General features: G+C 54.5%; 60 protein-coding genes (1 of these 60 cut by a window edge). 15 read left to right on the plus strand and 45 right to left on the minus strand.

Going from position 1 to position 55981, the window contains the following annotated elements; all coding sequences use genetic code 11:
* Window positions 1-437 precede the first annotated feature (437 nt).
* Both AAA927_RS08090 and AAA927_RS08095 read right to left on the minus strand, forming a co-directional pair.
* Window positions 438-818 carry a CvfD/Ygs/GSP13 family RNA-binding post-transcriptional regulator gene (locus tag AAA927_RS08090; protein WP_125579688.1) on the minus strand — a complete coding sequence of 127 codons (381 nt, stop codon included), beginning with the start codon at window positions 816-818 and terminating at the stop codon, window positions 438-440.
* 72 nt (window positions 819-890) lie between these two features.
* Window positions 891-1466, minus strand: coding sequence for a peptidylprolyl isomerase (locus AAA927_RS08095; protein WP_338217338.1), 576 nt, complete (start codon window positions 1464-1466; stop codon window positions 891-893).
* Between the two features lie 151 nt (window positions 1467-1617).
* Between AAA927_RS08095 and AAA927_RS08100 the strand changes: the two genes are divergently transcribed.
* The 3 genes from AAA927_RS08100 (at window position 1618) to AAA927_RS08110 (ending at window position 3894) form a co-directional block, all read left to right on the plus strand.
* Window positions 1618-2601: an NAD(P)/FAD-dependent oxidoreductase gene (locus AAA927_RS08100; RefSeq protein ID WP_338217340.1), complete on the plus strand. Its 984-nt coding sequence runs from the start codon at window positions 1618-1620 to the stop codon at window positions 2599-2601.
* Between the two features lie 36 nt (window positions 2602-2637).
* A complete protein-coding gene (locus AAA927_RS08105; RefSeq protein ID WP_125579951.1) occupies window positions 2638-3141 on the plus strand; it encodes a phosphatidylglycerophosphatase A family protein in 504 nt (167 codons plus the stop codon).
* Window positions 3142-3249: 108 nt separating this feature from the next.
* The gene (locus AAA927_RS08110; RefSeq protein ID WP_338217342.1) at window positions 3250-3894 is read left to right on the plus strand and encodes a VTT domain-containing protein; all 645 of its coding nucleotides are present in this window, start codon (window positions 3250-3252) and stop codon (window positions 3892-3894) included.
* Between the two features lie 51 nt (window positions 3895-3945).
* Here AAA927_RS08110 and AAA927_RS08115 read toward each other — a convergent pair whose 3' ends face one another.
* The 9 genes from AAA927_RS08115 to AAA927_RS08155 all read right to left on the minus strand — a co-directional run bounded on the left by AAA927_RS08115 (window position 3946) and on the right by AAA927_RS08155 (window position 9879).
* Window positions 3946-4572, minus strand: coding sequence for a TIGR01906 family membrane protein (locus AAA927_RS08115; protein ID WP_338217344.1), 627 nt, complete (start codon window positions 4570-4572; stop codon window positions 3946-3948).
* A gap of 1 nt (window position 4573) precedes the next feature.
* A complete protein-coding gene (locus tag AAA927_RS08120) occupies window positions 4574-5350 on the minus strand; it encodes a TIGR01457 family HAD-type hydrolase (RefSeq protein ID WP_125579698.1) in 777 nt (258 codons plus the stop codon).
* Between the two features lie 17 nt (window positions 5351-5367).
* Window positions 5368-5841 carry a YutD family protein gene (locus AAA927_RS08125; protein WP_338217474.1) on the minus strand — a complete coding sequence of 158 codons (474 nt, stop codon included), beginning with the start codon at window positions 5839-5841 and terminating at the stop codon, window positions 5368-5370.
* Window positions 5842-5950: 109 nt separating this feature from the next.
* Window positions 5951-6763, minus strand: coding sequence for a hypothetical protein (locus AAA927_RS08130; protein ID WP_338217347.1), 813 nt, complete (start codon window positions 6761-6763; stop codon window positions 5951-5953).
* A gap of 100 nt (window positions 6764-6863) precedes the next feature.
* Complete coding sequence (locus AAA927_RS08135; protein WP_338217349.1) at window positions 6864-7109, minus strand: hypothetical protein; 246 nt, start codon at window positions 7107-7109, stop codon at window positions 6864-6866.
* A gap of 62 nt (window positions 7110-7171) precedes the next feature.
* Window positions 7172-7789, minus strand: coding sequence for a metallophosphoesterase (locus AAA927_RS08140; RefSeq protein ID WP_338217351.1), 618 nt, complete (start codon window positions 7787-7789; stop codon window positions 7172-7174).
* Window positions 7786-8517, minus strand: coding sequence for a YibE/F family protein (locus AAA927_RS08145; RefSeq protein WP_338217353.1), 732 nt, complete (start codon window positions 8515-8517; stop codon window positions 7786-7788). The genes AAA927_RS08140 and AAA927_RS08145 overlap by 4 nt, the downstream gene beginning before the upstream one ends.
* Complete coding sequence (locus tag AAA927_RS08150; protein WP_338217355.1) at window positions 8514-9599, minus strand: YibE/F family protein; 1086 nt, start codon at window positions 9597-9599, stop codon at window positions 8514-8516. Before AAA927_RS08150 ends, AAA927_RS08145 begins: the two co-directional genes overlap by 4 nt.
* On the minus strand, window positions 9565-9879 hold the full coding sequence (locus AAA927_RS08155) for a hypothetical protein (protein ID WP_125579710.1): 315 nt from the start codon (window positions 9877-9879) through the stop codon (window positions 9565-9567). Before AAA927_RS08155 ends, AAA927_RS08150 begins: the two co-directional genes overlap by 35 nt.
* A gap of 129 nt (window positions 9880-10008) precedes the next feature.
* On the opposite strand from AAA927_RS08155, the gene AAA927_RS08160 reads away from it, so the two are divergent.
* The 3 genes from AAA927_RS08160 to AAA927_RS08170 all read left to right on the plus strand — a co-directional run bounded on the left by AAA927_RS08160 (window position 10009) and on the right by AAA927_RS08170 (window position 13596).
* A complete protein-coding gene (locus AAA927_RS08160; RefSeq protein WP_338217357.1) occupies window positions 10009-11307 on the plus strand; it encodes a glycerophosphodiester phosphodiesterase in 1299 nt (432 codons plus the stop codon).
* A 90-nt stretch (window positions 11308-11397) separates the two neighbouring features.
* Window positions 11398-12798: a dipeptidase PepV gene (pepV, locus tag AAA927_RS08165; protein ID WP_435891517.1), complete on the plus strand. Its 1401-nt coding sequence runs from the start codon at window positions 11398-11400 to the stop codon at window positions 12796-12798.
* Window positions 12799-12846: 48 nt separating this feature from the next.
* Complete coding sequence (locus AAA927_RS08170) at window positions 12847-13596, plus strand: biotin--[acetyl-CoA-carboxylase] ligase (RefSeq protein WP_338217360.1); 750 nt, start codon at window positions 12847-12849, stop codon at window positions 13594-13596.
* A gap of 48 nt (window positions 13597-13644) precedes the next feature.
* Here the strand turns inward: AAA927_RS08170 and AAA927_RS08175 are convergent, their stop codons facing one another.
* A complete protein-coding gene (locus tag AAA927_RS08175) occupies window positions 13645-14325 on the minus strand; it encodes a YjjG family noncanonical pyrimidine nucleotidase (protein WP_338217361.1) in 681 nt (226 codons plus the stop codon).
* Window positions 14326-14465: 140 nt separating this feature from the next.
* Between AAA927_RS08175 and AAA927_RS08180 the strand changes: the two genes are divergently transcribed.
* Window positions 14466-16979 carry a transglycosylase domain-containing protein gene (locus AAA927_RS08180; protein ID WP_338217362.1) on the plus strand — a complete coding sequence of 838 codons (2514 nt, stop codon included), beginning with the start codon at window positions 14466-14468 and terminating at the stop codon, window positions 16977-16979.
* A 94-nt stretch (window positions 16980-17073) separates the two neighbouring features.
* On the opposite strand, the gene ccpA is transcribed toward AAA927_RS08180, so the two are convergent.
* A complete protein-coding gene (ccpA, locus tag AAA927_RS08185; protein ID WP_338217363.1) occupies window positions 17074-18075 on the minus strand; it encodes a catabolite control protein A in 1002 nt (333 codons plus the stop codon).
* Between the two features lie 212 nt (window positions 18076-18287).
* Between ccpA and AAA927_RS08190 the strand changes: the two genes are divergently transcribed.
* Window positions 18288-19391, plus strand: coding sequence for a M24 family metallopeptidase (locus AAA927_RS08190; RefSeq protein ID WP_338217364.1), 1104 nt, complete (start codon window positions 18288-18290; stop codon window positions 19389-19391).
* A gap of 397 nt (window positions 19392-19788) precedes the next feature.
* The gene (locus tag AAA927_RS08195) at window positions 19789-19932 is read left to right on the plus strand and encodes a hypothetical protein (protein ID WP_164507836.1); all 144 of its coding nucleotides are present in this window, start codon (window positions 19789-19791) and stop codon (window positions 19930-19932) included.
* 94 nt (window positions 19933-20026) lie between these two features.
* Here the strand turns inward: AAA927_RS08195 and AAA927_RS08200 are convergent, their stop codons facing one another.
* The 3 genes from AAA927_RS08200 to AAA927_RS08210 all read right to left on the minus strand — a co-directional run bounded on the left by AAA927_RS08200 (window position 20027) and on the right by AAA927_RS08210 (window position 21853).
* Window positions 20027-20572: a YtxH domain-containing protein gene (locus tag AAA927_RS08200; protein WP_338217365.1), complete on the minus strand. Its 546-nt coding sequence runs from the start codon at window positions 20570-20572 to the stop codon at window positions 20027-20029.
* 12 nt (window positions 20573-20584) lie between these two features.
* Window positions 20585-21016 (minus strand): DUF948 domain-containing protein, encoded by a 432-nt coding sequence (locus AAA927_RS08205; RefSeq protein ID WP_204119141.1) that lies wholly within the window; start codon window positions 21014-21016, stop codon window positions 20585-20587.
* 93 nt (window positions 21017-21109) lie between these two features.
* Entirely contained in the window at window positions 21110-21853 is a 744-nt protein-coding gene (locus AAA927_RS08210) for a GNAT family N-acetyltransferase (protein ID WP_338217366.1), read from the minus strand.
* A 108-nt stretch (window positions 21854-21961) separates the two neighbouring features.
* Here AAA927_RS08210 and AAA927_RS08215 point away from each other — a divergent pair, with 108 nt between their 5' ends.
* Genes AAA927_RS08215 through AAA927_RS08225 form a run of 3 tightly spaced genes read left to right on the plus strand, consistent with a single transcriptional unit; the run spans window position 21962 to window position 24298 of the window.
* Window positions 21962-22843, plus strand: coding sequence for a mechanosensitive ion channel family protein (locus AAA927_RS08215; protein ID WP_338217476.1), 882 nt, complete (start codon window positions 21962-21964; stop codon window positions 22841-22843).
* Window positions 22844-22867: 24 nt separating this feature from the next.
* Window positions 22868-23773, plus strand: coding sequence for a DUF368 domain-containing protein (locus AAA927_RS08220; protein WP_338217368.1), 906 nt, complete (start codon window positions 22868-22870; stop codon window positions 23771-23773).
* 30 nt (window positions 23774-23803) lie between these two features.
* Window positions 23804-24298: a GNAT family N-acetyltransferase gene (locus AAA927_RS08225; protein ID WP_338217369.1), complete on the plus strand. Its 495-nt coding sequence runs from the start codon at window positions 23804-23806 to the stop codon at window positions 24296-24298.
* Window positions 24299-24356: 58 nt separating this feature from the next.
* Here AAA927_RS08225 and cbpB read toward each other — a convergent pair whose 3' ends face one another.
* The gene (gene cbpB / locus AAA927_RS08230; protein ID WP_338217371.1) at window positions 24357-24839 is read right to left on the minus strand and encodes a cyclic-di-AMP-binding protein CbpB; all 483 of its coding nucleotides are present in this window, start codon (window positions 24837-24839) and stop codon (window positions 24357-24359) included.
* A gap of 352 nt (window positions 24840-25191) precedes the next feature.
* On the opposite strand from cbpB, the gene AAA927_RS08235 reads away from it, so the two are divergent.
* Complete coding sequence (locus AAA927_RS08235; protein WP_125579739.1) at window positions 25192-25923, plus strand: MIP/aquaporin family protein; 732 nt, start codon at window positions 25192-25194, stop codon at window positions 25921-25923.
* Between the two features lie 88 nt (window positions 25924-26011).
* On the opposite strand, the gene AAA927_RS08240 is transcribed toward AAA927_RS08235, so the two are convergent.
* The 3 genes from AAA927_RS08240 to racE are packed head-to-tail and all read right to left on the minus strand — an operon-like array spanning window position 26012 to window position 28365.
* The gene (locus AAA927_RS08240; RefSeq protein WP_338217373.1) at window positions 26012-26374 is read right to left on the minus strand and encodes a PASTA domain-containing protein; all 363 of its coding nucleotides are present in this window, start codon (window positions 26372-26374) and stop codon (window positions 26012-26014) included.
* A 28-nt stretch (window positions 26375-26402) separates the two neighbouring features.
* Complete coding sequence (locus AAA927_RS08245; protein WP_338217374.1) at window positions 26403-26921, minus strand: YfcE family phosphodiesterase; 519 nt, start codon at window positions 26919-26921, stop codon at window positions 26403-26405.
* Entirely contained in the window at window positions 26899-28365 is a 1467-nt protein-coding gene (racE, locus tag AAA927_RS08250) for a glutamate racemase (RefSeq protein ID WP_338217375.1), read from the minus strand. Before racE ends, AAA927_RS08245 begins: the two co-directional genes overlap by 23 nt.
* A gap of 163 nt (window positions 28366-28528) precedes the next feature.
* On the opposite strand from racE, the gene AAA927_RS08255 reads away from it, so the two are divergent.
* Complete coding sequence (locus AAA927_RS08255; protein ID WP_338217376.1) at window positions 28529-28996, plus strand: DUF2507 domain-containing protein; 468 nt, start codon at window positions 28529-28531, stop codon at window positions 28994-28996.
* A gap of 78 nt (window positions 28997-29074) precedes the next feature.
* Here AAA927_RS08255 and trxA read toward each other — a convergent pair whose 3' ends face one another.
* The 22 genes from trxA to ruvA all read right to left on the minus strand — a co-directional run bounded on the left by trxA (window position 29075) and on the right by ruvA (window position 53300).
* On the minus strand, window positions 29075-29389 hold the full coding sequence (gene trxA / locus AAA927_RS08260; protein ID WP_125579749.1) for a thioredoxin: 315 nt from the start codon (window positions 29387-29389) through the stop codon (window positions 29075-29077).
* A 136-nt stretch (window positions 29390-29525) separates the two neighbouring features.
* Window positions 29526-31883 carry an endonuclease MutS2 gene (locus AAA927_RS08265; protein ID WP_338217377.1) on the minus strand — a complete coding sequence of 786 codons (2358 nt, stop codon included), beginning with the start codon at window positions 31881-31883 and terminating at the stop codon, window positions 29526-29528.
* A 52-nt stretch (window positions 31884-31935) separates the two neighbouring features.
* The gene (locus AAA927_RS08270) at window positions 31936-32469 is read right to left on the minus strand and encodes a CvpA family protein (RefSeq protein WP_125579753.1); all 534 of its coding nucleotides are present in this window, start codon (window positions 32467-32469) and stop codon (window positions 31936-31938) included.
* Complete coding sequence (gene zapA / locus AAA927_RS08275) at window positions 32462-32707, minus strand: cell division protein ZapA (RefSeq protein WP_125579755.1); 246 nt, start codon at window positions 32705-32707, stop codon at window positions 32462-32464. The genes AAA927_RS08270 and zapA overlap by 8 nt, the downstream gene beginning before the upstream one ends.
* A gap of 442 nt (window positions 32708-33149) precedes the next feature.
* Window positions 33150-33467: a DUF1292 domain-containing protein gene (locus AAA927_RS08280; protein ID WP_125579757.1), complete on the minus strand. Its 318-nt coding sequence runs from the start codon at window positions 33465-33467 to the stop codon at window positions 33150-33152.
* A 16-nt stretch (window positions 33468-33483) separates the two neighbouring features.
* Complete coding sequence (gene ruvX / locus AAA927_RS08285; RefSeq protein WP_338217379.1) at window positions 33484-33909, minus strand: Holliday junction resolvase RuvX; 426 nt, start codon at window positions 33907-33909, stop codon at window positions 33484-33486.
* Window positions 33909-34169: an IreB family regulatory phosphoprotein gene (locus AAA927_RS08290; RefSeq protein WP_125579761.1), complete on the minus strand. Its 261-nt coding sequence runs from the start codon at window positions 34167-34169 to the stop codon at window positions 33909-33911. Before AAA927_RS08290 ends, ruvX begins: the two co-directional genes overlap by 1 nt.
* A 229-nt stretch (window positions 34170-34398) precedes the next feature.
* Window positions 34399-37038 (minus strand): alanine--tRNA ligase, encoded by a 2640-nt coding sequence (alaS, locus tag AAA927_RS08295; protein WP_338217380.1) that lies wholly within the window; start codon window positions 37036-37038, stop codon window positions 34399-34401.
* 424 nt (window positions 37039-37462) lie between these two features.
* On the minus strand, window positions 37463-37618 hold the full coding sequence (locus tag AAA927_RS08300; protein ID WP_338217382.1) for a hypothetical protein: 156 nt from the start codon (window positions 37616-37618) through the stop codon (window positions 37463-37465).
* Window positions 37619-37633: 15 nt separating this feature from the next.
* Window positions 37634-38554, minus strand: a complete 921-nt coding sequence (locus AAA927_RS08305; RefSeq protein ID WP_338217383.1) for a hypothetical protein — start codon at window positions 38552-38554, stop codon at window positions 37634-37636.
* A gap of 18 nt (window positions 38555-38572) precedes the next feature.
* Complete coding sequence (locus tag AAA927_RS08310) at window positions 38573-39913, minus strand: DEAD/DEAH box helicase (protein ID WP_338217385.1); 1341 nt, start codon at window positions 39911-39913, stop codon at window positions 38573-38575.
* A 4-nt stretch (window positions 39914-39917) separates the two neighbouring features.
* Complete coding sequence (locus AAA927_RS08315) at window positions 39918-40865, minus strand: DHH family phosphoesterase (protein WP_338217478.1); 948 nt, start codon at window positions 40863-40865, stop codon at window positions 39918-39920.
* Window positions 40862-42187: a DRTGG domain-containing protein gene (locus AAA927_RS08320; protein WP_338217386.1), complete on the minus strand. Its 1326-nt coding sequence runs from the start codon at window positions 42185-42187 to the stop codon at window positions 40862-40864. Before AAA927_RS08320 ends, AAA927_RS08315 begins: the two co-directional genes overlap by 4 nt.
* 91 nt (window positions 42188-42278) lie before the next feature.
* Window positions 42279-43376: a DNA polymerase IV gene (gene dinB, locus AAA927_RS08325; protein WP_338217387.1), complete on the minus strand. Its 1098-nt coding sequence runs from the start codon at window positions 43374-43376 to the stop codon at window positions 42279-42281.
* A gap of 47 nt (window positions 43377-43423) precedes the next feature.
* A complete protein-coding gene (zwf, locus tag AAA927_RS08330; protein WP_338217388.1) occupies window positions 43424-44902 on the minus strand; it encodes a glucose-6-phosphate dehydrogenase in 1479 nt (492 codons plus the stop codon).
* A gap of 33 nt (window positions 44903-44935) precedes the next feature.
* Window positions 44936-45580 (minus strand): metal-dependent transcriptional regulator, encoded by a 645-nt coding sequence (locus tag AAA927_RS08335; protein ID WP_125579775.1) that lies wholly within the window; start codon window positions 45578-45580, stop codon window positions 44936-44938.
* Window positions 45581-45691: 111 nt separating this feature from the next.
* Complete coding sequence (gene adhE / locus AAA927_RS08340) at window positions 45692-48298, minus strand: bifunctional acetaldehyde-CoA/alcohol dehydrogenase (RefSeq protein ID WP_338217390.1); 2607 nt, start codon at window positions 48296-48298, stop codon at window positions 45692-45694.
* A gap of 378 nt (window positions 48299-48676) precedes the next feature.
* Window positions 48677-49087 (minus strand): preprotein translocase subunit YajC, encoded by a 411-nt coding sequence (gene yajC, locus AAA927_RS08345; RefSeq protein WP_435891518.1) that lies wholly within the window; start codon window positions 49085-49087, stop codon window positions 48677-48679.
* A gap of 66 nt (window positions 49088-49153) precedes the next feature.
* Window positions 49154-50296 (minus strand): tRNA guanosine(34) transglycosylase Tgt, encoded by a 1143-nt coding sequence (gene tgt / locus AAA927_RS08350; protein WP_338217393.1) that lies wholly within the window; start codon window positions 50294-50296, stop codon window positions 49154-49156.
* Between the two features lie 364 nt (window positions 50297-50660).
* Window positions 50661-51695: a tRNA preQ1(34) S-adenosylmethionine ribosyltransferase-isomerase QueA gene (gene queA, locus AAA927_RS08355; RefSeq protein WP_338217395.1), complete on the minus strand. Its 1035-nt coding sequence runs from the start codon at window positions 51693-51695 to the stop codon at window positions 50661-50663.
* A gap of 17 nt (window positions 51696-51712) precedes the next feature.
* Entirely contained in the window at window positions 51713-52711 is a 999-nt protein-coding gene (gene ruvB, locus AAA927_RS08360) for a Holliday junction branch migration DNA helicase RuvB (protein WP_338217397.1), read from the minus strand.
* Window positions 52712-52721: 10 nt separating this feature from the next.
* Complete coding sequence (gene ruvA / locus AAA927_RS08365; protein ID WP_338217399.1) at window positions 52722-53300, minus strand: Holliday junction branch migration protein RuvA; 579 nt, start codon at window positions 53298-53300, stop codon at window positions 52722-52724.
* A 196-nt stretch (window positions 53301-53496) separates the two neighbouring features.
* Between ruvA and AAA927_RS08370 the strand changes: the two genes are divergently transcribed.
* The gene (locus tag AAA927_RS08370; RefSeq protein ID WP_125579790.1) at window positions 53497-54093 is read left to right on the plus strand and encodes a TVP38/TMEM64 family protein; all 597 of its coding nucleotides are present in this window, start codon (window positions 53497-53499) and stop codon (window positions 54091-54093) included.
* A 56-nt stretch (window positions 54094-54149) separates the two neighbouring features.
* Here AAA927_RS08370 and AAA927_RS08375 read toward each other — a convergent pair whose 3' ends face one another.
* The 3 genes from AAA927_RS08375 to AAA927_RS08385 all read right to left on the minus strand — a co-directional run.
* The gene (locus tag AAA927_RS08375) at window positions 54150-54452 is read right to left on the minus strand and encodes an LPXTG cell wall anchor domain-containing protein (protein WP_338217401.1); all 303 of its coding nucleotides are present in this window, start codon (window positions 54450-54452) and stop codon (window positions 54150-54152) included.
* A gap of 4 nt (window positions 54453-54456) precedes the next feature.
* The gene (locus tag AAA927_RS08380) at window positions 54457-55425 is read right to left on the minus strand and encodes a WxLIP family cell surface protein (protein WP_338217403.1); all 969 of its coding nucleotides are present in this window, start codon (window positions 55423-55425) and stop codon (window positions 54457-54459) included.
* Window positions 55426-55514: 89 nt separating this feature from the next.
* Window positions 55515-55981, minus strand: partial view of a WxL domain-containing protein gene (locus tag AAA927_RS08385; protein ID WP_338217405.1) — the 3' portion only. 235 nt of this gene lie beyond the right edge of the window; 467 of the gene's 702 nt are visible here — the last part of the coding sequence; its start codon lies beyond the right edge, outside the window — the gene reads right to left on this strand; its stop codon occupies window positions 55515-55517.

Raw genomic sequence — 55981 nt, forward strand, 5'->3', positions numbered from 1 at the left:
ATATAATGAGTTATTTGAATAGCTCGATTTGTTGTTTGCGAATTGACTTCGCTCATGTTTAATTCTCTTCGATTTGCATCGAAAAGCCCTATCACATTTACGAAACTTTGTTCAGTTTTCAAAGGACCACTGTGTCCAAAAGACAACTTTAACAGTATATCTTATGGCTTTTTGCTTGTCAAATTAAAATGTCATGGAATGAATAATTATTCGTCTTCCAAACATTTGCCGGCGAAGCGATTTGCGCTTGCCGTTTTGACAACAACAAGTATCTTACCAGCCAACAGCCCCTAGCGTCAACACTTAATTCAACATTCACTAAAAAAACAGAATAAGCGAAAATTTGGCCACTAAGAGCGCAAAGAATGATTATTCATCTCGTCTATTTCCGAACAAAAATGAATAATCAAAATTCAATGTACGAAAAAAGCACACGACTAGTCGTCTGTGTGCTTTTCCATCAGGCCAAGGTACTCGCTGACCCAGCCATCGAGGCGTTCAGCAATCGGGGTAAAGCCTAAATGCAGCTTACGGTTCGTCCAATAGTGCTTGCGATGCCGGTAAGTGGTCATCGCCGGTGCCGGCTGCAGCGCCCGCACGGACAAACTAATTTTGCCCGAAAACTCATCAATATCCAAAATGACCACCTGCACCTGCTGGCCGACCTTGAACAAATCCGTCAGTGCTTTCACGAAGCCGTGTTGACACTCGGAAATGTGAATCAGGCCTTGGTGGCGATCATCGAGCAGAACAAAAACGCCGTAGGGCTGAATGCCAGTGACCTTGCCGGTGACGATATCACCGATTCGATAGTTCATTGCGCCACTTCATTTCTATGATGTGAGTCTGCTTACCTATTCAGTATAACGAATGCTCAGCCGTGACTCAAACTAGGCAATTGTAATGTGCTCGATGGTAATGGGGGTGTCGGGTTTGTCAGCGCTGGTTTGAACGCGGCTGATGGCTTCAACCACATCCATGCCGGCCATCACTTGACCAAACACGGTGTGCCGGCCGTCAAGCCATGGGGTGCCGCCTTGTTGATACGCATCGATCACGGCCTGCGGATAACCGGCGCCAGGCAATTGCTGCGCCATCTGCGGGTTGAGGTGTTCGTTGGACACGATGAAAAATTGGCTGCCATTCGTGTTAGGCCCAGCATTGGCCATGGACAGTGCGCCTTTAAGATTAAACACTGAAGCACTGAATTCATCTTCAAAGGCTTGGCCCCAAATGCTTTCACCGCCAGCACCAGTGCCGGTAGGATCGCCGCCTTGAATCATAAAGTCGGGAATTACCCGGTGAAAGGTGATTCCATCGTAGTAACCCTGCTTGGCCAGGGTCGTGAAGTTTTCCACGGCTTTCGGGGCTTGCTCCGGGAACAACGCAAAGGTGATGTCACCCATGGACGTGGTCATAACGGCTTTGGGGCCGCTGAAAGTATCAAGTTCGAGTTGTGGGTACATAGTTTCCTCCTATTAAGCAATCTTATTCTGGAGCATTATACCATAATCGCGCTTCGGCTAAGTGTGAAACTGGAGCGACCTGGTCGTGGTTGCCAAGCCTAAAATATGGTACGGTTAAGCAGATAGTTCATAGAGGAAACGAGGAATCCAAATGGCAACACACACTTATGAAATCACTGTGATTGGCGGCGGGCCCGTCGGCATGTTCGCCGCCTTTTACGCCGGGCTGCATGCCGCTGACGTCGCCTTGGTCGAAAGTCTCAGCGACTTAGGCGGCCAGACCGGGAATTTGTATCCGGCCAAGGTGCTGTATGACATTGGGGGCTTCCCTGGCATTAGCGGCCAGCAGCTGGTCGAACAGCTGCAAAAGCAAGTCACCCACTTCAAGCCCACCATCAAAACTGCCACTACTGTCACTGCCATCAATCGACTCGATGATGGCACCTATCAGCTGGACACCACGCAAGGGCCAATTTTGACCAAAACGGTGATTATCGCGACCGGCGGCGGGGCCTTCACGCCGCGCCGCCTGGCCGTGGATTACGATCCGGCCTTGGATGACAAAAACGTCTTTTACTTTGTGCGGGACCTTGCGACCTTCGATGGCGACACCGTGGCCATTGCCGGCGGTGGCGATTCCGCCATCGACTGGGCCTTAGCCATTGCGCCGCGCGCCAAGCAGGTGAATCTGATTCACCGCCGTGATCAGTTCCGCGCCTTAGAATCCAGCGTGGCTGAATTAAAAGCCAGCCCTGTCCAGTTGCACACCCCATTTTTGATTGAATCCGTGCAGGCGGCGGGTGACCAAATCGACGTCACCTTGAAGCAGGTGCGCGGCGACGCCAAGCGCCAGCTACGCGTCGACAAACTGTTGGTCAATTACGGTTTCATGAGTGAAAACAAGCAGCTGCGCAGCTGGGGCGTGGAGCTCGACCGCAACGCCATTAAAGTGGCCTCCACCATGGCTACCAGTCGCCAAGGTATTTATGCCATCGGCGATGTCGCCAGCTATCCTGGCAAGCTGAAATTAATCGCCAGCGGCTTTGGTGAAGCCCCGATTGCGGTCAACGAAGCCTTAAGCTTCTTGTATCCAGAACGCCGCCAAGCCCTGCACAGCTCACAGCTTTATCATTAACCAAAGGAAGCGATTCAAATGGCAGATCAACAAAGTATCACCAACGAAGAAAAACTCTATGAACACACCATTGCCTTACTCCATGAACGCGGGGTGGAACCGAAAGATATTGGTGAGCTCGTCATGTTCCTGCAGGAAAAATTCATCCCTGATCTGACCTTACCGGATGCCATCGAAAATGTGATGATCGTCCTGCGCAAGCGGGAAGTCCAAAACGCGGTGATGACCGGCGTGCAGCTCGACAAGTTGGCCGAAGCGGGCAAACTCGACCAGCCGCTGCAGCACATCATCGAAGAAGATGAAGGCCTGTATGGGGTCGACGAAATTTTGGCCTTCTCGGTGGTGAATGTGTACGGCTCGATTGGCTTTACCAATTATGGCTACATTGACCGGGTCAAACCTGGCATTTTGGCGGTCTTGAATGCCCATGAACCAGGCATTATCCACACCTTTTTGGATGATATTGTCGGCGCGATTGCTGCCGCGGCCGCTAGCCGCTTGGCCCATTCGCATCCTGAATTGGAAGACGATAATTATTAAACTTATCCAAAGGCCACGCCTGCCTTGCGCCAGACCCGGTATAATGAAGCGCAGCAAGATACTGTGCGCCAGCGCCACCTGGAGCCAACCTAAATTCGGAGGAGTAGCATGACCCAACTGATCGACTTTATACTACACATCGACACCCATTTGGTGAGCATTGTTTCCAGCTTTGGGAACTGGACTTACCTCATTTTGTTTTTGATGGTGTTTATCGAAACCGGCCTGGTGGTGTTTCCCTTCCTGCCTGGTGACTCGTTGCTCTTTGCGGCTTGCGCACTGGCCGCGAACGAAGCCTATGGATTGAATATTTGGGTGCTGTTCGGCGTGTTCTTCGCCGCGGCCGTGATTGGTGACACGGTCAACTATGAAATCGGCCGGCATTTGGGCTTGGCGGCTTCTAATAGTTCCCTGTTCGGCCGTCTGATCAACCGTGATAAATTGAAATCAGCCGAAAACTTCTTTAATCGCCATGGCGGTAAAACCATTGCCATCGCCCGCTTCATGCCGTTGGTGCGGACCTTCGCCCCGTTTGTGGCTGGCGGCTCCAACATGCACTATCCCAAATTCATCCATTACAACTTGATTGGCGGCTTTCTGTGGGTGACCCTGTGCTGCGTCGCCGGGTTCTTCTTCGGCAATCAGCCTTTTGTGAAGGAGCACTTCTCGGTGGTGGTGCTGGGCATCATTGCGATTTCTCTGATTCCGGTGCTGATCACAGCGCTCCGTGGCCGCAACAAAACCGCCGCTTAAACCAGCCCCATAGGCAAAAAACGTGCTCGTCACAACTGACGAACACGTTTTTTATTTACCATGAAGCTTGGCATCCCGCCGGCCACTCACCAGTCCCCAGACCATCACGGCTTCGAACAGCAGCAAGGCTAAGCCGAAACAGGCAGCGAAAAAGTTTTCGGGTAGGACGTTGATAATGGGATCCACACTAGGATCGAACAACCAATCATTATTGCGAAACATCAGCTTGTGAAAGCCGATGAACACCGCATCAAAGTTCACCGCCATCAAAGCGCCCAGCACTAACGGCACCAGCGCCCCAATTTGAAACGGCCGAATGAGCAGATAGCGTTGGCGCGTCTGCCGCAACTGGCGCAACCAGTGCCAGGCTGGCCACACCGTCATCCAAAACACCACAATCGCCAGGACAAACAGCTTTTTGACATCGGCAAAATGCTGCGCACCGCTCGCCGACCAGCGAAAATTCGGGAGGCTAAACTTGACGCCGGGCACCTGCAGGTAGGTCAGCAGGTGCACATAATTGTGATAAAGCCGGCCGCTACTCAGCCCCGCCACCGCTGGCAGATCCTCGAGGTGCATGAACACCGGATACAGCGCGTAAGTCAGCAAAATCGTGCCCCACACCACCGCACTGATGATGAAAAGCCACAGGCAGACCTGCTGCCCCAGCCGCTTCATCTTAAACCTCCCAGTCCGCCAGACTGGCGACTTCATGCGTGGGTTTAACCGCTTGCTTAGCGACATCGGCTCGGGTGGAGATCCCGGTATACACCAGCAAGGTATCGATGCCCGCATTAATACCGGCCTTGATGTCGGTATTGTAATTATCGCCCACCATCACGACCTGCTCTTTGGTGAGGCCCATTTTATGCAAGGCCTGCGTCATGATGATGGACTCGGGCTTGCCAATGTAAAAGGCTTTGCGCTGGGTGCTGCGCTCCACCAACGCAATCACCGAACCGGCGCCAGGCACATGGCCGCGTTCGTTGGGCAGGTTGGTGTCAGCGTTGGTGCCGATGAACATGCCGCCGCGCTGAATGGCTAACGTGGCCAGCTCGAATTTATGATATGTGACATCATAATCCAGCCCCACCACCACGTAGTCAGGGTCATATTCGTTAAAGCGCAGCCCCACATCCAGCAAGGCCTGCTTCAAACCGAGCTCACCAATCACGTAAACGGACTTGCCACGCGCATCCCCGCCGTTTTGCTGCTGAATCCAGCTCGCCGTCGCCAAAGAAGGCGTGTAGACCTGCGCCGGGTCGGCGTGAATGTCATGGTTTTCGGCCAAATTGCGGCACACATCAGCCGGCGACTTGGTGGTATTGTTTGTCAAAAACAAAAACGGGATATGCTTGGCCTGCAGGCGCTCCACGAAAGCCTTCGCTTCTGGAATCCGCTCCTTGCCACGATACATCGTCCCGTCTAAATCAATCATATAACCTTGATATGTCAAAAATCTTCTCCTGTTTCTCAATCAGATTCGCGCGTTTTAATGGTGAAGTGGCGTTTGCGCGGTTTGTCCTTGGCCACGGTTTCGGCGCGGCCAACGACGGGCTGGGCTTTCACGGCTTTTTCCTCATAAGGGACAGCCTTGCGATGATGACTCTTGCCGCCGCGGCGCCGCTTAGGTTTACCCGCCGGCGCATCCAACCGCTGCAAGACGAAAAAGGCGCAGCCAAAATTGCAATACTCATAAAGATAGTCTTCCAACGTGCCGATCAACTGATCCTTGCTGGCGCGGCGATTGTCATCGCGATAAAACCCCCGCAGACGTAATTGCTCATAGCCCCAATCGCCGACGATGTAGTCATATTTTTCCAGCACATCCATGTAGCGCTCGGCAAACTTGGCCTTATCAAAGCCCGCCTTATGGTCCTTCACCAGCTGATAGCGCCGGCCATCAATCGTGATCAAATCAGGGGCAACCTGACTGATTTGCGCCATGGGTATAATCGGCTGGCGCACCGGCCGCTCTTTCAAGGTCCGTTCAGACATTCTGCCACCTCCTTCGACCTACAATAGCTTCTAGTATAGCACAGGCGTTTGCGTCCACCTAGCGCAGCAAAGTCGCCAGGCGCAAGGTCATCAGTGGATCAATGCCACTCAGCTGGTAGTAGGCACTGTTTTCGCGCCAGGCCACGGTGTTGACCCGGTCACTGCTTTTGGCCACACGCAGCACCACCGCCCCATGCGTGGCCGGAATCGGCAGGCTGGCTTGGGCTAAAAAGCTCACGGCTTGCTTAGCTAACGCAACGGGATCTTCCTGATTCTGATTGACCCCGCTGGCCACCAAGGACCAGCGGCCTTCGTGCCAAGTCACATACGTCGACCCGGCTGCGCCTTCTTTGGTGCCGGTCAAGCCATCACCCAGCGCGATGGTCGGCAAGCCAGCCTGCAGGGTCTGGTAGTTGATCGCGGCATCTGCCGCTTGGGCCGCTGCAGTCGATTCTGGCGTGGTTTTGGTCAACACGTAAGGGGCATTAGCCCGCGGCAACGTGCTCGCCTGAAAAGCGGCGGCGGCGCCAAAACTGAAATACAACTTGTAGCTGGCCGCCGTGCCTTCCGCGGCGACGTTCAAGGCTTGCCCACTGGCAGCAGGATCTTGCTGCGGAAATTTAACGCCGGGAATTTGCTTATGCAAGGCGCTTTGCAGCGTTGCCAGATGCGTCTGCGTTGGCGCGGCGGTTGAACTTGAAGCCTGACTGCTACTCGAACTAGCCTTGGCCTTGGCTTTGGCCTTGGATTTTTTGCTACTGACCTTGCTCGACTTAGCATTGCTGGTCGACTGACTGGTGCTTTGCTTCTGCCCACAACCACCGAGCGCCAGCACGGCCAGCACGGCCAAGCCTAACCATTGCTTTTTCATTTTGACCACTCCTTTTGCCTAGATTATACGAAAAACAAGTTGAAAAAGAAAACGCTTACCCTAGACTGCAAAAAAGAAGCGGCTCCCCTGCCGCTACCGATCATGCTTCCCCTTGCTCCAGTTGCACCAGCTGCGCATGGAGCGCTGGCTGGGCCGCCTCTGGTAAGAAAACGGCCAACTGGGGCCAAAAACTGTAAGTGACATACGCCGCCGTAAAATCCCCTTGCTGCAACTTGCGAAAACCCAGTGTAACTAACGCGTTGATTTGCCCCGCTGCTTTAGGGTCCGCCGCGGCTAAAAGTGCTTGCCGCAGTGCTTGGAGCTCTGTTTTGATTTGTTTTTCCAATCCCCCACCCCGCTTTGCTTAACAGTTTACCGGGGTTTAGATTAAAAATCAATGTGAGCCTTCTAATTTTGCCCCTGTTTTTGCAAATAAGCTTTCTTGGCGGCCGCCAATTCATGCACTTCGGCCGCAGCCAAGGGACTGCCCCAAGGCAAGGCCTGAATGCTCGGCACCAGGCGCCGTTCCGGGGCATCCACCCCGACGTTGATGTTTTCGGCAATCGGCACCATGCTGTTGTGGATATGGCCATGTAAATTCAGGGTCTGCTGGGTGATGCCCAACAGCAGCGGGTAATGGGTCATGATGAACTGGGTGTGATTATCCTTGATGATGGTGCCAACGTCATGAAACAGGAACTTGGGCTGGCCATGCCAACCGGGATCCTGGCGGTGCAGAAACTTGAAGCGGGCCTGGTAGTCATGATTGCCTTTGATGAAGACAATTTGGCCATGCAGTTGTGTCAGCACCGCTAGGACCGCCTGCTCAGTAGGCATCGCCTCTGGGTTCATGGCAATGTCGCCCAAGTGATAGACCCGGTCATTCTCATCGTCGACGCGCGCATTCCAGGCGCTGATCAGCGCATTGTTCATCGCCGCCACCGAATCAAACAGCCGCGGCGCAAAATCATTGGGGCCAAGCAGGTCCGCATGGAAAAAATGAGTATCTGAAATAAAGTAATTCACGAACGGCCTCCCTGCCGCCGCTGCACGATCCACATGGTAAAAGGCACCGTCAGCGTCACGGCAATCATCGAAAACAAGACTTCAATCAGTTCCCGGGCAAAAATCTGATTGTTCAGCACCTGCCAGAACGGGTAGCGCAGCTGCGTAAACCACAGAAAGAGCCCAGCAAAACCGCCGAAAAAGCCAAAGAACAAGGTGTTCAGCGCAGTACCAATGATTTCAGCAGCCATTTGCGTGAGCCCCGCTTCAGAGGCGGCCGCGCCTAACGTTTTCATCCCCGCGGCCACCGCCACTGCCGCTTCGGCAATGGCACCGAGGGTCGAAAACAGCGCAGTGGCGATTAAGATGTGCGGAAAGCTAACCCCAATCAACAAGTTGTAACCCTCCAGCGCCTCAGAATCCTCGGTGCCAAAGCCGGCCACATGCGCATACCGCACGCCGATGCCAATCACCAGCAGCATGCCCAGCATCACCAGTAGCGACGCCACAAAGGCGGTTTGAGCCACATCGCTATCTCGAGTCGATAAGAAAATCGTGGTGGCAAGCACCACCAACCCCAATATCGCTGCCACGCCGAGGGCATTGAACCCGCCAGCCATCAAAATCACCGCCAGCATCATCAGCAAAAAATTAATGATCACCGCGAGGAAATTACTGAACCCTTGCTTGCCACCAACAGCCACCATCAACACCAGTAGCGCCAAAAGCAATGCTTCAAACGTATTCATGCTTGCACCTTCTTTGGCCAGGCTGCCAGGAGGCTAGTTAATGGCACCGCCAGCACAATCCCAAACGCGGAAATCAGCGCCTGCGCAAAGCCCAGGCCCATCACCCAGATAAAGGTTTGCGAAATGGCATTGTCATTGCGCAACCACAAAATGCTTTCGGTGAAGGTATCGGCCATAAAAATCATGAACAGCACCGCAATCAGTGGGCCCATGACATTGCGGCCAATCGCCATCCCAGCCTGAAACCGCTGCTTGAAGCCGGCTGGCAGCTGCATCACCGCCACGGCGATATCGTTGCTTTCATCCAGCACCGCCCCCAGCGAGCCAATCATGATCTGCACAAAAAACAACAGCTGCGGCACTTGGGTCACATATGCCACCGCCTCGATGTGCAAATCCCGATAGCCCGTCGCCGCAAACAAGCCGTAACCCAGCGCCAACGCTAAGGCCGTGGCCCCTAAAGTGGCAACGGCGATCACGGCGGCTTGGCGCTTGATCCCGGCAATAAACACCGTGGTCACCACCGTAAACAACACTGCCATCAGGCTAAACAAGGCATAAGCCAGCTTTTGATTGCTGGTGGTTTCCACATGCAAGGTCACCAGCAGCAACACCACATTGGCCAAAATACTACCAAATATCAGCCAGACTCGTTTTTTCATCACCAGGGCCATGAGACAAATCGTGGCGGCCAGTAGGCCCAACACTGCGCCATCTCGTTTTTCATCTTTAAGCTGATAGTGGCCTGCTTGCCGTTCGACAAAGACTTGGTCGCCGCGGCGCAGCGGGGTGTCCAGCGCCCCTGAGCCGGAATACGTATTACTCAACGTGATGACTTGCCCGCGCCGCGCGGTGTTCAGGAACTTGGCCTGCACTTGCTGGTGATGGGTGACGTCATGATTATCAAAGTTATCCACTTGCTTTTGAGCCTTGCCAGTGTGGACCGCCGTGACTTGCACAATGGGCTGGTGGTAGAACGGGGCATCCAGCCGCGTGAGCCCCAGCACCAGAAAAAAACTCAGCACTGGCAGCAGCCAACGCCAGGGTTTAGCCAATATGGTTTTGGCGTAAGATTTCATCATACGCTTGTTTCACCGGTCCTTCTGGCTTCGCCCATTCTTCCCACTGGTCCAGGTCAAACGGCGGGAATTCGTAGTGCTCATTGACGTATTGTTCATACACCTTCACCGCGTTAGAGTGCGGGATATTGAGCTGCAAAATGCGGACGCGCTTGATCAGACCTTTGATCGCCGCTTTTTCCGCGCGCCCATTCATCATGATATTGCCAAGCTCAATGTAGCGGCGGCCATCATTTAACGTGATTTCTTGGAGTAAATCAAAAGTCTCATATTTTTGCGCCATAATAATCTCCTTTACTGATTCAGCGGGATCCTGATGCACCGGCAGTCGGTGTGGTTTTTCATCCCGGTTTTTTTGTGCTAAGGTTTTGGTAGCGGTCGCACCGCGACCAACGAGTGAAAGGAGCGCCTCATGCCGAAACGGTTATGGATTGGCGCCTTGATTGGATTGTATTTGCTGACTGCCGGCTTTACCGTCGTGGGTCATCGCGGTGATCCAATCGATGCGCCGGAAGAAACATTTCAAAGCGACGATGCCGCTTTTGCCCGCGGCAGTGATTATGTGGAATTGGATGTCCATGAAAGCCAAGATGGCGTGTTGGTCATTCAACATGATGATAACATTCAACGCATGACCGGCCACAACGCTATCATCGCCCAGACGCCTTATGCCGTTTTGCATGGTTATCATACCAAAAATGGCGAACCGGTTCACAGTCTGCAGGAACTCTTTGCGCATTACCAAAACGGCCAGCAAAAGTTTCTCATTGAAACCAAAATCGTCAAAGGCGAGCCCCATCCGGACTTGGAAAAGAAAATTGCCGCCCTTGTGACCCAGTATGGCATGCAAAACCGGGTCATGTTTCATTCTTTTTCCTTAAGTAGTCTCAAACGGCTGCAAAAACTGCTACCCAACTGTCCGCGCCTGTTCATTGTCGGCTCGCTAAAACGCATCAACTACAGCGTCTTTCAGTGGGTCAACGGTATCGACGTCTCCACCGATCTGCTGACCAAGCCGCTGGTCAGCTCGCTGCATGCCATCGGGCAAAAAGTGTTCGCCTGGGATGAAATGACGGAAACGCCAGCCAAGTGGCAATGGCTGGTGAACTTAAATATCGATGGCGTGGTCACCAACTACCCGGCCATTGCCCATCAATATGCCACCTTGAAAGCGGAAGCCACCACGGTGAACCGCAGCGGCCTCGCCAGCAACTCTTCCCTGGCCAGTTTGCCCATCTATCAAAATCCATACACCCCAGCCCCCACGCAGCGCACGATTGCCCCAGCGGCGACCTTCGACGTGATTAAGGAGGTCAAAAGTGGCGGCCAAACCTTCTATCAACTCTCGCAAAACCAATTTGTGGCGGCTCTGACCGTTAACTTTGCCCCGACGGCTGGCTGGGCTAATCAACTCCTTGGCCAAACCGCCTGGATTCACCACGACGGTTTAGGCGCGGCGCTGCATCCCCTGCCCCAAACGAGCAGCGGCCAATGTGCCTTGTTGGCCAACAACACGCCAGTCACGATTGATGCTGTGCATCTCACTGGTGGCACGCCTTGGCTGCATGTGGCGCAAGGCTGGCTCAAAGCCAGTGCCTTGCAGCTCCGGCTGACGTCAACCCTTGATGCGGCAGCCATGCCGCACCTACAAGTGGCCTTGCGCCTGACCCCGAATTCAAGCCTACTGAGTCCAACTCGTCTCGGAGCGTAAAAAGTAGGCATTTCTAATCGTTTTCACTAGTTGTCTTTTATGGCAATATGATATGGTTTAATTAATCAACTAAAGAAAGCAGGGATGACCATGACCAATTGGCAAGCTGAAGCAGAAAAGATCCGTCCTCAACTCCTTGAAGATTTGACCACCCTTTTGAAAATCGACTCACAGCGGGACGTGGCGCATAAAACTGACGCCGCCCCGCTTGGCCCTGGCCCGGCCAAGGCGCTGAACACCATGCTCGCCATGGCGGAACGCGATGGTTTTAACACCTTGAACGTCGACAATGTGGCCGGCCGCATCGAATTGGGCCAAGGCGACGAGATCTTCGGGTTATTTGGCCACATGGATGTCGTCCCGGCCGGCCCAGGCTGGGACACCGATCCCTTTGATCCCGTGATTAAAGATGGCAAGCTTTACGCCCGCGGGTCCTCTGATGATAAAGGGCCAAGCATTGCTGCTTACTATGCGTTGAAGCTGGTGCGCGACTTGAAGTGCCCAATCAACAAGAAGATTCACTTCATCATCGGCACCGACGAAGAGTCTGATTGGGTCGGCATCCATCGTTACCTAGAAACCGAACCTGCGCCTGACTTTGGCTTCTCACCGGATGCGGAATTTCCAATCATCAATGGGGAAAAAGGCATTGCCACTTTTGCCATTGATTTCAAGCCGCAGCCAACCACCGGCGACCTGCAGCTGACCTCATTTAGCGCTGGTCTGCGGGTGAACATGGTGCCGCAAAGCGCTACCGCCACTTTGGCAGGGGAGATTCCAACGAGCCTGGACACGCTCCTAGCGGCGGCTAACCAGCAAAAAGGCATTCACGTTGAAACCAGCCCGGCGGCTAATGGCATCACACTGACCATGACCGGGAAAGGCGCACATGCCCAGGAACCAAGCGACGGCATCAACGCCGCCACTTTCCTGGCGACCTTGCTGAACCAATTGCCGCTGGATCCAGCCGGCAAGCAATATGTCAGTGCGATTGCCGCCCACATGCATGAAGACTCCCGCGGCCACCTGCTGGGCATTAACCACAAAGACGCCGTCATGGGTGAATTAACCGCCAGCCCTGATCTGTTAACCTACGAACCCGCCGGCAAGCAGCAGGTGCTGCTGAACGTGCGGTACCCGCAAGGCACCGATCCAGACACCATCATTGCCGGCATTACCGCCGCTTTAGGGGCGGACACCGTGACAGTCACAGTGAACGGCCACGCCCAGGCGCCGCATTATGTGGCCGGCGACGATCCGCTGGTGAAAACCCTGCTGCAAGTGTATCAAGATCACACCGGCCAACCCGGCTTTGAACAGGTGATTGGCGGCGGCACTTATGGTCGCATCATCGACCGCGGCGTGGCGTTCGGGGCCTTGATGCCAGATGCGGAAAACGTGATGCATCAAGCTAACGAATACATGGCGGTGGATAGCATTATTCAGGCGGTGGCCATCTACGCCGATGCCATCAGTCGTTTAGCCCAATAACGAAACTGAAACCGCGGCTGGTCCGCGGTTTTTCTGTGAGGAGAAAGTATGCCTGTGATTGATCTCATCAAACACCAGCTGCCGCCTGTCTTGGCGACCATGCCCATCGAACACTTCAAAACCGTGGACTCGACGATGCTCACGGCAGAGCGCCAAATTAAAAGTGGTCGCCGTGCCCCGTTTTTGCTGCTGGCCGATGAGCAAACGGCGGGCATTGGCCGGCGCGGCCATCATTTTGATTCGCCGCCGGTCGCCGGTTTGTATTTCACCTACGCGCTGCCGGCACCGGCCGCCACCGCGCTGTTGACCCCAGCGGCGGGCGTCGCCTTGCAGCAAGCGGTCAGCCAGGTCGTGCAGGTCACGGCCACGATTAAGTGGGTCAATGATCTGCTGGTGAATGACCGCAAAGTTGCTGGCATCATGGCCACCTTTGTGCCTGAGCCGCAGCCCACGGTGCTGATCGGCGTCGGTGTTAACCTCACCCCGAGCACCCAGCGGCACGAAACCAAACTCGGGCTGCCCATCGGCGCGCTGCTGAGCGCCGCGCCGACGCCTGATTTGCGGCCGGCCCTGCTGGCCCAGTGGCTGATTCATTTCACCCAGCTGCTGCAGACGCCCGCCCAAATCATGCCGGCTTACCGGCAGCATGCCGCCTGGCTAGGCCGGACGGTGACGCTTGCTGGTGCCGGCGCCGACCAGCGTGGCACCGTTCAAGGCTTCACGGCGGATGGTGCGCTGCAGCTCCTGACGCCGCAGGGACTGCTCACCACCACCACCGGGAGCATCCGGCTGGTTTAAGCGCGAACGAAAGGCGAGTGGCCGCTACGGCCACTCGCCTTTGTTGCATTATTCCGCGGCGATTTTCGTCAGATCACTAAATTCGCTCATTTGGTAAACCGGTAATACTGTGGTGCGATTAGGTTTGAAATGCGGGTTGAACCATACTGAATCGATTTTGGCGTTGCGGCCGCCTTGAATATCAGAGGTCAGCGAATCGCCAACAATCAAGGTCGTGGCCGCGTCAAACTTGGGAATATGCTTGGCCACATAGTCAAAGAAGGCCATGGTTGGCTTGGGGGCCCCGATGGCATCCGAAACAAAGATATCAGCAAAGGCATCAATCAGCCCAGCTTTGGCCAGGCGCTGGCGTTGCACTTCAATCACACCGTTGGACACCACATACAAGCGATAGTCACTAAGGGCCTCAAGGGTCTCCGCCACATGCGGCAGGACAATCGCTTGTTGATCAAGCATTTTATGATAATGCTTCTCCGCCGCCAAGCCATCTGCCTCGACGCCAAACTCTTTGAACAACTGGGTGAAGCGGCGGGTAAAAATCTGCTGACGCGGAATGCGGCCAGCTTCAAAATCCACCCACAGCCCGGCGTTGATAGTGAGATACCGCGCCTCAAGCCGTGGCGTATACCGGGCGCCAAAGTCTTCAATGGTCTGCTTTAAACAAGCCAGTTCCCCTGCTTCGAAATCAAGCAAGGTGTCATCCACATCAAATAAAATCGTTCGATACATGCCGTCCCCTCCATACCGCTAGTCTAGCATGCCAGCCGCAAGAATGCATCGGCGATTGCGGCTGCCAGCGGCGGTATGACCGAAAGGTGGTTTTGGGGTATAATGATGCGTAATTAGTTGTAATCTGGGGGATTTCAAACGTGCGAGAGTCTAAGCATCACCAAAAAAAGCAGCAGGCACCCAAGGCGCAAAAAGTACCCTTGCCGCCTTTCAGCAAGGCCACTTGGCCCTTATACCTGCGGGTTGCCTTGCATACCCTGCGGTCGTTAATTTACTACGGTGTTGGGCTAGCCTTGATTTTACTGGCGTTTGGCGTGGGCCTGCTCGGCGGCTATTTTGCTTCCATTATTAATGACACTGCGGTCCCAACCAAGGCCGAAATGACGCGCACCTTGGCCAATGTCGACACCTCGACCCAGCTGTTTTATGCCAACAATCAGTCCATCGGCCATGTTAAAAGTGACCTGCTGCGTGATACCGTTACTTTGGACAAAGTATCACCTTGGCTGCAAAAAGCCATTGTCGCCACCGAAGACGAGGATTTTTGGACCAACCATGGCGTGGTGCCGAAAGCGCTGATTCGCGCCGTGTTTGCGGAAGTCACCGGCTTGGGCAGCCAAACTGGCGGCTCGACTTTGACTCAGCAGGTCGTCAAACTGCAATTCTTGAATTCGCAAACCACCTTTAAACGTAAGGCCGTGGAAATCATGTACGCGCTGCGGCTCAATCACCACTACAGCAAGGCCCGGATTTTAGAGGAATACCTGAACATCATCACCCTTGGCCGCAATCACACCGGCCAAAATATTGCCGGGGTGGAAACCGCGGCGCTGGGACTGTTCGGCAAGCACGCTAAGGATCTGAATTTGGCTGAGTCTGCCTACATCGCTGGCCTGCCGCAAAGCCCTTCTGTCTACACGCCTTACACCAACACCGGAGCCTTCAAGTCTGATCTCTCGGCTGGCTTTAACCGCGAAAAAACCGTCTTGTTTCGGATGTATCGCGCTGGCACCATTACCAAGGCCGAATATGACGAAGCCAAGGCGTTTGATCTCAAAGCCGCTTTGCTCACACCAGGCAATGCGGAAAGTACCATCAGCTCAGATGACTATGTGTACACCATGGTGCAAAGCGAAGCGCAAACCATTTTGGCCCAGCAATTGGCCAAAGCCGATGGTTACACCAAAACCCAGCTTGAAGGCAGCTCCAGTTTGACCCAAACTTACGACAAAGATGCCAGCAAGCTGCTCGCCACCAAGGGTTACCAAGTGCACTCCACCTTGAACAAGCCGATTTACGACGCCATGCAAAAAGTAGTGGCCAACTATAAAGGCAGCTTTGGCTATACCTACACCGGCTATGTCAAAGACAGTGTCACCGGCGGCTACACCAAGACGTCGGCGCCAGTGCAAAATGGCACGGTGCTGCTGGATAACCAAACCGGGGCGATTTTGGGCTTTGTCGGTGGCACCGCCGGCCAAGTCAATCACATCTACACCAAGCGCTCCCCGGGGTCCTCGATTAAGCCAACGCTGGTTTACGGCCCCGCTATCGACAGTGGCATCATTAGCAGTCGTACCATGCTCGCGGACTTCAAGAAGGACTTTGGCGGAGGCTATTCCGTCACCGACTACGGCAACACGATTTTGAATAAGTTCGTGGATGCCACCACGGCACTGAAGAACTCGCTGAACATCCCCACCGTCAACTTGTACCAAGAGCTACGCAAAAGTGTCGACGTGAAAGCCTACATGACCAAAATGGGCGTCACGACCTTAACTGATAACGACTACGCCACCTTAGGCCTAGCCCTTGGCGGCACGGACTATGGCGAAACGGTGCAGGAAGCGGCCAGCGCCTTTGCGACCTTTGCGCGCGGCGGCAGCAATGTTTCGCCTTACGTCATCGACCGCATCGAAGATCCCTCTGGCAAAGTCATTTACCAGCACAAAACGGCAACCCGTCATGTCTTCTCAAAGGCCACGGCTTACATCCTGACCCAAATGCTGCATCAAACCGTGACCAGTGGGACCGGGATTTACGCCGGGGAAAATGTCAACTTCAACGCTAGCAACCTAATTGCCAAAACCGGGACTTCTAACGACTACAAAGACCTCTGGTTTATCGGCTCCACCCCAGGCATCACCATGGCCAGCTGGATGGGCTACGACAATGCCAACGGCGCCAACCACACCCTCAGCTCCAGCGGTAGTGCCATCAACCAGCGCTATTGGGCGGCATTGGCCAATGCCGTTTACGCCCTTGACCCGAAGCTCTTTGCTTTAAGCGACACCATGCAGCGGCCAAGCGCCGTTAAGTCCACCACGGTCAATGCCGAAACCGGCCTGAAAAATGGGGATGTCACTTATAACGGTAAGACCTTTAGCCTCACCGGTAGCACCGCAGAAGCCTTGTCCTATGGCTACACGCCAGGCGTCACCCAGGCGCAGTTTGGCATTGGCGGCACCACCGCTAACTACACCGACTTCTGGGCTTCCCTGCAAGGCGGCAACGACGATAGTTATGGGCAAAAGAAGAGTGGCGACGAAGCGGACCAAACTGACGCCAGCAAGTCTGACGAAGCAGCCAGCAGCTCTTCCAGTGCTGCCAGCTCCTCTAGCACTGCTCCAGCCACCGCTGAAGCTAATCAATAATGAGCTAACCGCGCGGACGATCAGCGCGGTTTTTCGTGACTGGATGCAAAAAATCCCGCAGCATCAACTGCGGGATTTTTCGCTTGGCACAAGTTTAGCGGGTTGATTTGCGCGTGGTGATATCAAAGCCCAGGCGAATGGTCTTGGCGTCGATGTCTTCCTTATTCATCATCTTGGTCAACAGGCGCATGGCCACGGCACCGATGTCGTACAGCGGCTGGTCAATGGAGGTCAGCTGTGGCCGAGCCATTTCGGTGAGCTTGGTGTTGTTGGAGGTGATGATTTCAAAATCAGCTGGCACTTTCACCCCAGCATCCAGCGCGCCATCGAGAATACCCACTGCGACTTCATCGTCGCCCACGACGGCCGCCGTTGCGCCAGCCTTTTGCAGCTGGGCAAACAAGGCTAAACCGGCATGGTAGCTGGTTTCACTTTCGAAGACCAAGCTCTCGTCGTAAGGCAAGCCAGCCTTTTGCAGGGCCTGCTTGTAGCCCTTCAGGCGATATTGACCGTTGATCGGCTGAGCCAGTTGGCCGGTGACCAACGCCACCTGCTTGGAGCCGGAATTGATCAACTGCGTCGTCGCGGCTTCAACCGCGGCCACGTAATCGATGTTGACGGAACCGACTTGTTCGTCAGGATCAACGGAACCGGCCAGCACGATTGGGGTCTTGCTCCGGGAGAACTCTTGGCGAATGCTATCGGAAATGTCATTGCCCATATAGATCAGGCCATCAACCTGCTTGGCCAGCAAGGTGTTAAGCACCTGCACTTCTTTTTGACTGTTCTCATCGGAGTTGGCCAAAATGATGTTGTACTTGTACATCGTGGCCACATCATCAATCCCCCGCGCTAGGCTGGAGAAGAACATGTTGGTAACATCAGGAATGATCACCCCAACGGTGGTCGTCTTCTTGGAGGCCAAGCCGCGCGCCACCGCATTTGGCCGGTAGTCCAGCTTGTCGATGACTTCAAGGACCTTCTTGCGGGTGGCCGGCTTCACATTCGGGTTGCCGTTAACCACGCGGGAAACCGTGGCCATGGAGACATTGGCTTCACGGGCCACATCATAAATCGTAATTGTTTGTTTTTCCATTGTTAGTTTGCTCCTTACGCGAACGTTTTGGTTCTCGTGATTTCCAACATACTTTAGCAGACTAGCACCAGCAATGCAAGCGTTTTACTGAATTTTTCAATGTAATTTTCATTACCATTTTTCAGAAAGCCAGTCGCGACACCCTGCTGTGGTATACTGGTTCCGCAAGTCATTACTCCCCTGAGCGCGGGAGAATTTCAGGAGGAAAGCTTATGAACGTCCATCTTGAGCAGCTCCAGGCCTGGGTACAAGCCCAGTCGCTGGATGTCGCTTATATCAGCAATTACACCAATATCAATTATTTCACCGGCTTTTTCAGTGACCCCGAAGAACGGATCACCGGCCTGTTTGTGTTCCCGGACCAAGACCCCTTCTTGTTCGTTCCGGCCTTGTCCATCGAAGCCGTGAAGAAAGCCGGCTGGCCATACGGGGTCGCCGGTTACCTCGATCATGAGCAGCCTTTTGCCCTGATTGCCGCCGAAATCAAAAAGCGCGTCGCTAACCCCATCAAATGGGGCATTGAAAAAGACGACCTCGCCGTTTTCAAGTTCGAAGCCATCATGCGGCAGTTCCCGACGGCAACGTTCCCGGCTGACGCCAGCCGCTTCATTGAAACGCTGCAGCTGATCAAGACGCCTGATGAAATTGCCAAAATGGAAGAAGCTGGGCGCCAAGCCGATCGCGCCTTCGCGGCTGGTTTCAAGGCCTTGCGCGCCGGCATCACCGAACAAGCCGTCGTGGCAGAAATCGAATACGCCATGATGAAGGAAGGCGTCATGCACATGAGCTTTGACACCATTGTTCAGGCCGGCATTGACGCCGCTGATCCCCATGGCGGCCCGGAAGCCACCGCGGTGCAGCCCGGCGAGTTGGTGTTGTTTGACCTCGGCACGGACAACCACGGCTACATGAGCGATGCCACCCGCACGGTGGCCTTCGGCGCTGGCGTTTCGGCCAAGGCCCAAGAAATCCACAAGGTCTGCCTAGAGGCCCAGCTCACTGCCCAAGCCGCCGTGCGGCCTGGTTTGCGGGCTTCTGATCTCGACAAAATTGCCCGCGATATCATCGAAAAGGCCGGCTATGGCGAATACTTCAATCACCGCCTAGGCCACGGCATCGGCATGTCGACCCATGAGTTTCCTTCCATCATGGCCGGCAATGACATGGAATTGAAGCCGGGCATGTGCTTCTCAATTGAACCAGGGATTTACATTCCTGGTGTGGCTGGTGTCCGCATTGAAGACTGTGTCCATGTCACCGCCACTGGGTGCGAACCCTTTACGCACACCGCAAAAGACTACACCGTCATTGATTAATTCCAAGCGCTGGCGAAGGTCAGCGCTTTTTGTATGCTTGCCAAGCAAAGAACGCCTTGGTTTAGGTCTTTTACCATCAGCTGTGTGCATACGTTATTTATTATTTATTCACTTTGCTGCATTAAATCCGGAAGAAAGCCTGATTTGACGGGCTTGCCTTGCTCAAAAATGAACGATTAGGCATTTCTGTGAGTCTAAGCAAGCGTGATTTTAAGCCAGAACCGGCGCGTAAAAGCAAAAATGGAAAACCGATGGCATCAACGTTCATACTCTCGGCAGTCTACATATGTTCACGTCTGGTGTACACGAAATATCTCATGTATTTATTATTTGCACATCTAAGGGCTAGCCCATATGATTAAGATGAAAAATAAGAAGAGAAAAGAGGAAAAGAATTATGCCTGTGTCTGATATCGAACGTGCGATGACCCCTCAAATGGGTTTACCAAATGATCTGATGTTAAAGTTGATGCACCAGCACATCGAGCAAGTTGCCGAACATGCGCGGGTGCGTAAAGAAGCTAAGCAGAACAACAAGTAACTTTACCATTAGATAAAACCAGCGTTGGGCCGTGGCCCAACGCTATTTTTGTGCAAACAAAAAGCGCGATGAGGCCGCTCATCGCGCTTAAGCTTTATGCTTCTGGCTGATCCTGATCTGCCCGCGCTGCTTCGTCTGGCACGCTGGGGTCAATGTCGTTGGTGGCGGCATCATCGAAGTCTTCTGCTTCATCATGGTCGGCAGTAGCTTCAGTGGCCACTTCGCCTAAATCATCGGCGGCGGTTTCGGCATCGTCTTTGGCTTGGGCAAAGGCACTCTTGCCGTCCAAGACGATATCATCGAAATCATCGCTGGCTGGCACTTCTGGGGCGTCCGTCAGTTCGTCTTTCAAGGCCTGAGTGGCATCATCATAACTGGCCACATCGCCTTCATCGTGTTTGGCACTAGCCGCGCGCTGTTTGAGATCCTCAACCATGCTTTGGGCGGATTCGCGCCATTCAGCAGTGGCATCGCGGGCGTAGTCATAATAGTCAGCAGCCCGATCAGACAAATCATCTTTAGTCTTGCTGAATTTTGCCTTCAGTTCATCACTGGTTTGCGGTGTCAGCAGATAGGTTGCCGCTAACGAACTAGCGGCACCCAGTACGAAACCTAACAAGAAATGACTCTTTTTTGCCATAATGAAAACCTCCTATTTTGTGGTTTGCTCATTTTTCTTGGAAAACATAGCGGCGGCTCGTTGCCCCACCTTGGCGGCGACGGTGACCTTGGCGGAATTCTTCGCGCCAGTCGACACTTTAGCCGCAAGGTTACGCGTTGAGGTGTTCAAGTCAGAAACACTTTCTCCGAGCTCACCGATTGCCGTAAACACGGGATCGATGGCAGCCACTTTGCCATTCACGTCGTTGAGCAACGTGTTGGACTTGGTCAGCAGCGCTTCAATCTCGTTGGTCAACGGTTTGATTTCACCGTTGACCGTATCGAGCGTTTGGTTAACCTCGGCGACTGTGTTTTTAATTTCCTTGGTGACAGATGATAAACGAATGGCAATGATCGCTACGGCTAAGGCAATGATCAAAAACGCCACTGCCGCAATCACCCCAGCAACTTCTGCTCCTGACATGCAACACCCTCCTTTAACACCCCACGAAAACGGATGCATATGTATACAACAAGAATATCATCATTACTAGGCCGCGGCAAATTTTTCACGACGTTAACTGCCTGGTGCGACCATGTACGCCGGATAGACATAAGCCAACTGATAGCCTAACTTTTGCGCCAGCGCCAGCGAGGTTTTGGTGTGGGCATCCCAGCTGGGATAAAGCCCGCGGGCGAGACAAGTCAAAATCAGTTGCGCGCTGCAAGCGGTGGCCAGCCCGCGGCGCCGGCAGTCTGCGCGCGTGTCGACTTCAATTTCGATTCCGCCAGGATAGGCGCTGTAGGCACTGGCGCCGGCCACTAGTTCGCCTTCACGCAGGGCCAACACGCCGCAAGCCAGCCGGGCAAATTGATCAAAGTTGCGAAACTGCCGCGTAAAATCTTCCGCCCAGGCCAACGTCTGACATTCGGCAAACCAATGCTGATCCAGCGCCACCAATTGCGTGCCGGCAGGCGGGGTAGCGAGCTGCTGCAAGCGGCGCGGCTCAAAGCCGGCGGTGGTTTTCACCGTGGCATAGCGCTCAAAGCGCTTGGCGCGAGTGCCATAAGTGCCCTCGATCACCGGTGTCCAGGCGTCAGTGCGCGGCACCACAATCTGCGGCTGCAGGGCCGCAATTGAGGTGAGTAAGGCGGCATCGGGTTCCCCAGCCAAGAAGACAAAGTCGCCAATGACCGCCGCGGCAGTGTTCGCGGTACCGGTTAACTGACCCATGGTGCCACTTAAGCACGAATAAATGGGCGTTTCTGGCCACCCGGCAAATAGCGGCGCGGCTTGCTTAGGCGTGAGACGATTGGGCATGTTGATACCTACTTTCTTGGCAATCATATAGACTTTTTATAAATTCAAGACCAGCGCTAGGCCGGGTTGGTGGATTTTGTTACACTGATATCAGACTAAGGAGCGATTATATTGAACCCATACATCCTACTGACCACTTTAACTGAGGAACCCAATGCCTGGCGGCGCTACTTCGATGCCATCGATTGGAGCAAAATTATCGATGCCATCGTCAGTACCGTGGTTGAAATCGTTTTGTTCACGGTGCTGTTTCTGGTGATTAACGCGATTGGCAAACGCCTGATCAATCACGGTTTTAACGCTTACCAAGCGCGCACTGGCGTCTCCAGCACCCGCGCCACCACCATGCACGCCCTCAGCAAAAATGTGCTGGGCTACACGGTCTTTTTCTTCTACCTTTATGCAGTGTTGACTGTGCTTGGCGTGCCGGTGGGGACCTTGCTAGCTGGCGCTGGGGTCGTCGGCATCGCGTTAGGCCTCGGCGCCCAAGGCTTTGTCGCTGATGTCGTCACGGGCTTCTTTATTCTACTAGAAGGCCAGATCGATGTCGGCGATGCCGTTACGCTTGGCGCCATTACCGGCGTGGTCACCTCAGTGGGACTGCGGACGACGATTGTGCGCAGCTATGACGGTACCGTGAACTACATTCCTAACCGCAATATTACCATTGTTTCTAATCTTTCTCGCAGCAACATGCTGGCATTGGTTAAATTGCCGATGCGCCCAGAAGCGGATCTCAAGCATGTGCGCGCGGTGATCGATCAAGTCAACGCCGACCTCGTGCCACAAATCAAAGCCATTCGCCAAGGTCCTGACGTCTTGGGGCTGACCGATAATGGTGATGGCACCTTTAGCTACCAGGTCAAGTTTCTCACCGCTAACGGTGAACAGCTCAACGTGCAGCGCCGGTTTCTCGCCGCTTATGTCAAAGCCTTGCATGATGCTGGCATCGATTTGCCGACACCACCCCTTAATCTACGCCAATCCTAATCGCGCCCAATAAGGAGACTGACTTTGCTAAATCTGATCAAAGGTGCCCTCATCGGTATCGCCCTTGTTATTCCCGGCCTCTCCGGTAGCATTTTTGCCGTGGTAGTCGGGCTGTATGACCGCCTGCTCGCGGCAGTGAATCATTTCCGCGAAGCGCCGCGCACCCACCTGCGCCTGCTGGTGCCAGTGGGACTCGGGGCGGTGCTGGGAATTTTGCTTTCCACCAAGGCCATTTTGCTGGTCACCGCAAGCTGGCCCCTGCCCAGTTACAGCTTCTTCATTGGCTTGGTGCTGGGAATTGGCCCGTTCATCTACCGCAAAATCACCCAGGTGCCATTCAAGGCTTGGTATGTGCTGCTGCCAGTGCTGGGATTCGCTGCGATTTACGGTTTGGCCAAGCTCGGCGGCGAGCAGCCTGAAAACTTAATTGCCATCACCCGCCTCAACACACTATCCGATGCCGGCACCATGACCTTCGCTGGCGTGTTCGCAGTCGCGCTGATGGCGATTCCAGGCATCTCCGGATCCATTATGCTGATGGTGATTGACCAGTATGGCACGGTTTATAACGCTGTGAGCGCCATCGGGCCGGCACTGCGCGCCTTGCTGGCCGGCAACTGGGCCGCCTTTCAGGAACAGCTGATGACCGTGGCCTTGCTCGGTCCGTTCATGCTTGGCGCCATTGTCGGGCTGCTCGTCATCGCCAAAGTGATGGAAATGCTGCTCAAGCGCTTTGAGGCGCAGGTGTATTATGCGGTCATCGGCATTGTGCTGGCCGCCGCCTTAATCTTGGTAGAAACTGGCCTGAAGCCCTACTGGCCGACCAGTACCGGCATCGGCGTCATCCTCACGGTGGTGGCTGGCATCGTGCTGGGCGTGTTAGCCACGATTTTTCTGGACAAACCCAGCGATGAGACAACTGGCGTATAATACGATTATTCAAACTAAAAGAGGCCAGTCATGCAACCAGAATTTACTTTCGCCACCAAAGCCGATTTACCGGCGGTGGTCGCCATTTACAATCAAATCATTCCAAGCCGCTTAGCGACCGCTGATCTTGAGCCAGTCACAGTCGCCTCAAGGGCGGCCTGGTTTGAGGCGTTTGACCCGAAGCGGCGGCCGCTGTGGCTGATTAGGCAAAATCACGAACTCGCCGGCTGGGTCGGCCTGGAAGACTTCTACGGCCGGCCGGCATATGGCCATACGGCAGAAATCAGCATCTACATCGACGGCGCTCATCACCACCAAGGCTTGGGCCAGGCGGCACTGGATTATGTGTTCAGCCAGCTGCCGGTGCTGGGCCTGGATGCCCTCGTCGCCTTTATCTTCGCGCATAACACCCCCAGCCTCGGCTTGTTCACCAAGAACCGGTTTAGCCAGTGGGGCCTGCTGCCCGACGTGGCCTTGATGGATGGCCACCACCGGAGCTTAGCGATTATGGGCCGCCGGTTCTAAAGTAACAGCAAAACACCAGTCAACTTGATCAAGTTGGCTGGTGTTTTTGCGTCGTCCTTTAGTTTTTCAGTTCCGGGGTCTTCTCAGTTAACGAATATTCTTTATCGATATTATGACCGATGTAGTTGATGCCTTTCATCACTTCACGCCGGGTCACAATGCCGGTGAAGGTGCCATCTTTTTGCACGACTGGCAGGAACGCGCTATCGACTAAGGCATGAAGCACTTCTTCGATATCATAAGGATCATCGATGGTGACCACACCGGTTTCCATCACATCTTTCACGCAATATTGGTCCAGCGGGGCGGCGGTGATGTCGTCGAGGCCGAGCATTTTGTCCGTGATTTGGGGCAGTGAAATCAGGCCTTTGAAATGATCCTGGTTATCCAGCACGGGAATTTTGGCGTAGCGCACTTTCGTCAGGACCAAAAACGCGTGCCGCAGCGAGTTGTCTTCGCTGACGCTGGCAATCATATCACCAGGAATAAGGAAGTGACTGCGGTTTTCCGTCATCATGTTCTCGATCACTTGGTTTATCAATAAAATCGCTCCTTTTGTCGTACAGGACTATTGTAGCGAATTCCCGCCATGAAAGCACCTTCATCGCCTAGGTTTAGACAGGATTTAACAAAGTGATGCTCAGCCTCAGCCACCGAAATGCCCACACCGACGCCGTTATTTGTAACCGGTTGCGGCCACCCGGCGGCACACTTTCATGCCCCTCCCACTGTATGTGAAATCGGCTTCAAGGCTTTTCCGCAGGCCTGTTATTTGTGAAGGGCAAATGCTTGCTTCTTTCACAAAGGTTGTTTACTATGCCCTTAACCCTTGCTACACTGGTAAGCATATGACTGTCCAATTTCAGAAAATAAGGACAGATGGAGGCGCAATAATGACATACGATCTTTGGACCCGACTCTTTGCTGAGTTCATGGGGACCGCGATCATGGTCGCGTTAGGCAACGGTTCAGTCGCCAATGTCGATCTCAAAGGGACAAAAGGTAATGGTTCGGACTGGATGCTGATTGCAGTCGGTTACGGAGCTGGGGTCATGATTCCAGCCATGATGATTGGCGGGATTTCGGGGAACCACATCAACCCCGCGTTCACGATTGGCTTGGCGGCGGCAGGGTTATTCCCCTGGAGCGAAGTGCTACCTTACATTATTGCTCAATTTGCTGGAGCCATGTTTGGTCAGCTGTGGGTGGTGGCCGCCTACAAGCCGCATTACGACTTGACCACCGACACGCGCCACGTCTTGGGCACGTTCTCAACGATCAATGCCACCAGCAGCAAACTGAACGGCTTTATCAACGAATTCATTGGTTCCTTTATTCTTTTCTTCGGCGCACTAGGAATTACCAAAGCCCCGTTCTTCCAGAATAACCTGGGCACTGCGCACATGGCGCTGGGGTTCCTGGTTGCCACCCTAGTTGCCAGCTTTGGTGGCCCCACCGGCCCGGCCTTGAACCCGGCCCGGGACCTCGGGCCACGGCTGCTGCATCAGCTGCTGCCGCTGCGGCACAAAGGCAGCTCCGATTGGGACTATGCTTGGGTGCCGGTGGTGGCACCGATTTTGGCCGCCATCACCGCCATCGTCTTATATAAAGCAGTCTTTCTATAAAGGCCAACCGGCCCTGATGCGCGAAGCATCAGGGCTTTTTTCATGGGGTTAATCAAAAAGAAGCTGACGCCTTGGTCAGCTTCGTGCTTTATGATTTGAAAAGTTCGCGTGGCTTCACCGGTTCAGAAAGCTGAGGCCGGTGCCGCTTCGCCGGCAGTTTTTGCGCCAAGTCTGGGTGAGCTGGCGTTGCGGTTGGCTTTTTGGCCAGCACCTCCGCCTGCCGCTGGCTGGCTGCCAGGGTCTTGGCATCCAGGTAAAACAATTTGACGACCGCCGCCGTCTTCGCTTGCTGGCCGGGCGGTGGTGTCATGCTCAGGACCGTTTGCGGCTGGCGGTTTGCATAGCGGACGGCGGCTGTGACTTTGATTGGGCGACCAACTAGGCCCAATGTTTTGAGCTGCAACTGGGCCTCAGCCAGCGGCCGAGCCCGCAAATCTGGGACGAGCGGCATGCCCTTCGCCTCCCCTCGGCTGATGCCATCATTTCAACGCAAAGCGCCGCTTCAGATCCGGCGCCGGCTGGCCGTTGCGCAGATAGTAGGTGACCGTAATAGCCTCATCAGTCGCTTCAATCACCGCATAAGTGCCACCCAGCCTTGCAAACTGGCCGCGCGGCTGGGAGATGCTCCCAGGGTTCAGCACCACCATGCCATCGTGCTGTTCCACTCCTAGCTGATGGGTGTGGCCAAAAATGACAATTCGAGCCTTGGCCTTAGCCGCAGCGTCCAGTAATTGATTTAAACTGAAGTTTACGCCAAAACGATGACCATGCGTCATGAACACTGGCACTCCTGCCACGGTTTGGCTGACGGTCAGCGGAAAAGCCGAATCAAAATCCATGTTGCCACGGACCGCCACATAATGGTCAAAAATCGGATCATCAGCGGCAAACTCGGAATCGCCGGCGTAAAAATAAGCATCGGCATCAGGTTGCTGAGTCAAAATGGTCTCAAGAATCTGATGATCGCTATGGGTATCACTCACTGCGACGAGTTTCATGTGCGTCCTCCTTGCCTGTGAACCACTGCTGCCATTGCTTTTCCAAGGCGCGCATGGCGTTGCCGCGATGGCTGACCTGGTTTTTCTCGCTGCTCGTCAGCTGGGCCATGGTTTTGCCTAGCGCCGGCAGGAAGAAGTACGGATCGTAACCGAATCCATTGTCCCCTTCTGGCACGCCAGTGATTTGGCCTTTGACCTCGCCATTCACAACAAGGTCATGATCCGGATCGTTCGGTTTGGCAAACACTAAAGTCGTATGGAAAGTGGCAGTGCGTTGCGCTGGTGCCACTTCTGCCAGGTTGGCAATCAGCTTGGCATTGTTAGCCGCATCATTATGCCCGCGGCCGGCGTACCGGGCGGAAAATACGCCTGGTGCACCATCTAAGGCATCCACCATCAGGCCCGAATCATCAGCCACCACAGGCAGCTCCAAGGCTCTGGCATAACCGTCTGCCTTCAGCCGCGCATTTTCCTCAAAGGTCTCGCCGGTTTCCGGCACCGTCGGCAAGTCGGGAAAATCCGCCAGACTTTTGACGGTCAAGCCATCTGCTTCAAACATCGCTGCCAGTTCCTTGACTTTGCCGGCGTTTTTCGAGGCGATCACCACGGTTTGCGGGGCAGCCGCCGGCAAATGATCCGTGGCCTCGGCGTCGATGGTCACATGCTGCGCCTTGACCTTTAGCCCCAGCCAGTTGCCGGCAATGACATCAAACATCTTGGCATTACCGGTGGTATAAAAGATGCGGGTGGCCTGCGTCTTGGGCCCAGCCGCAATGTCGAAGTAATCCAGTAACATCGATACTTCGCTGACGGTTTCTGCGCCGGAGTCAATTAAGGTGACGTCATCACCCATCACATTTTGAATCAACGGCCGCAGCAGCGGGTAATGCGTGCAGCCCATCACCAAGGTATCAATGCCTTGGTGGAGTAACGGCTGCAAGGTTTCGGCCACCACGCGCTTGGCCACTGGGGAGGTCATTTCGTTGCTTTCCACCAGTGGGACAAACTTCGGGGCTGCCAAACTGGTGACCTTGATGTGCGAGGCTTTGCCATGAATGGTGTCAGCATAAGCGTTGCTCTTTACCGTGCCTTCCGTACCAATCACGCCAATATGATTGGTGCTGGTGGCTTTAATCGCCGCGCGCGAGCCTGGCACAATCACCCCCACCACCGGAATGTTCAGCTTCTGACGAATGTCAGGCAAAGCGGCCGCAGTGGCCGTATTGCAGGCAATCACCAGCATTTTAATTTGCTGCTGAAGCAAAAAGTTCACCATCTGCCAGGTGAATGCCCGCACCTGCGCCGCTGGCCGCGGCCCATAAGGCAAGCGCGCTTGGTCGCCCAGGAAGACGACATTTTCATTCGGCAGCTGCCGCAGTGCTTCTTTGACGACGGTCAGGCCCCCGACGCCTGAATCAATGAAGCCAATCGGTTGTGTATTCATAACCCAATCTGCCTTTCGTTAAATGACTTTGAACCTCCATTGTGGACGCTACGCGGCAAAAATTCAAGTCAGTGCACTGTTTCGCCTCTGTTGTCTAGCGGCCTTTTCCGCTATAATGAAAAGGATCATTGCGCAAGTGTTGCGCAGTTTTGGAGGCGCCTCAATGGCAAAAGGAACGTATCAAGACTTACTGGCTCTGCCTGCAGAAGGCCCCTTGTTCGGGCAGCTGATGCTCAGAGACTTGCTGCTGCCTGAGTTATTAGGCGAAGAAACCTCGAACATCTCCTATTGGGCCGGTCGCGCCCTGGCTCGAAAACTGCCAGTCGGCGAAACCGAACTCAGCCAGCTGTTTGCCGAAGTCGGCTTTGGCGAGCTCACGGCGGAATCCGCTAAACGCCACGAACGCGTTTATACCCTGGCTGGCACCGTGGTTGCCACGCGCATTGCGAACTTCCCCCAGCCGGATTTTCAGTTGGAAGCGGGTTTTCTGGCGGAAAGCCTTCAGCAAGCCCTCGGGGTGGTGGTTGAAGCCAATGCCACGGTTGATACTCACAAACAAAAAGTGCATCTCACTGCCGCCATGGACCTCAAAGCTGAAGTCCCCCGGCCAGATATGCATGTGCGGCTTTAACCGGCTTAGCCACCAGTGCCCTGGTGGCTTTTTTTGCACGACAAAACCCCTCACCTGGTGGCGAGGGGTTTTGAGAAGTTAAGCCTTAGTATACTTGTCCAGCACAGCGTTCAGCTGGTCTTTGGTTTGGTAGCCCACGAGCTTTTCCACCACGGCGCCATCTTTTTTGATGACCAGAGTTGGAATTGCCATAATGCCAAACTCAGATGGGGTGCCTTGGTTCTGGTCAACGTCCATCTTGGTGAACTTGACGTCGGAACGGCTGTTTTCCAATGATTCGATCACTGGACTTTGCATCTTACATGGACCACACCAGGTTGCCCAAAAGTCAGTCAGGGTCACGCCGGTGTCTGTTTCTTGTTTAAAATCTTGATCAGTTACGACTTTAACCATGCGAATTCCTCCTTGTTTCGGCTGCCACCAAAAGCAGTCTGGGTTGGCTTAGCCGCTGCTAAGTCCTTACTATTTGTAACTAGAATCATTATAGCACAATTCACCATGCCGGCTCAACTTAATTGCAGGCAACTCATTATTTGAACTGCACAATCGTAGCGCCTGAACCGCCGGCATTTTGCGGGGCATAGCCGAATTTTTTGACTTGAGAGTTGCGCTTGAGATACTGGGTGACCCCGTTGCGAATCGCACCAGTCCCCAGGCCATGCACAATGGTCACTTGCGGGTACCCGGCCAGCAGCGCCGAGTCGATGTAACTATCCAGTTGTTGCATGGCATCGTCATAGCGCACCCCGCGCAAATCCAGCGTCGTACTTGGCCCGCTAGCACTGCCGCCTTTCACCGCAACGACGCGGCGTTTCGGGGTTTCGGCCTTTGGCGCCGCAATTTTTTCGATGTCAGAGGTTTTTATGCGCATCCGCATGATGCCCAGTTGAACATCCCAGTGGTCGTTATCGACCTGGTCCAGTAAATCGCCGGTTTGGTCGTAGCTGAGCACCTTGACCGTATCGCCAGGATGCAAAGCCTGCTTGCGCTTCTCGCGCCGCAGCACCCGATTTTTCGGCGCCGACTCTGGGGTCAGATTCTTCAGCGCCGTCTTTGCGTCAATCAGCTCATTTTCCTTCACACTGCTGGCGCCACTTTGCTGCATGGCGCGCAGTTGTTTGATGATTTTATCGGCTTTGGTTTGCGCTTTTTCGACCAGCAAATTGGCCTGACTTTGCGCTTGCTTAAGCTGCTGATCACGCTGGGTCTCGAAGGTGTGATACGCCTTTTCCAAATCGTCATGCAAGGCTTGGGCCGCGTTGAGTTCCTGGCGCACGGCCTTATATTCGGTCTCCGCCGCTTTACGCTGGCTTTCCAAATCGGCAATCATGTTGTTGAGATCATGACTGTCATCGGCAATCAAGGCCTTGGCGCGATCGACAACGGCCGAATCCAGCCCGAGGCGCCGCGAAATGTCGAAGGCATTCGATCGCCCTGGCACCCCAATCAGCAGGCGGTAAGTCGGCTGCAGGGTCGCGGCATCGAATTCCATCGACGCGTTGATGGTACCCGGAGTGTTGTAGCCGTACAGCTTCAGTTCCGGATAGTGAGTCGTCGCCACGACATCGGCGCCAATCGTTCCCACTTCATCTAAAATCGCAATCGCCAGCGCTGCGCCTTCCTGCGGGTCCGTCCCGGCGCCGAGCTCATCGAACAGCACCAAGGCGTGGTCGTCGATATGATCAAGAATTTCTACGGTGTTGGCCATGTGGCCGGAGAAGGTACTGAGGCTTTGTTCGATGGATTGTTCATCCCCGATATCGGCACACACCTCGGAGAAAATCCCAATTTGACTTTCTTCATGGGCCGGAATGAATAGCCCAGCCTGGCCCATCAACTGAATCAGCCCAAGCGTCTTCAAGGTGATAGTTTTCCCACCCGTGTTCGGCCCGGTGACCACAATCGCCTGGTAGTCTTTGCCCAGGGTGATGTCATTCGGCACCACGTGATGGGGATCGAGCAACGGATGGCGCGCCTGGATCAAATCAACTTCATTTTTCGCGGACACCAGCGGTTCGGTGGCCTTGATGGCCCGCGCATAGCGGGCCTTGGCATTGATGAAATCAAAATGGCCGAGAATCGTGGCATTGCGCGCGATTTGCTTGGTGTATGGGGCAACCTCTTCAGACAGCTCTCCTAACACCCGCGCCACTTCATTTTTCTCTTCGATTTGGGCCTCGCGCAGGCGATTGTTCATGTCAACCACGGCCTGCGGTTCGATGAACAGCGTAGCGCCTGAAGCACTTTGATCATGCACGACACCAGGCACTTGGCCGCGGGAATCGGACCGCACCGGTAGGACAAAGCGGTCATCACGCAACGTCACCAGCGGGTCGCTGAGATACTTAGCGGTGTTGCCATGGATATAACTGTCCATCCGCGAGCGAATATTGGCTTCCAGCTGTCTGATCTGATTGCGAATCGCCTTGAGCTGTTCGCTCGCTTCGTCAGTGACATTACCTTCTTCGTCGACGGCGGTATACAGACGCCGCGTCAACTGCGGCAGCCGCGTCAGGGTTTCTTGCAGCTGATACACGCGGCGCAAATCGATTTTATCAGTTAACCCAGTCAGAAAATCATCAACCGCGGAAACCGTGCGGAGCACCCGCGTCAGCGCCGCAAACTCATGGCCGTTCAACGTGGCGCCGATTTCCACTCGTTTCAGCGCCGGGCCGATGTCCTCCAGCTCAGGAATGGGAATGCCGCCTTGCAACCGCAAAATGCTCGCCCCGTCCGCCGTTTCGTCTAACGCGGTTTGCACCGTCTTGGCATCAGCAGTGGGTGTCAAGGCCCGCACGCGGTTATGCCCCGCCGCCGTCACCACATACTGCAACAACGCCGTGCGGATTTGATCAAACCCCAGCGTCGTTAATATTTTTTTATTCATAACTTAATACTCCTTAATGCGACAGAAGGACCAGCCCAAAAAGGCGCTGGCCCTAACCAATCCAAAGCTGCGTGATCCAACTCGTCAGGCCCACCGAATAGCGCACCATCGTTCGACCCATGAAAGAATTGGCCAACAGGTTTTGCAATCCGGCCATTGGCACCAACGCCACCAGATACAGCAGCAGGAAAATAAAGACATACCCCATCAGCAAGTTAAGTAGGCCGCCCGTGATAAAACTCATCCGGTCGGCGCGTTTGTACTTCAGGTCATGCACCCAAAGCGCCGCAAAGCGCGTGATTAACCAACCTAACGCGAGCACACAAATAAACGCGACCCCTCGATAAAACGCCTCATCCAAGGTCAAGCCGACCTTATTCGTGAAAAAAACAAACTGGCTCTGCTGCGTGGCGGAAGGATATGGCACCCACAGCGCAATCATCCCCGCAATCGGTCGATACAACAAGCTAGCCAGGCCGATGCTTAACAGGTAGCCGCCAGTATGAAAAAGCTGGAGCCAAATGCCACGTTCGGCGCCTTCGTAAAAGAAGTACGCTAACGCCAGCAAAATTGCCAAACTAAGCATGCGGCGCCTCCGGAGCTTGCGCGGCTGCTTGGGCCGCGACTAATTCTGATAACGCATTGAATGCTAACAGCACCGCCGCTGATTCTGTCGTCATATGAGGATCTGCAGCTTGGATTGCCGTCAAGCGTTCGTTTAACAGCGCCGTGACTGTTTCAAACTGGGCCACGCTGCCTGGCCCGATAATTGTGTATTCTTTATCGCCAATTACGGCCTTAAACCGTCGCTTTTGGTCTGTCACCACAAGTCCCCCTCAAAATGTTACTGCGCTCTATTTTAGCATAAGCACGCGCTACCGACTAGGCTGCGAAGACGGGCGCACTTAGCGGGATGGTTAGCCTAGCGCAGGGCATTGAAGCCGCACCTTGGCTTCGATGCCCTGTGCGTAGCTAACCACTCCCGCGTTGCCCGTCTGAGCGCAACTACAGGCTGCGGAGTGAAGACCGCACCTATCCACTCCGGAGTTGCCTCCACGCAGCGCAACTACAGGCTGCGGAGGTTAGCCGCACTTAGCCGGATGGGTAGCCTAGGTCAAGGTATTGCCGTCGCACTTGGACGGCGAGGCCTTGGCCGTAGCTATCCACTCCGGCGTTGGCCAACCGCAGCGCAACTACAGGCTGCTAAGCCAGCTGTGCTTGACCCCAAACAAAAAGCCCCACCATCTCTCGCAGGGCTCAGTGTGACTATTCAGCGTCGTCATCGTCGGCCAAGAAAGTGTTGAGCACTTCTTCGACCATATCCCATTCATCATCGTCTTCGATGGGGAACAAGTTGCCTTGGGAGGCATCGCCGTTGTCATCTGGGGTGAAGGAAAAGGCTTGGATATCCACCTCTTCATCATCACTCGCGCTTTCTGGGTACAAAAGCACGTAACTCTTACCATAATCTTCTGAATCAAAGGTGAATAGCACCTTGTATAATTCTTCGTTACCCTTATCATCCACCAAGGTAATCAGTTGTTCGTCGTCACCTGGTTGTACGTTCTCATTCTTCTCTGCCATGAGGGCCCTCCATGTTTCAGCTGCGACTGTGCAGATCCAGATAATTTTGCAAAATCAGCTGGGCTGCCAGTTTATCGATCACTTGTTTTTGACGCTTGCGTGAGGCGTCGGCTTCTTCAACGAGCATCCGCGATGCTTCCACCGTGGTCAGGCGCTCGTCGGTATAGTCAACCGGTAAGCCAAATTGAGCCGCCAGCTTCTCGCCGTATGCGCGGGATTTCTCCACCCGCGGCCCTGCAGTGTTGTTCATGTTTTTGGGCAGACCGACAACGAATGCTGTCACTTCATACTGCTCGACCAATTCTGCCACTCGGTCCAGGCCAAAGTCATCTTTGTCCTCGTTGATCCGAATGATTTCAAGGCCTTGGGCGGTCCAGCCCAATGGATCGGAAATCGCGACACCCACCGTGCGTGAGCCCACGTCTAACCCCATTAACCGCACTACTTTTTCTCCTTACCGAGGTAGTTGCGAACAAGCTCCTCGATGATCACATCGCGTTCATACTTGCGAATCAAATTCCGTGAATCGTTGTACCGCGGAATATAAGCCGGATCGCCTGAAATCAGATACCCAACGATCTGATTGATCGGATTATAGCCTTTTTCTTCAAGTGACTTGTACACAGTGGCCAGCGTTTCATGAACGTTTTTGGGACTGTTTTCCGGAAAATCAAAATGAACGGTTTGGTCTAATGTGCCCATTCTTAACACCTCTATTCCTTCTAGCTATCCTCTATTTTACTTGATAGGCCGGGAAAGTACAACGGTTGGCGGTCCCGCTGGGGCGGCCACTTCGTTAGCAACGTCAACTAACCCCAACAAGCCGCCCGCCGGTTGTACATTGCTTCACGTATTACAATTTGATGACAAGGGGATGAGACACAAACGCACACCGCCGTTAACAGCGCTGTGCGTCAGTTCAATCATGCAATTAGGCTTGGGTCAACACCTGCTTGGCTTGGGCCAAAGCATCGGCGATCCCGGCCGGGTTCTTCCCGCCGGCTTGGGCCAGGTCAGGCCGACCGCCGCCGCCCCCACCGATGGCAGGCGCGATGGCTTTGATCAGCGCACCGGCTTTGATGCCAGCTTGGTTGGCTGCTTCACTGGCCGCGACCAGCAAGGACACCTTGCCGTCATTGGCAGTGGCCAAAACCAAGACATCAGAAGCCTGCTTGGTCCGCCATTGATCCGCCAACTGCCGCAGTTCGTTCATCCCGGCAACCTTGACGGCTTTGGCAATCAAGGTGTGGGCGCCAGCTTGCTCACTGTGGTCAAAAATCCCAGCGGCTTCTTGCGCCGCCAATTTGGCCTGTAAGCCTTCGACTGTCTTTTGACTGGCCTTGAGTTCAGCTTGCAGCTGCTCGACCTTAGCCGGCACATTGGCGACCTGATCAATCTTCAAAGTGTTGGCGGCTTGCGCCAGTTCATCTTGCTGCTGGGTCAGATACTCATAGGCTTCCTGGCTGGTGACCGCTTCGATCCGGCGAATGCCAGCACCAATCCCGCTTTCCCCGGTGATCTTGAACAAACCAAGCGCCGCGGTGTTCGTGGGATGCGTGCCACCATCGAATTCGCGATTGAAATCGCCAATCGTGACCACGCGCACGGTGTCGCCATACTTGTCGCCAAACATGGCAATGGCACCCTGCTTCTTGGCTTCTTCAATCGGCATTTCACGCCAAGTGATCGGGAGCTGCCGCCAAATTTGCTCATTGACGACCTGTTCAACCTGGCGCAACTGTTCTGGTGTCACTTGACCGAAGTTGGTGAAGTCAAACCGCAGATAGGTTGGCTCCACTAAAGAGCCGGCCTGGTGGGTATGTTCACCCAGCACCTGTCGCAATGCTTGGTCAAGCAAGTGCGTCGCGGTGTGGTTCATGGACACTTTGCGGCGGCGGTCGGTGTCGACTTGCAGCGTGTAGGTGGCGCCCTTTTTCAAGGTGTTTTCCACTTCAACGGTATGCAAGTTTTGACCATTCGGGGCGTGTTGCACGTCAACCACTTTGGCGACCACCGTGTCGTTTTCATCTAGAATGGTCCCATGGTCGGCCACTTGGCCCCCCATTTCGGCGTAAAACGGTGTCTGGTCAAAAATCAGCTGCGCCGTGCCAGCTTCCACGCGGTCTTTTTCGGTATCATCTTGCAGCAAATCCATCAAGGTTGCTTGGTCCGCCAAATCGGTCCAGCCGGTGAACTTGCTTGGCGTCTTGATGGCCATCAAGGTCTTGTCCTGGCTACCCATGGACTGAGCATCGCCCCGCGCCGCGCGCGCACGCTCCCGCTGGGCCTGCATGTTTTGCTCGTAACCTTTCATGTCGACGTCAACGCCTTGGTCGCCGGCGATTTCCTTGGTCAACTCAACTGGGAAGCCAAAGGTGTCAAACAGTTTGAATGCCGTGGCACCAGGGATTTCGGTTTCACCTTTGGCCTTCAGCTCGGTAATGGTTTGACTCAGCAGCGCCATACCGGCGTTCAGCGTTTCCTGGAAGCGATCTTCTTCGGAATGAATGACCTTTTCGATGAAGTCCTGGTTGCGGTTGATTTCCGGATAGTAGCTGGCCATGATTTCGCCGACTACTGGCACCAACTTGTAGAGGAAGGCCCCTTGAATGCCCAACCGACTGCCGTTAACGGCGGCACGGCGAATGAGGCGCCGCAGCACGTAGCCACGGCCTTCGTTGGAAGGCAAGGCCCCGTCGCCAATGGCAAAGGTCACCGTGCGCGCATGGTCGGCAATAATCTTGAAGGCCACATCGGCTTGTTTGTCCTCACCATACACATGGCCCGCGGACATTTTCTCTGTCGCTTTGATGATCGGCATGAACAGGTCGGTTTCAAAGTTGGTCTTGGTGCCTTGAATAACCGAAACCAAGCGTTCCAGGCCCATCCCGGTATCGATGTTCTTATGGGGTTGGTCAACATAGCGGCCATCTGGCAAGTGGTTGTACTGAGAGAACACGATGTTCCAGATTTCTTCGTAACGCTCGTTTTCGCCGCCTGGGTAGTTTTCTGGGTCATCTTCAGGCAGGTCACTGAAGCTTTGGCCGCGGTCATAGAAGATTTCCGTATCTGGGCCAGAGGGGCCTTCACCGATATCCCAGAAGTTGTCTTCCACTTCAAAGATATGGGAAGCCGGCACCCCGGTTTTTTCCCAAATCGCCTTGGCATCCTGGTCCTTAGGGTAAACCGTCACGTACAGCTTATCCTTGTCTAGGCCCAGCCACTGGTCCGACGTCAGAAATTCCCAGGCCCAAGGAATGACTTCTTTTTTGAAGTAATCACCGACGGAGAAATTCCCCAGCATTTCAAAAAAGGTCAAATGGCGCGCCGTTTTGCCGACGTTTTCGATATCGTTCGTGCGGATACTCTTTTGGGCATTGGTAATCCGCGGATTCTTCGGGACCACGGTGCCATCGAAGTACTTCTTTAGCGTCGCCACCCCTGAGTTGATCCACAACAAGGTAGGATCATCAACGGGAATCAGACTGGCGGAAGGTTCAATCGCATGGCCCTTCGACTTGAAAAAGTCGAGAAACATTTGGCGAATCTCGCCACTACTCAATTGCTTCATTCTTTTGCCTCCTGTGCAAATAAAAAACACCCCTGCAGATCCAAGGACGCTCACGCGCGGTACCACCTTGGTTGCAACGATGTTGATCGTTTACCTCTTCATTTACGTGTTTGATTAACCCAATCAGGGAGCACAACCCGCGCCGCTTACCACCCTCTCATCCCCGGGCAGCTTTCTGAAAAGCCTAAGCAGGTTGCATATCCTAACGCTTGCAATTATACGAAGTAGGAAGGAAGGTGTCAACACAGGCTGCGGAGGAGGACCGGTCTTAGCCGGATGGATAGCCTAGCTTAAGGCATTGCCGTCGCTTTTTGACGGCGAGGCCTTAAGCGTAGCTGGCCACTCCGGCGTTGGTCCCCCGGAGCGCAACTAGACTGCGGGGCTTCCCCCAACTGCCGCTACAGCACTGCTGATTACCTCAGGCTTACCGTTCCCGTTTTGCCCCAAGCCTTTTCTTCAGCGCCGAGACCGGTGCCGCAATCAGCAGACCAATCACGAGAATTGGGCCCACGATTTCACCAATCGCGCCATCTAAAAGCAAGTTACCTGCCTTAGCACCAGCCGCTTTCACTTTTTTCATGGCCATTTCCTCCGATTAAGTCAGCTCAATCTTAGCAATTTTGCGATACCGCATCTGGCTAAAGTCACCGGCCGTGGTGCGGTAAAACGGCGATAACGGTAGCAATCCTACCCCGCTGGCTCCAGCTGCCACTGGTGCACTTTTGGCGTAGGCACCGCGCACAACTTCGGCCCCGGCCCGCACCACCGGTACGGTCAGGCCAAAACGGTTCGGCACATACTGCATGGTCGCCTCTGGCAGACGATTACCCCAGCCAAACAGCGTGTTCAGGCCGCCGCTCATGAGATACTCGTACTCTCTTTCATCAGGCAAGGCAAAACCAAAACCGCTGAGCCGCTTTTCCAGCTGCGCCTGATTCCAATTTTGCTTCAGTGCCACTTGATACTGATGCTCGCCGGCCAGGCGCAGCACCACATGCTCACCGGTTAAGGTCGGCGCCCAACTTGCTGGCGTGAAAGGATCCGGTGAGCCCTGGCTAAGCAGCCCCAAGGCCTCGCCTTTTACCGGCATGTAGGCAAAATGGTCACCGGCAAACACCTGCGTGGTGAGATTGATGGTCCCAATGATTTCCTCATCGCTGGCCACACTGGCGCGTGCCACCAGCATCGGCGGCATATCCAGTGTTGCAGTCGGGCTCAAATGAGCCGCCGCGGCTTCGCCCATGGCCGCCAGCACCGGGGCCATCGCGGCTGGCGCTGGGGTTGCAATGCCCAGCGGCACTGCGCGCAGGCCGGGCACAAAGCGCAACCACTCGCCGCCAATCAGAATGTCGAAGGTGCTGAGGTGATGGCCAAAATAATCCACGCCTACTGGCACAATGGCATCAACGCTCAGCAACGGGCTGAGAAAATAGCGACTGAGCTGGGTCGCGATAAATTGGCGGCGTTCGTCAGATAACTGATTCCAGTCACCAAGCATCAAATCGACTTTGGGCATGTTGTCACCCCCTAGGTTTTACTGCTTCTTGGCTTTGCGGGCCGCACGGGCTTCATTGCGTTTGTTGACCCGATTGTTGAACCAAGCTTCCTTCGCCGCGGCCTTTTTAATCTTCTTCTTGTAGCCAGGCATCTTCTTCTTGGCTTCTTTGGCGGCTAAGGATTTGATCTTCCCGCTGCGCGGATCGGCCTTCGGCACGCGCCGCGCGCGGCGGTTGCGATCATAGGTGTCCACGATTTCGCCGTCTTTCAGCGCTTTCGGTTGGAACTTGATACCTAGGTGTTCGAGCTCGGCAATTTGCGCCTCTTGGCCTGGCTGGTACAAGGTCACCGCAGTGCCGGAAAGGCCATTACGGCCAGTGCGGCCAACACGATGAATGAAGAACTCGTTATCGGTTGGGAGCTCAGCATTGATGACCATCGACACCCCGTCAATATCAATCCCGCGGGCAGCCAAATCTGTGGCCACCACGTATTGATATTTCAAGTCCGCCACAGCCTTCATCACCCGCCGACGCTGGCGCGGTTCAATACCGCCATGAATTTTGGCCACATTCAGGCCTTGGTCTGTCAGGTACTGATGAATGGCGTCGACACTGGTTTTGGTATTAGCAAAAATCAACACCAAAAACGGCTCCCCCATCGTCAGCAGTTTATAAATCGTGGCATTGCGGTCGCGACTTGGCACTGCCAGCAGCCAGTTGGCCACCGTATCGGCAATCACGGACTTCGGTTTCAGCTCGATGGTGGTGGGGTTTTGCATGTATTTCTTCAAAAACGGCTGCAATTTTTGGGGAATGGTGGCTGAGAACACCGCCATTTGCAGATCCGCGCCAAACAAGCTGGCGATTTGGTCCACGGTGTTCAAAAAGCCCATATCCAAGGTCATATCCGCTTCGTCGACCACGAACATCTTAGCCGGATAAGCGGCCAAGGCCCCGGCCTTGATTAAGTCCAACAGGCGCCCTGGCGTCCCAATGGCGACTTGCGGCTGTTGGTGCTGGAGCTTTTCGATTTGCCGGCTCTTATCGGTGCCGCCAACATAGCGCTGTACGCGCATATCGGTGGCCGCCGTCAATGATTTCGCCACTTCATACAGCTGATCCGCTAGCTCGCGCGACGGCGCGGTGATAACCAGTTGGACAGTATCTTTACCCGCATCCACTCGCGACAGCAGTGGCAGCAGGAAGGCGTGGGTTTTCCCCGAGCCGGTTTGGCTTTGGCCAATCACGCTTTCCCCGCGTAGCAACGCCGGAATCACTTGCTCCTGAATCGGGGTGGGCGTCGTGATGTGCGTTGCGTCAAGGGCGTCAATGAGAAATGGCGCCAAAGCATATTGTTTGAATTGATTTGTTGGCATGTTTCTACTTTCCGAAGTCAGCCACTAACTGGCTGAGCTCCTTTGTGATTTGCGTTATTTCGGCTTGATCCATCGCCTTCGCGCCGCTGGCCATGGGGTGGCCGCCGCCATGATGAGCTTTGGCCAAGCCATTGATGATGGGGCCTTTGGAGCGCAGGTTAACCCGGTAAGGTTCGCCATCGGCTTGCTCCACAAACAAAGCCCAAGCAATGACTTCTCCTAACCGGCCTGGGGTGCCAACGCCGGCATGCACTTGGTCGGGCGTCAAGCCCAGCTCCAAGGTCACAGCCAGTGGAATCGTCACTGTGGCAGCGCCGGCGGGCGTAATGGTCAGATGGTTAAAGATATAGCTCTGCAACTTGGCTTGCGCAAAGGTGAGCGCCCCCATTTTGTTGTTCAAAGCGGTGGGATCAAAGTCCTCGCGAATGAGCCGAGCGGCGGCCTCGAGCGTGTGGGGGGTCGTGTTATTATACAGGAAACGACCGGTATCGCCAACAATGCCGGCGTAGAGCAGCCGCGCACTTTTGGCGTTCAGGTTCAAACTCGGTGTCTGCTGAATCAGGTCAAAAATCATTTCCGACACCGAACTAGCGTCTTCATCGACCCACTGCAAATCGCCATAGGCATCATCATTGGGATGATGATCGATTTTAATCAGCTTCGCCCCTTGGTCAAACCGCTGATCCGACACCCGCGGACGATCGGCGGTATCGACGACAATGACCAGCGCGCCTTGATACAGGTCATCGGGAATGGTTTGCATCTGGCTGAGCCAGTCCAAATCGCCGACCGAACCGCCGACTTGATACACCTGCTTGCTCGGATACGCCGCGCGCAAAGCCGCCGCGAGGCCGCCTTGGGAGCCCAGCGCATCGGGGTCTGGCTTCACATGGCGGTGGACAATAATCTTGTCATACGCTTCAATGGTGGCAATAATCTGGTCTTGAATCATCGTGTTGTCCTTTCCAATAACTGACAAGTGACAAGCGCCTTGGCGACGAGCAGGCCATCGGTTAACAGACTGACGTCGAAGGTGCCTTCATGGGAATTAACTTCCAGCGGCGCGACATTAATATGAACCGTCGATTCGAGTTGCACCGGCCGAAACGCGTGCAGCGACAGCTGATCGATCAGTACGTTCCGGCGCCCTTTTTGGTTCAAATAATAAGTAATGCTGTAGTTCACAACTTCGCTCATGACGCCAAAGCTCAACGTGCCCAGCTTGTTCATCATCATGGGCGTCGTGGTCAGCGTGAAAGCCGGGCCTTCAGCCGGCGCCGGCGTGACCAGCGCCATTTGAGCGGCAACCTGGTCGGCAATCGTGGTGCCTTGCGAGTTGGTGCCTAGCTCCGCCAAAGCGGAATAGACACTGCTCCGGGTGACAATCCCCAGCAGCTGCCAGGAGTCATCCACCACAGGCAGCACTGAAATACTGCGGCCTTGCATGGTGTGGCCCACGGCGGTGACGCCCAGATATGGCCGCAACGTCAGCGGGTCTTTGGCCATCACGCGTTCAAGCAACGTGGTGCCTTTTTTACCGGCGACTTGTTTGCGCGTGACCATCCCAATCAACCGGCCCGTGGGGGTGATAATCGGCAAAGCAAAATCATTGCGACCCGCGCGCAACCGGGTGAAATCAGCCACGGTTTGATCGGCCAGCCCAGTTTGCACCCCATCGCTCAGCGGCGTGTAAATCGCCGCAATGGTCAAAATGTCTTGTTTGATAGCCTGATCCGACAGCGCCCGGTTAATCATCGTGGCCACGGTGAAGGTGTCATAGCTAGTTTGTAGCACCGGCAAGTCCATCTGGTTGGCCAGGCGAATGACGTTATCTGACGTCATAAAGCCCCCGGTAATCAGCACTGCCGCGCCATTTTGCAGTGCCAGGCGCTGGGCATCTTCACGGTTACCGACAATGACCAAGGAATTCTTGGTGATGTAGCGCAGCATTTCGTCTGGGGTCATCGCCCCAATGACGAACTTATCCAGGCGCTTGGCCAGGCCAGCTGAACCGCCGAGAACCTTGGCGTCGATCAGCTTCAGCAAGGCGCGAAAAGTCAGGGAGTCAATACTGCTCATCGGCTTTTGCTCAATGCGAATGGTGCCGACCCGTTCAATGGTGGACACCAAGCCAGTAGTCTCGGCCTCTTTAATCGCGCGGTAAGCCGTGCCTTCGCTCACATGTTGGTGCTTGGCGACCGAGCGCACTGAGATCTTCGTGCCAACCGCTAAGCTGCCAATATAATCGAGAATCTGTTCGTGTTTCGTTGCCATCTGTTTTGCCCCTTTGTGCGCGAAGATGCCGGCTTGCGGCAAGCGGCGCACCCTTTTCAGTCTAGCTGTATTATAACACAGCGTGAGCCTGTTACAGCGGCAGATCGATGTTTTCGTATTGTTGCGGATCTAAGGCCGTCATCGTGATGCCCAGCAGCCGCACTGCCTTAGGCTTGACGGGTACCTCCTGCCAAAGCGCTAATGCGGCTTGATAAATCGCCTCCCGGCCGTTGAAATAAGTTTCTTGGGTTTTGCGCCGAGTTTGGGTGTTAAAGTCGCTATCACGGAGCTTGAGCACGACGGTTTTGCCATGCTTTTGCTTCTTAGCCAAGGCCGCCGCCACCAAGTCAGCTAAATAGGCGAGCTGTTCTTCAACCGCTGCGTCCGTGGTCAGTACCGCGCGGTAGGTACGCTCTTTACCGATGGACTTGGCATCACGCACCTGCACCGGCCGATTATCGACGCCGCGGGCATGGCGGTACAATTCAAAACCCATTTTACCGAGCTTGGCAATGAGCGCCTCTTGACTAAACGCCCGTAAGCTCAAGCCATCGGTGATACCCATCGCCTGCAGCACTGGCGCCGTTTTCTTCCCCACCCCGCGGTAAGCTTCAATCGGCAAGCGGTCCAAAAACAGCTGTGCCTGCTCTGGCAAAATCACAGTCCGGCCGCGCGGCTTGTTATACTCGGAGGCTTCCTTGGCCAGAAACTTGTTGTAAGACAGCCCGATGGAAGACGACAGCTGAGTCGTTTGCCGGATTTGATCCTGCAGCCACAATGCCAGCTCAATGGTGGTATTGAAATCATGATTGGCAGTGACATCCAGATAGGCTTCATCCAGCGCCACTGGCTCGATCAAGTCTGTCACTTGATGAAACAAAGTGTGAATCTGCTGCGACACCGCACGATATTTGGTGAAGTCCGGGGTCTTGAACGTCAGCAGCTGCCGCGGCACCAGATGCAAGGCTTCGTTGGCCGGCATGGCGGAGTGCACACCAAATTGGCGGGCCACATAGTTTGCTGTGGTCACCACCCCTTTACCGCCGGTTTGGCGCGGATCATGCGCCATCACCAAGGCGCGGCGTTTGAGCTTAGGATCATCGCGTTCCTCAATGGAGGCGTAAAACGCGTCCATGTCCACGTGAATGATTTTACGATGGGTATCGTTTTGCATCGGTATTTCGAGCATGTTGACTCCAATTCAAAAAGGGATAGCCCTGCCATCCCCCTTTGTGCTTAATCTGCCATTCTCACTCTAGTTGGCTGCCAGTACCACTGGTGGCCGTCTTTGGCCAGCAGGTCAAAGGCCGCTTGCGGTCCCATGGTGCCTGCCGGATAGGTGTCAATGCCAGTTTGCTTTTGCCAAGCGGCAGTAATGACGTCGACGTAATGCCAGGTCTGGGCCAGCTCCCGCCAGTGGTTGAAGTTGGTTTGATCGCCGGCCAAAGCCTCGCCAATCAAGCGTTCATAGGCTTCTGGCGCCGCAGCAATCGCCGCTGGGTCATGCCGGAAGTCTAGGCGGTTCGGCGTCAAAATGTTGCCTTCACCGAGCTGCTTGCCATTGAGCTCCAAGGTGTAACCTTGTGACGGTTCGATATAAATCGTCAAATGGGCATCCTGGCCTTCCCCAAACGGCGTCTTGCCGCCTTTGAAGGTCACGGTGACTTGCGTGGACTTGCGCGTCAGGCGCTTACCAGTGCGAATGAAAATCGGCACGCCAGCAAAGGCTGGCGCATCGGTCAGAATCCGGCCGGCCACAAAGGTATCCGTCAGCGAGTCGCTGGCCACACCGTCTTCTGCGCGGTAGCCTTTGATTGCTTGGCCATCGATGTCAGCGGCGGTGTATTGACCGCGGATAAAGTTGGCCGCGGCCTCTTCTTCGGTGTAGCGATGCAGCTGATCAAAGGCGCGGCTTTTGACTTCATGCACAGCCTCTGAGGTCATCGCAGTCGGTTCATCCATGGTCAGATAAGCCAGCAGTTGCATCACGTGATTTTGTACCATGTCGCGCAAGGCGCCGGCGGTTTCGTAGTACCCAGCGCGTTCTTCCACACCCACGGCCTCGGCCAAAGTGATTTGAATGTCTTTGATGTAATCCTTATTCCACACTGTCTTGAGCAAGGGATTGCCGAACCGCAGGGCCAAAATGGCCTGTGCCATTTCCTTGCCCAGATAATGGTCGATGCGGTAAATTTGCTCCTCGGCAAAGGTGCCGGTCAAGGCATCATTGAGCTCCTTGGCGCTAGGATAATCATGGCCAAAAGGCTTTTCGATGATCAACCGGTTGAAGCCGGTCTTGGTCAGCAGCGCTTCCGACTTAAGGTGCGTGGCAATGGTGGCGAAGAACTGCGGCGCCATGGCCATGTAATACATCCGGTTGCCGCCCACGGCATATTGATCATCCAACTTCTGGGCCAATTGCTTCAGCGTGACGTAATGCGATGAATCGGTCACGTCATGCGATTGGTAGTAAAAATGGCTGGCGAATGCTTCGGCTTCGGCCTCATTTTCTTCTTCGCTGCCGGCCACGGAGTCGCGGACCACGCTGCGGTAGTAATCATCGCTCCAAGGGCGGCGTGCCGTGCCAATCACGGCGAAGTGGTCCTTCAAAACGCCTTTACGGTACAATCCGAACAATGCCGGATACAGTTTCCGGTGGGCCAGATCGCCTGAACCACCAAACATGATAATCACTGCATTGACTTCATTACTCATAATCGCTTGTCACTACTTTCTGCTTTTCAGCGGTCACAACTCCACGAAAATATGCTCGGCGCGCACGGCATCGACAGCAAGGTCTTTGCCGGTTTCGCGCTGGCGAATCGTGATCGTCTTGTCTTCTTTTGCTAACACTTCAAAATGGTCCTCAATATGCAGGCCGAGGCCGAAGACATAGTCAATCAGGCTCGCCTCATCGACAATGCGTTCGATATGCCCTTTGGCCCCAACTGGCACGGTGCTCAAGGTGACCCGGCTTTGGTCGAGGTAATGGCCGTCTTCATCAGGAATCACACCGCCGTGCGGGCAGTACTTGGGATTACCCAAGAACTTCGCCATGCGCTCTGCCATTTCAGCGGTGGTGGCATGCTCCAGCATTTCGGCTTCGGCGTGGACATTATCGATGGGATAACCCAAGTCATTGGCCAAAAAGACTTCCCACAGCCGGTGATTGCGCACTAAACTAGCTGCTCGCCGCTGGCCACTGGCGGTGAGCTTGATCCCTTGATATGGCGTGTGGGTCACGTATTGCTGCTCCACCAGTTTGGTGATCATCTCACTAACACTAGCCGCAGACACTGACAGCCCAGCTACGATCTGCTTGTTAGAAATCAAAGCTGTATCGCCGCCGAGTTCAAATATCATTTTTAAGTAGTCTTCTTTATTCGGGGTCATAGTCATCCTTACTTTCAGTTTGTACACACACTCTCTATTATGCATGAAGTGAACAAAAAAAACACGCCTGACTGGCGTGTTTTCCGATAACATGACTGTTTGAAGCAGCGCTTATTTCACGCTGTCACTAGAGGCGGTACCTTCGTATTCGTCGAGCACGATTTGCTTCATGTCGGCAATCAAAGGTTCAACTGGGTTGGTGACCGTGCAGTTGTCTTCGTAAGCCAATTCGGCCAAACGATCAACGCTTTCGTCAACGGCTTGCTTCGTGATGCCTTGTTCCTTGAGGCTCATCTTGACGCCAACGCGGTTAGCCAGGTCGATGTAAGCTTGGGCAAAGGCTTCCACCAATTCGGCGGTGGTGTTGCCCTTCAGGCCCAGGTAACGGGCGATTTCGGCGTAATCTTCGTCAGCGCGGAAGTAGTTGTACTTGGACCAAACGGCGCGCTTCTTCGGGGTCTTAGCATTGTAGCGAACGACGTGTGGGAAGGTGATCGCAATGCAGCGCCCGTGAGGCAGGTGGAAGGTCTGGCCAAGCTTGTGGGCGATACTGTGGTTGATGCCCAGCAGCGCGTTAGCAAAGGCCATCCCGGCAATCGTGGAGGCGTCATGCATCTTCGCCTTGGCCTCCAGGTCGCCTTGGTAAGAGAGTTCCAAGTTGTCGAAGGCCAACTTCAAAGCCTGCAGCGACAGGCCTTTGGTGTAAGAGCTGGCCATGGTGGAAACAAAACTTTCAGTGGCATGGCAGATGACATCCAGGCCAGTATCCGCAACAACCTTCGGCGGTACGGTTTCGATGAACTGCGGATCAACCAAGGCAACATCTGGCGTCAAAGCGTAGTCAGCCAGTGGGTATTTGATCCCCGTGTCAGAGTCGGTGATCACCGCGAATGGGGTGACTTCAGAGCCCGTCCCAGAAGTCGTTGGGATGCAGACCAGCTTGGACTTGGTTGGCTTCGGGAACTTGTAGGTCCGCTTGCGGATATCCAAGAACTTCTGCTTAGCGCCGAAGAAGTCGCCATCCCCATCGTAGAACAACCAGATGCCTTTGGCCGCATCCATGACAGACCCGCCGCCGATGGCAACAATCGCGTCTGGCTTGAAGTCCTTAGCAATCGCGGTGCCTTTGTAAACCGTGTTGCTGGAAGGATCAGGTTCAACATCCAAGAAGGTTTGGATATCGACGTTGTTGGTCCGGTTCTTCAAAACATCTTCAACGATGCGCACGTAGCCAAGCTTTTCCATGCCACGGTCGCCGACGATCAGCACCCGATCAAGGCCGTCCATCTTTTCCAAGTAACGTACTGAGTTGCGTTCGAAGTAAATCTTCGGTGGCAGCTTGACCCATTGCATGTTGTTGCGGCGTTTTGCCAAAGTTTTGATGTTAAGCAAGTCGATCGTCCCCACATTGTGTGAAATTGAGTTACCACCGTAAGAGCCGCAGCCCAGGGTCAAGGATGGGATCATTTCGTTGTACAGATCGCCGATGCCCCCGAATGTGGATGGGCTGTTGACCAGCACGCGGCAAGCTTGCATCTTGTCGGCGTAATCCAGGGCCAAATCATCATCTGCGGTATGGATGATAGCGGTGTGGCCCAAGCCGCCGATATCGAGCATGGTTTCCGCCATTTCAAAGGCTTCTTCATGGCCGGAAGCTTTGAACATGGCCAAAACTGGGCTCAGTTTTTCGTGAGACAGTGGGAACTTATCGCCCACGCCTTTGAGTTCAGCAATCAAAAGTGGCGTATCCTTTGGCACATCGATGCCGGCCCAGTTGGCAATTTGCCAAGCGCTTTGGCCAACGATCCGTGGGTTAACCGCCATCTTGTCGGTGTTGATCACGGTTTCGGTGAGTTTCTTGATGTCCTTTTGCTTAACGAAGTAAGCGCCTTGCGCGGTGAATTCTTTCTTCACGTCGTCGTAAATCGCAGCGTCAACGACAGCACCTTGTTCAGAAGCGCAGACCATGCCGTTATCAAAACTCTTGGAGAGGACGATGTCATTAACGGCCTGCTTGATGTTGGCAGTCGCTTCGATGTAAGCTGGCGCATTCCCGGCCCCAACGCCAAGCGCTGGTTTGCCTGAGGAATAAGCGGACTTGACCATGCCAGGGCCACCAGTAGCCAAAATCGTGGCGATGCCTGGGTGATGCATCAAGGCTTGGCAAGCTTCAATGCTTGGGATGGCGATAAACTGCAAGGCGCCATCGGGCAGGCCAACCTTCTTGGCTTCGTCGCGGATCACTTCCAAGGCCCGCGCGGAAGATTTCTGCGCGCCTGGGTGGAAGGAGAAGATGATTGGGTTCCGGGTCTTAATCGCAATTTCGGATTTGAACATGACCGTGGAAGTCGGGTTCGTGACAGGCGTTACCCCAGCAATGACCCCGATTGGTTCCGCAATCTGGACGATGTTCTTTTGCTTGTCTTCTGAAATCACGCCCACCGTCTTGTCATCCTTGATGGAGTGCCAGATTTCTTCAGTGGCAAACATGTTCTTGATGGCTTTATCTTCATAAACGCCGCGGCCGGTTTCCTCAACCGCCATCTTGGCCAATTCCATATGATGATCAAGACCGGCAATCGCCATGCGGTGCACGATTTGGTCGATCTTCTCTTGGTCATAAGTCTTCAGCACTTTGAGCGCTTCCTGAGCATTGGCAACGAGTTGGTCGATATTCGCTTCAATGTCGGTTTGGGTTTCCGGTTTGTCTTTCAGCATTGATATCCCTCCACAAGATAGGCTTCAATTTTTGTTAACCATTTCACAAACAATAATATACCCGATGATTGTGAATTTGTAAACAAGTTTCGGTGAAATTTTTCACGAAAAATATTGAAGGGGTCGCAAATGCTGCTGTCAAGGCGTTCGTGTTTAAAAATATTTCGTTATTGAGTGAGCGTAACCGTGTTCATTTCAACTTTGACCGTCCTATTCCTTCATCGCTACGACATGCTTCATCCCCGCTACTGGCGCGATGACCGTCAAACTGTCAATTAGCAAATCTTATTCATGTTACTCGATGAACAATTTAATTAAGCCCATAAAAAAAGCTCCCAGTGAGCGGTGGCCGCTCAACTGGAAGCTAGAAGGTGGTGCTTATTTGGCTTCGCTATCGTCCTGCTTGTCGCTGTCAGCAGGTGTCTCCTCGCTGGCTGCTTCGCTATCAGCGTTGTCGCTAGCGTCGTTGCTGGTGACATCGTCGCTACTTGGTTCGCTGTAAGGTTTGTCCTCAACTGGGGCAGCCGCTGGCGTCACCGTACGGATGGCGGACAGGCTGAAGGTCAGGAAAACGCCGTCCAGATCCAAATCAACGGTGTTGCCGGCGCGATCGATGGAATCAATCACCCCATGCAAGCCGCCGATGGTGACGATTTTGTCGCCTTTCTTCAGGCCCTTCAGCATTTCCATGCGTTGTTGTTGCTGCTTCTTCTGGGGGCGCATCATGCCGAAGTACATGACCCCGAACATCAGCACCAGTAAAATGATCATTGAAAATCCACTACTCAAAATGAATTACCTCGTTTTCTTATTTGTTCAGTAACACTGTACCAAAGAATCACCGCAATCGCTAGACTAGAAGTTCTTGGCGTCAGGCTTGAAGTAGCCGTATTCCTCAAAGAACGCTTGGCGGAATTCGTTCAGCTCATCCTTCGCGATGGCTTCTCGCACCTGCTTCATGAGATGGAGCAGGAAGTAGACGTTGTGATAGCTGGCCAGCCGTTCGCCAAAGGTTTCATCCGCCTTCAGCAAATGGCGGATGTACGCCCGGGTGTAGTTGCGGCAAGCGTAGCAATCACATTGATCATCTAGCGGCGTGAAGTCATGGGCATACTTGGCGTTTTTCACCACCAAGCGGCCATGCGACGTCATCACGGTACCTTTGCGGCCGATGCGAGTGGGCAGCACGCAGTCGAACATGTCGATGCCGCGCAGCACCCCATCGATTAAGGCATCTGGCGAGCCAACGCCCATTAAGTAGCGCGGCTTGGTTTCCGGCAGCAGCGGCGTGGTGAAATCAAGGACGTGGTTCATTTCCTCTTTCGACTCCCCCACCGACAAGCCGCCGATGGAATAACCTGGGAAGTCTAAGCTGACCAGGTCCTTGGCACTTTGCTGGCGCAAATCTTTGAACCCCGCCCCTTGCACGATACCAAACAGCCCTTGCGTCGCCGGATTTTGGTGTGCCTTCAGGCCGCGTTCGGCCCAACGACTGGTGCGAGCGACACTTTTTTTGACGTAATCATAGCTTTCAAAAAACGGCGGGCACTCATCCAGACTCATCATGATATCCGGGCCAAGGGCATTTTCGATGCCAATTGCTTTTTCCGGCGAAAGGAACATTTTGGCCCCACTGATGTGGTTCTTAAAATGCACCCCTTCTTCGGTGATGTCGCGGTTTTGGGCCAATGAGAACACCTGGAAGCCGCCGGAATCAGTCAAGATCCCCTTGTGCCAGTTCATGAACTGGTGCAGACCGCCGGCTTCTTGGACGATCTCCTCACCCGGGCGCACCCAAAGATGATAGGTGTTGGCCAAAATGACCCCTGCCCCCATCGTTTCCAGTTCCTCAGGCGCCAGCGTTTTGACTGTGGCCTGCGTGCCCACAGGCATAAACATTGGGGTCGGGAACGTCCCATGCGGGGTGATCAACTCGCCCAGGCGCGCGCCGGAGTGTTTGTCTTGGTGAATCAAGCGGTATGAAATTGCAGGTGCCATAATGCCTCCTAGGTCGTTTCGTTGCAACAAAGTCGCGCTGCGTGCTATCCTCAAGCTAGGGAATCCGCTTTTCTCGTGATCGAAATTTACGATGGATGTTCCACGCAGCGATGCGTTAAAAGAAAATCTTGGGTTGTTCGTTTTCGTAGTTGGTTGCGGATTCCCGCCGCGGACCACGTGGTGAGGCTCGGTGTGAACCGGGCCTTTTTATGTGGGCAAAACGGCAGCCGCAGTCTTGTGTAGTTGCGCTCCGGGTGGCCAACGCCCGAGCAAATAGCTACGCGCTGAGCCTCGTCGGCAAAGTTCGCCGATAAGGCTCAGGGCTAGGCTATTTGTCGGGCTAAGTGCGGCCGCCCTCCGCAGCCTATTTGTGAATATACATGGCATCGCCAAAGCTGAAGAAGCGGTACTTTTCTTCAATCGCGTGGTGATAGGCGTTCAGGATGTTTTCGCGACCGGTGAAGGCAGCGACAAGCATGACCAGCGTGGACTTCGGCAGGTGAAAGTTGGTGATGAAGGCATCGACCAAGCGCCACTGGTAGCCAGGCTTGATGAAGATGTCGGTCCAGCCGGAGTCAGGTTTGATCTGACCGTCGAACTTGGTGCCAATCGTTTCCAAGGTGCGAATCGAGGTGGTGCCGGTGGCGATGATGCGGCCGCCATTGGCTTTGACTTCGTTCAGCGTGTCCGCGGCTTCCTGAGAGAAGCGGTAGAATTCACTGTGCATCTTGTGGTCTTCAATGTTATCCACGGACACTGGGCGGAAGGTGCCCAAGCCGACATGGAGCGTCAGGTAAACGAGCTTCACGCCTTTGTCTTTGACCTTTTGCAACAGTTCTGGGGTCCAGTGTAGGCCGGCAGTTGGCGCGGCAGCCGAACCCATTTCCTTGGCGTAAACGGTTTGGTACATCTCAGGGTCATCGAGCTTAGCCTTGATGTATGGAGGCAGCGGGGTTTCGCCGAGCTGATCCAGAATCTCCATGAAAATGCCGTCGTAATGGAACTCGATAATGCGACCGCCGTGATCCAGTTCTTTCTTCACGGTGGCCTTCAACAAGCCATCCCCAAAGTCGATTTCGGTGCCGACTGGGGCTTTTTTGGCTGGCTTCATCAAGGTTTCCCATTGGTCGCCTTCCGTATTGTGCAGCAGGAGCACTTCCATGTGGGCACCGGTGTCTTTTTTCACACCGTACAGCCGCGCCGGCATTACCCGGGTGTCGTTCATGACTACCGCGTCGCCGGGGTTCAGGTAATCCAGAATGTCGTAAAAATGCTTATCCTCATACGCGCCAGTTTCCGCGTTCAACACCAGTAGCCGGCTAGCGTCACGCTCCTTCAGCGGCGTCTGGGCAATCAGTTCATGAGGCAAATCATAGTCAAAGTCTTCAGTAGTGAGCATGTTATCCTTCCAATCATTTAATGGGTAAAGGGAATGTGCAAATGGTCATAGCCCGCCGGCGTCACCATGCGGCCGCGCGGCGTGCGCTTAAGAAAACCAATTTGCAGGAGATAGGGTTCATACATTTCTTCGATGGTCGCGGTTTCCTCGCCGATGTTCGCAGCGATGGTGTTCAGCCCCACTGGCCCGCCATCATAGTCGCGAATCATCATGCCCAGCAGCTTGCGGTCGATGGCATCCAGACCGCGGTCATCCACTTGCAGCTGGGCCAAAGCGTGATCCACTAGCGCAACATCCAAGTCGGAGTCCGCCACATCGGCAAAATCGCGAATGCGCCGCAACAAGCGGTTCGCAATCCGCGGGGTGCCTCGTGAGCGGCGCGCCACTTCCAGCGCGGCACTGTCAGGCACCGCCATGTTGAAAATCGAAGCCGAGCGCAGCACGATTTGCTTCAGCTCCTCTTCGTTGTAGTACTGCATATGTTCCGTGATGCCGAAGCGGTCGCGCAGCGGCGCCGACAGCATGCCGGCCCGCGTGGTGGCACCGATCAGCGTAAACGGCGGCAACGGAAAATGCACCGGATGCGCGGTTGGGCCTTCCCCTACCACGATATCGATGTAAAAGTCTTCCATCGCCGAGTACAGCATTTCTTCGACGATTTTCGGTAAGCGGTGAATTTCATCCACGAACAGGACATCGCCTGGTTGCAGTTCATTCAGCATCGCCACCAAATCGCCCGGCTTTTCAATCGCCGGGCCGGAGGTGGTGCGAATTTGCACCCCAAGTTCGTTGGCAATCACCAAAGCCAGCGTGGTTTTCCCTAAGCCAGGCGGACCATAAAGCAACACATGGTCCATGGCTTCCTCGCGCTTCAACGCCGCTTGAATGTAGACGGTGAGCTGGGACTTCACCGCGGTTTGGCCGATATAGTCGGCCAACTGATGCGGCCGCAGACTCCGCTCAATGGCGTCGTCATCCGGCTCAGCGTCTTTTGATACGATTCGCTCGTCTGCCACAACAATCCTCCTAGCTCAATAATTGTAACCCGCGGCGCAAATACTCATCCGTCGTCGTCGCCCCACTGGCAGTTAACGGCTTTTCTAACTTCGCCACCGCTTTGTCTGGATAGCCCAGAGCCACCAAGGCGGCCATGGCGTCCGCTAAGGCGGGGTCGACGTTTGCCTTTGCTGGCGTCGGATCGGTTTCTGGTGCCAGGTGCAGCTTACCTTTCAGGTCTAAAATAATCTGCTGCGCGGTTTTTTTGCCAATGCCTGGGAACTTCGTCAAAAAGCCCACATCTCCGCTGGCCACAGCCTGGGCCAGGCCGGTGGTGTCGGCATTGGCCAAAATCGCCAGCGCGGACTTCGGTCCAATCCCGGTCACCGTCAGCAGCTGGTTGAAGGTCTGCTTAGCCGCTTGATTTTCAAAGCCATACAAGGCCTGGTCATTGTCGCGGATAATGTGCTGCACATAGATTTTGGCTTGCTGGCCAATCGTGTAAGCATAAGGGTTACCCATCAGCAGGCGATAGCCCACGCCTTGCACATCCAGCACCACATAGCCTGGCGCGACATCGGCGACGGTGCCATTCAAGTATTCGTACATAGTGCCCTCTCTTTTCAGTACATATGTTTGCAACCCAGTTTACCATAAAAGCCTGCTTTCGCCCATGCACGCTAAGCCTGTTTTACCGGCGTTCTACGACTTAAGCCCGAGCGCCAAGTGACGAAACTGTTCGCGCGCAATGCTAGGCAGCGCCGTTTCAAGCTGATAAAATTATCCTCGAAAGAAGGTGACGCTTTTGAGCGAAACGACCTCACGCCGGCTGATCAACATTACCGCCTTGTTGAGCCTGCTGGCAATCATTGCCGTGACAATCTACTGGTATCGCATCGGGGTCTTCAAAAACCTCAGCAACCTCCAGAATTACCTCAACGGCACTGGTTTTGTTGGGCCATTGATTTTCATCGCCATTCAAATCGTTCAAGTCGTCATCCCCATCATTCCCGGCGGCGTCAGTACCGCAGCGGGGGTCCTCCTGTTCGGCCCCTGGCAAGGCTTTTTATATAACTATATTGGCATCTGCATCGGCTCCTTCATCAACTTCTTCCTGGCGCGCCGCTATGGCAAGCCCTTCATTCTCCATATCGTGCCGGAAAAAGTCTTTGAAAAATACATGGCTTACGCCAAGAACCAGCAGAAGTTCGACATGTTCTTCGCCGTCGCCATCATCGCGCCGATTGCACCCGACGATGTGCTGTGTCTGATTGCCGGGCTGACCCACATGAAAACCCGGATGTTTGCTTGGATCATCATTCTGGGCAAACCCATTACGATTGCGGCTTACAGCTGGGCTTTGATTTTCGGCGCGCATTGGCTCCTGCGCTTGTTCGGGTAACTGAAGTCAAAATGAAAGAGGCAGTGCTTGCGTTCATGCAAGCACTGCCTCTTTGTTTACCCAATTTGTCTCAGCCCGCGCCGCCGGTTAACCCAGCGCTGGTGCAGGCCAAGCGCTGCCAGCAAGCCAACGCCCAGCCACACCACCAGCGCGTCCTGCGTGTCCCCAGTGGCCGGTAGCGGACCAGGAGTTGGCCGCTTTGGCGGCTGTTCCACTGGTGCCCCCGGCGTCGGCCAGCTTGGCGGCGACGCGACGAGGGTGAAGCTTGCCGTGCTGCGCATCTGATCAGCGCGCACCGGCTGCGCGGTGTAAGAGCTGAAGCTCAGCCCAGCGATTAAAAGCCATCCCACTTTTCTCATCCGGTCACCCCCGCTGTTTCCGGCCACGCCACCAACCGAGCCCGATGCCGAGCAGCAGCACAGCGACGAGCGCAACGGCCCAAGGCCACCAGACCGGCGGGTTAACTTTCGGCGCCGGCGCTGATGCCGCAGCGATGGCCTGCTTCAACGTGAAGTCCTTCGTCAAATGCCACTTGTAGTTGCCAGCGCTGGCGTCGATCACCAGCTGATACTCGCCTGCGGCTAAGGCTTTGGTCGGGGTGAGTTGGTAGTTAAACGCTGAAGTCGGCGCCATCGCGTAATCCGTGTTCTTTTGGGTGTAAACGGCGGTCTTCTGCCCAGCCGGCAGCACCTTCGCCTGCAACGTCATTTTGCCAAACAGCCGCGGGGCGGTGTTTTGGAGGGTTGCTTGAATGTGCTCAGTGGTGGTCTTCACGGCATCCAACTGTACCGCTGGTGGTACCAGCTTTTCGCTAGTCTGCAGCTGTACCGCCACCACCATTGCGAAGGCGTTGGTAACCGCAAAGCCACTGCCAGAAGCTTCTGCTGGTGGGGTTTCATCGCGGACATACACCGCGCCTAGGATTTGACCCGAAAAGCCTTCCGCTGGCGGTTTCACCTGAAAAGTCACCTTCCGGCCCTGGTGCGCGGCCAGCGTCAGCGCGATGGCTTTCGACCCGATGGCCGTCAGTTGTAGCTTGGCGGAAGCGGCTTTTTTCTGATTCGGCGCGTAGCCAACCTGACCATTGTCTTGAGTAAAGGCATTGGTCAACTCCAGCTTCAGTTGTTTATCCTGATCGGATTGATTGGCCACCGTCACCGTCAAGGTTTGCGTTTCGCCCGGTTTAACCAGCAAGTTGAACCAACCGGTATCGCCACCGATTTGGTTAGCCGGAAGCTCCGGCGTTACCGTAAAGCCTGCCCCTTCAGCGGCCACTGGTTGACCTGGCGAGAACAGGCCTAGCAGGAGGAAAAGCCACCACCATCGTTTCATCACCACACCCCCTCTCACCGCAGAACTGGGGCTAACGCTGCCGTCAGTGTCAGTTCCGTTATTAATCCGACTTAACGGCTATTGTCTGGTCATGGAGCGGGTGTATACGCAACTGCCGACAGCGTCCAGGTAATCTTTGCCTGATAATCTCCCGCAATAGCGGTATTTTGGTCAGGCAACTGTAATTTTGTATTGCCGTCCAAAACAACTGTGGTTTCTCCTGTTCCATTGTCTTTAGAGGCAACTAAAACGGCACCGCCTTGCTTGGCGATATTGGTTTGCAACAGTTGCCCAACAATACCATTACCAGACGTAGCACCATTCAATTCAAGACTATCCACAGAAATACTATTACCCTTACTATTACTAAAGGCACTCAATTGGGCATTCAATGTCCAACCGGCATTCGAGCCCCGATAGTCAAGTACCTGAATTGTCTGTTTATCATTACCATCGAAGGTTGTCTTCGCCAGGGCAATTTTGTCAGTGTTAAGGTTCAAAGATTTCGGACCATCAATCAAGTCCTTCACCTCGACTGTACCAAAGTTCAAATCCG

Origin of the sequence: Lacticaseibacillus salsurivasis (assembly GCF_036246225.1) — a bacterium.
GTDB classification, from domain to species: Bacteria; Bacillota; Bacilli; order Lactobacillales; family Lactobacillaceae; genus Lacticaseibacillus; species Lacticaseibacillus salsurivasis.

What these genes read in the sequence shown, in the direction of transcription:
- AAA927_RS08090 (WP_125579688.1), bottom strand. Translation starts at nt 818, where the DNA reads ATGAACTATCGAATCGGTGATATCGTCACCGGCAAGGTCACTGGCATT.
- AAA927_RS08095 (WP_338217338.1), bottom strand. Translation starts at nt 1,466, where the DNA reads ATGTACCCACAACTCGAACTTGATACTTTCAGCGGCCCCAAAGCCGTT.
- AAA927_RS08100 (WP_338217340.1), top strand. Translation starts at nt 1,618, where the DNA reads ATGGCAACACACACTTATGAAATCACTGTGATTGGCGGCGGGCCCGTC.
- AAA927_RS08110 (WP_338217342.1), top strand. Translation starts at nt 3,250, where the DNA reads ATGACCCAACTGATCGACTTTATACTACACATCGACACCCATTTGGTG.
- AAA927_RS08115 (WP_338217344.1), bottom strand. Translation starts at nt 4,572, where the DNA reads ATGAAGCGGCTGGGGCAGCAGGTCTGCCTGTGGCTTTTCATCATCAGT.
- AAA927_RS08125 (WP_338217474.1), bottom strand. Translation starts at nt 5,841, where the DNA reads ATGGCGCAAATCAGTCAGGTTGCCCCTGATTTGATCACGATTGATGGC.
- AAA927_RS08130 (WP_338217347.1), bottom strand. Translation starts at nt 6,763, where the DNA reads ATGAAAAAGCAATGGTTAGGCTTGGCCGTGCTGGCCGTGCTGGCGCTC.
- AAA927_RS08145 (WP_338217353.1), bottom strand. Translation starts at nt 8,517, where the DNA reads ATGAATACGTTTGAAGCATTGCTTTTGGCGCTACTGGTGTTGATGGTG.
- AAA927_RS08150 (WP_338217355.1), bottom strand. Translation starts at nt 9,599, where the DNA reads ATGATGAAATCTTACGCCAAAACCATATTGGCTAAACCCTGGCGTTGG.
- AAA927_RS08155 (WP_125579710.1), bottom strand. Translation starts at nt 9,879, where the DNA reads ATGGCGCAAAAATATGAGACTTTTGATTTACTCCAAGAAATCACGTTA.
- AAA927_RS08160 (WP_338217357.1), top strand. Translation starts at nt 10,009, where the DNA reads ATGCCGAAACGGTTATGGATTGGCGCCTTGATTGGATTGTATTTGCTG.
- pepV (WP_435891517.1), top strand. Translation starts at nt 11,398, where the DNA reads ATGACCAATTGGCAAGCTGAAGCAGAAAAGATCCGTCCTCAACTCCTT.
- AAA927_RS08170 (WP_338217360.1), top strand. Translation starts at nt 12,847, where the DNA reads ATGCCTGTGATTGATCTCATCAAACACCAGCTGCCGCCTGTCTTGGCG.
- AAA927_RS08175 (WP_338217361.1), bottom strand. Translation starts at nt 14,325, where the DNA reads ATGTATCGAACGATTTTATTTGATGTGGATGACACCTTGCTTGATTTC.
- ccpA (WP_338217363.1), bottom strand. Translation starts at nt 18,075, where the DNA reads ATGGAAAAACAAACAATTACGATTTATGATGTGGCCCGTGAAGCCAAT.
- AAA927_RS08190 (WP_338217364.1), top strand. Translation starts at nt 18,288, where the DNA reads ATGAACGTCCATCTTGAGCAGCTCCAGGCCTGGGTACAAGCCCAGTCG.
- AAA927_RS08195 (WP_164507836.1), top strand. Translation starts at nt 19,789, where the DNA reads ATGCCTGTGTCTGATATCGAACGTGCGATGACCCCTCAAATGGGTTTA.
- AAA927_RS08200 (WP_338217365.1), bottom strand. Translation starts at nt 20,572, where the DNA reads ATGGCAAAAAAGAGTCATTTCTTGTTAGGTTTCGTACTGGGTGCCGCT.
- AAA927_RS08205 (WP_204119141.1), bottom strand. Translation starts at nt 21,016, where the DNA reads ATGTCAGGAGCAGAAGTTGCTGGGGTGATTGCGGCAGTGGCGTTTTTG.
- AAA927_RS08210 (WP_338217366.1), bottom strand. Translation starts at nt 21,853, where the DNA reads ATGCCCAATCGTCTCACGCCTAAGCAAGCCGCGCCGCTATTTGCCGGG.
- AAA927_RS08225 (WP_338217369.1), top strand. Translation starts at nt 23,804, where the DNA reads ATGCAACCAGAATTTACTTTCGCCACCAAAGCCGATTTACCGGCGGTG.
- AAA927_RS08235 (WP_125579739.1), top strand. Translation starts at nt 25,192, where the DNA reads ATGACATACGATCTTTGGACCCGACTCTTTGCTGAGTTCATGGGGACC.
- AAA927_RS08240 (WP_338217373.1), bottom strand. Translation starts at nt 26,374, where the DNA reads ATGCCGCTCGTCCCAGATTTGCGGGCTCGGCCGCTGGCTGAGGCCCAG.
- AAA927_RS08245 (WP_338217374.1), bottom strand. Translation starts at nt 26,921, where the DNA reads ATGAAACTCGTCGCAGTGAGTGATACCCATAGCGATCATCAGATTCTT.
- racE (WP_338217375.1), bottom strand. Translation starts at nt 28,365, where the DNA reads ATGAATACACAACCGATTGGCTTCATTGATTCAGGCGTCGGGGGCCTG.
- AAA927_RS08255 (WP_338217376.1), top strand. Translation starts at nt 28,529, where the DNA reads ATGGCAAAAGGAACGTATCAAGACTTACTGGCTCTGCCTGCAGAAGGC.
- trxA (WP_125579749.1), bottom strand. Translation starts at nt 29,389, where the DNA reads ATGGTTAAAGTCGTAACTGATCAAGATTTTAAACAAGAAACAGACACC.
- AAA927_RS08265 (WP_338217377.1), bottom strand. Translation starts at nt 31,883, where the DNA reads ATGAATAAAAAAATATTAACGACGCTGGGGTTTGATCAAATCCGCACG.
- AAA927_RS08270 (WP_125579753.1), bottom strand. Translation starts at nt 32,469, where the DNA reads ATGCTTAGTTTGGCAATTTTGCTGGCGTTAGCGTACTTCTTTTACGAA.
- AAA927_RS08280 (WP_125579757.1), bottom strand. Translation starts at nt 33,467, where the DNA reads ATGGCAGAGAAGAATGAGAACGTACAACCAGGTGACGACGAACAACTG.
- AAA927_RS08290 (WP_125579761.1), bottom strand. Translation starts at nt 34,169, where the DNA reads ATGGGCACATTAGACCAAACCGTTCATTTTGATTTTCCGGAAAACAGT.
- alaS (WP_338217380.1), bottom strand. Translation starts at nt 37,038, where the DNA reads ATGAAGCAATTGAGTAGTGGCGAGATTCGCCAAATGTTTCTCGACTTT.
- AAA927_RS08300 (WP_338217382.1), bottom strand. Translation starts at nt 37,618, where the DNA reads ATGAAAAAAGTGAAAGCGGCTGGTGCTAAGGCAGGTAACTTGCTTTTA.
- AAA927_RS08305 (WP_338217383.1), bottom strand. Translation starts at nt 38,554, where the DNA reads ATGCCCAAAGTCGATTTGATGCTTGGTGACTGGAATCAGTTATCTGAC.
- AAA927_RS08310 (WP_338217385.1), bottom strand. Translation starts at nt 39,913, where the DNA reads ATGCCAACAAATCAATTCAAACAATATGCTTTGGCGCCATTTCTCATT.
- AAA927_RS08315 (WP_338217478.1), bottom strand. Translation starts at nt 40,865, where the DNA reads ATGATTCAAGACCAGATTATTGCCACCATTGAAGCGTATGACAAGATT.
- AAA927_RS08320 (WP_338217386.1), bottom strand. Translation starts at nt 42,187, where the DNA reads ATGGCAACGAAACACGAACAGATTCTCGATTATATTGGCAGCTTAGCG.
- dinB (WP_338217387.1), bottom strand. Translation starts at nt 43,376, where the DNA reads ATGCTCGAAATACCGATGCAAAACGATACCCATCGTAAAATCATTCAC.
- zwf (WP_338217388.1), bottom strand. Translation starts at nt 44,902, where the DNA reads ATGAGTAATGAAGTCAATGCAGTGATTATCATGTTTGGTGGTTCAGGC.
- AAA927_RS08335 (WP_125579775.1), bottom strand. Translation starts at nt 45,580, where the DNA reads ATGACCCCGAATAAAGAAGACTACTTAAAAATGATATTTGAACTCGGC.
- adhE (WP_338217390.1), bottom strand. Translation starts at nt 48,298, where the DNA reads ATGCTGAAAGACAAACCGGAAACCCAAACCGACATTGAAGCGAATATC.
- tgt (WP_338217393.1), bottom strand. Translation starts at nt 50,296, where the DNA reads ATGGCACCTGCAATTTCATACCGCTTGATTCACCAAGACAAACACTCC.
- queA (WP_338217395.1), bottom strand. Translation starts at nt 51,695, where the DNA reads ATGCTCACTACTGAAGACTTTGACTATGATTTGCCTCATGAACTGATT.
- ruvA (WP_338217399.1), bottom strand. Translation starts at nt 53,300, where the DNA reads ATGTACGAATACTTGAATGGCACCGTCGCCGATGTCGCGCCAGGCTAT.
- AAA927_RS08375 (WP_338217401.1), bottom strand. Translation starts at nt 54,452, where the DNA reads ATGAGAAAAGTGGGATGGCTTTTAATCGCTGGGCTGAGCTTCAGCTCT.
- AAA927_RS08380 (WP_338217403.1), bottom strand. Translation starts at nt 55,425, where the DNA reads ATGAAACGATGGTGGTGGCTTTTCCTCCTGCTAGGCCTGTTCTCGCCA.